The following is a 57,671-nucleotide window of genomic DNA, read 5'->3' as shown; positions in this document are numbered from 1 at the left end:
GGTACGAGGTGACTCGCTCGGCGAACGCCAGGGTCGGGACGGGGCTTGCCAGCGGGATACCGGGCAGGAACTGCGCGATCTGCTCGTTGATGTCCTGGTAAGCCGGGTCCTGCTCTTCTTCGGTGGCGAGGCCGCGCGCGGTGGTCAGCGCCGAGAAGAGCTCGGCGTTGTCGAAGCCCCACTCGTTCGAGGGAGCACCGAAGAAGGTGCCCACGAAGTTGTCGGGGTCGTTGTAGTCACCGGTCCAGCCGAGGAGGTGGATGCCGTGCTCGCTACCGCCCTGCATGAGGTCGAGGTACTCGGCCCATTCGTTCGAGACGGGGTTGAGCACCACGCCCACGGCCTCCAGCTGCGACTGCAGGTTCGTGAAGATCTGCTCCGGGTTCGGCATGTACGGCCGCGAGATGTTGACCGGGTAGTTGAAGGTCAGCGTCAGCGGGTTCGCCTCGGTGAAGCCGGCTGCGGCCAGCAGCGACTGAGCCTCCTCGACGTCGTACTCGTATGTCGTGACGTCTTCGTTGAAGCCGATGACGCTTTCCGGCATGAACTGGTCGGCGATCACGGTGCCCTCGGGCAGCACCTGGCTGACCAGCTGCTCCTTGTCGATGGCGTGGGCGAGGGCCTGGCGCACGCGGATGTCGGCGAGCGCGGGGTCGGCCTGGTTCATGGCGAGGTACAGGATGTTGAACGGCTCGCGGTTGACGAGCGTGTAGCCGGCGTCCTCGAGTGCGCCGAGGTCGGCGGGGGCGACGAGGTCGTAGCCGTCGATCGAGCCGGATTCGAGCGCCTGGCGGCGGGCGGTGGTGTCACCGATCACGCGGAAGATGACTTCCTGCACCTGGCCCTGCTCGCCCCAGTAGTCCTCGTACGCGGTGACGGTCGCCTCGGCGCCCGGCTCCCACGAGTCGAACATGAACGGTCCGGTGCCGGTGGGGTGCTCGGTGGCGTACTCGCTCAGCGTCGGCGCCTCCGAGGTGCCGCCCACGTCGTCGGCGTTGTACTCCTCGAGCGCGGCCGGGCTCTGCATGGCGAACGCGGGCAGCGACAGCGCCGGGATGAATCCGGCGAACGGCTCGTTGAGGGTCACGGTGACCTCGGTGTCGCTGCCGACCTCGCAGCTCTCATAGATCGAGGTGCCGGTGTCGGCGTAGCCGCGCATGATCTTGCCCCAGTAATAGGACAGGCTCTCGCTCTGCGCGATGCCGGTGAAGTTGTTCTGCCGGTCGAAGTTGAAGCAGACAGCATCCGCGTTGAACTCGGTGCCGTCGTGGAAGGTCACGCCCTCCTTCAGCTGGAAGGTGTAGGACAGCCCGTCTTCGGACTGCTCCCAGCTCTCCGCCAGGAGCGGCGCCGGGTCGGCCGTGCCGGCCTCGACTCCGACGAGACCCTCGAAGATCTGCCGCGAGATACGGAACGACTCGCCGTCGCTGGCGAAGGCCGGGTCGAGGCTCGAGGGGTCGCCCGACGCTCCGAAGACGAAAGTGGAGTCGACATCGCCGGACGTCGTCTCCTCTTCCCCTCCGCCGCGCTGACTGGAGCAGGCGGAGAGGGCGATCGCCCCGATCGCGACCGCGGCGGCGCCGCTGAGCAGGCGCCGTCTCATCGTGTGTGCCATGTGCTGTGCACCTTCCATGTGGGGGTGAAGACGGGGCCGACGCGCGTCCACGCGGTCGTGCCGCATCCGGTTCAACCGATGTACCGACCGTACCTGCAAGCGATCCGGGTGCTGGTTGCCCGTGTGTATCGATCGTGTTTCGACCGTTCCGCCGGCCCACCCCCGCCGCGGGCTAGCGTGGAGGGATGGCCCGCGCCCGCGTCGAACCCGCCGAGATCGCCTCCACGCGCCTCTCCGACGGGACGATCGCCCGTGTCGTGCCGTCGCCGTATGCGGGCGGATACGAGCTCGAGGTCGACGGAACACCGCAGTCGCACGTCGACCCCGACGATCCCACGCACCTGCACTTCGAATACATCGCGCGGATGGCCGCGGTGATCGACCGGCTGCGGATGCCGGGGCAACCGCTCACCGCGGTGCACCTGGGAGCGGGCGCCTTCACCCTGCCGCGGTACGTCGAGGCGACGCGGCCGGGTTCGCGTCAGCAGGTGATCGAGCTGGAGCAACCGCTCGTCGATCTGGTGCGTGCCACCCTGCCGCTGCCCCGCGGAGGATCGATCCGGGTGCGGATCGGGGATGCCCGGGAGGGACTGGGACGCCTTCCGGCAGGCCTTGTCGGGCAGGTCGATCTGCTCGTCAGCGACGTGTTCGCCGGAGCGCAGACACCGGCCCACCTCACCACGGTGGAGTTCTACCGCGACGCCCTCCGGCTGCTCGCCCCCGACGGCGTGCTGCTGGTCAATGTCGCCGACGGCGCGGGGCTCGCGTTCGCGCGCCGGCAGGTCGCGACCGTGCGGTCCGTGCTGCCGCATGTGGCCGTGCTCGCCGAAGTGCAGGTGCTCAAGGGCAGGCGTTTCGGCAATCTCGTGATCGCCGCATCCCCCGCACCCCTGCCGGTGGAGTGGCTCCCGCGGCTCATGGCGGCGGGACCCCACCCGGCGAAGGTGGCGCACGGCGCGGAGCTCGACGAGTTCGCCCGCGGCGCGCTTCCTGCCACCGATGCGGATGCGACGCCCTCCCCCAAGCCGATTTCTTCGCTGTTCGACCGCTGAGACCGGCGTGCCCTCCCGGCGACCCGCCGCGGCTGCCACACACTAGAAGCGGCCCGTGACAGGCGAGCGACACCGCACGGCGAAGGGAGACGACGATGAGCTACATCCGCGGATACGACCCCGAGACGCTGCGCGAGATCGTCGACCTGAACGAGTGCCAGCATCGGCTCGACGAGATCGGTACGCAGCGGAGCCTGCCGGCCCTGCTCGAACGCGTCTGGCTCCTGAAGGTGCTCGGTCGGCTGGATGACGCCCTGTCGGTGTCGGACCAGTCGGTGCGCGTGGCACGGATGGCCGGAACCCGTAAAGACCTCCTGCGCGCACGCATCTTGCACGCGACGATCCTGCAGGCCCGCGACGCGCTGCCCGCCGCGGCCCAGGAGCTCAGCACGTGTGCCGCGGAGGCCGACGGCGCGGGGTGGTCGGGGATCGCCGCCTTCGCCTACCAGCACCGCGGCAAGGTCTACTACGACGCCGGCGATTACGACGACGCCCGCACCGACTTCAAGCGCGCCCTCTTCCTCCGCCAGGACGCCGGCGCCGCCGACGAGCAGCTCGAATCGACGCTGCTGGCGATCGATGCCGCCGACCGGCGTCGATCCCGCGCATCGGTCGCCAGCTGACTGTCGGCACCTGCCTTTACGCTCGATTCTCATGTCGGAGCTGCAGCGGGTGCGCACGTGGGCGGAGGCCTTGATCTCCCTCCACCTGGATGCGACGTGGTCGTTCGGGTTCGACAACGCCAAACGTCGCGCGGGCCTGTGCGACTACACGCGCCGCCGCATCAGCGTGTCGCGCTACCTCACGGCCCGCTACGACGACGACACCAACCACCAGACGCTGCTGCACGAGGTGGCGCACGCCCTCGCCGGGCCGGCGGCCGGCCACGGAGCGCAGTGGAAGCGCGTCGCGCGCGACCTCGGCTACATCGGCGGCACCACCCATGCGGGCGAGACGGCGAACGAGCTCGCGCCGTGGGTGGGCGTATGCCCCGCCGGGCATGTGGCTTACCGCCACCGAAAGGCGACCCGGCCGACCTCATGCGCCACATGCGCCCCGCGGTTCGATCCGCGGAACGTCTTCACCTGGACGCGGCGCGAGATCACCCCCGCCACGCGGCTGGCCGCGCAGACGCCCCGCTGACCCGGGCTCTAGCGGGTTGTGCTGGGGTGGGCGGATGCGCCGCGGCGTCACCCCGGCACGAAGGCTCCGTTGCGGAGGACCGGTACGACGGATGCGGCATCCACCACCGCTGCGGAGAGCACCTCGTCGCGCCGGCCCCGTGCGGCGAGCTGTCGGCCCGACCCGCTCGCCGTCAAGAGGTGCCGTGTGGCGCCGCGGAGCGCGCGGAACGCCTCACCGGCGACGGCGGCGTCGGGCGAGCAGGCGTCGATGCCGAGGTCGCCGAGCGCCGCGATGACCGCCCCGGCGCCGAGCGAGTCTTCGACGGCGAAACGCAGCTCCGGCGCATCCGCCCCGACCCGCTCCCCGGCCGCGACCACCGCCACGCTCGTGCGAACGCCGCGCTCGCCCTGTCGCGCGAGGACCCACCGGGCCACCGCCGCCGCGTTGCGGATGCACCCGAGCACGACCTCGCCTTCGCCCTCCGCGGCGGCGGATGCCACGGCCGCGCCGTTGAGCGAGACGGCATGGGCCGCGGCATCCAGCCGATACGACCCACCCGAGGCCAGCAGGTCGGTCACGGTCGAGGAGAAGCGCAGCACGTCGACGACCACCACGATGTCGGCAGGGGTGAGCCGGGCGAGGCCCTCGGTTCCCCACTCGAGACGCACCTGGTAGACGGACTGGTCGAACGAGGATGCGGTTGCAGGCACCCGTCGAGCCTAGGACGCGCGCCGCGGCCGGCCCGATGGGCGAGGATGGGGCGATGCGCATCCTGCTCAAGCTGGTCATCGACTGCGACGCCGACGCGGCCTGGCGTGCCCTTCACTCCCCACGCGCGGTGGCGGAGTTGTACGGCCCGCTCCTGACGATGGAGCCGCTGTCCGATGCGCCGACCTCGTGGGAGGCGGGGATGGACATGCCCGTGCAGCTGTCCGTCGCCGGCGCGCTCCCCATGGGGAACCAGCTCATCTCCGTCAGTGAGCGCGAGGCATCCGACGCCAACGGCCCCGTGCGGATCTTCCGCGACAGCGGCATTCCCCTCACCGGGCCGCTGTCCAGTCTGGATGTCTGGGACCACCAGATGGCCGTATCCCCGGCGCCGGGCGACCCCACCCGCACCCTCTGGCGCGATCGGCTCGTGATCGGCGGGCGCACCGCGCCGCTCCTGTGGCCGGTGCTGTGGTCCGCGTGGCAGTGGCGTGCCGCCCGCATCCGCGCCCTCGCCCCATCGTGGGCGCACGATCCGGAGCCGGTCGCCGGCGGCTGAACCCGACAACGACCCGCGCGCGAGAAACGACAATCCGGACGAGACGGCACGCGGCGCGGCGTTTCTCATCCGGAACGTCGTTTCTCGCGCGCGGGGGCGCGGGCGACCGGACGGGGGGACGCGGGGGTCAGGCGAGGCCGTGGTCGTAGGCGAAGACGACGAGCTGCACGCGATCGCGGAGACCGAGCTTGGCGAGGATGCGGCTGATGTGCGTCTTGACCGTGGCTTCGGAGAGGAACTCCCCCGCGGCGATCTCGGCGTTGCTGAGGCCCCGGGCGGCGAGCGCGAACACTTCCCGCTCACGCCCGGTGAGGGTCGCGAACGATGGCGGAACCGGCCGGGTCTCCCGCGCCCCCGCGGCGAAGAGTTCCCGGGTCGCCGACGCGGCAATCACGGCGGAGCCGGCGTGGACGGTGCGTATCGAGGCGAGGAGGAACTCCGGTTCGGCGTCCTTCAGCAGGAACCCGCTCGCACCCTGGCGGATGGCGCGGGCCGCCGCCTGGTCGAGATCGAAGGTCGTCAGCATCACCACGCGCGGCGGGTCGGGTCGGGACAGCAGATCGGCCGTCGCGGCCAGGCCGTCCATCACCGGCATGCGGATGTCCATGAGCACGACGTCGGGGCGGGTGGCGGCGACCACGGCGAGTGCCTCGCGGCCGTCTGCCGCCTCCCCCACGACGTCGAGGTCGGGCTGGGAGTCGATGACCATGCGGATGCCGGCGCGGAACAGCGCCTGATCGTCGACGAGCACGACGCGGATGGGCGTGGTCATGGCGCCTCCGCGATCGGGATCCGCGCGGTGACGACGAAGCGACCGCCGTCGGACCCCGCCTCGAGTGCGCCCCCGGCCAGCTGCGCGCGTTCGCGCATGCCGATGAGTCCGTGCCCGCCCGTGGAGGGGGGCGCGGCGGACGCGAGCGGGTTGCCGACCGCGATCTCCACCCGGCCGGGATGCCACGCCAGCCGGACCGTGACCGGGCCGCTCGCCCCGTGGCGCAGCGCGTTGGTGAGGGCTTCCTGCAGGATGCGGTAGACCGCGAGCTGCACGGAGGCCGAGGGATCGGCGGCCGGCGCCGGATCCACATCCACCTCGAGGTCGACACCGGCCGCACGCACCTGGGCGTACAGCGCGTCGACATCGGCCAACGTGGGCTGCGGGCCCTCGCCCTGGCTGTGCCGCAGCTGGGTGAGGAGCAGCCGGACGTCCGACAGCGCGGCGCGGGCCGTCGTGGAGATCGTGCTGAGCGCCGTCGTCGCGGCGGCAGGATCGGATGCGGCGGCATACCGTGCACCGTCGGCCTGCGCGATGACCACCGCGAGCGAGTGCGCGACGACATCGTGCATGTCGCGAGCGATGCGCACCCGCTCCTGCTCGGCCACCGCATCCGCCTCGGCTTCTTCGCGCGCGCGCCGCGCCTCGCGCGCGGACAGCGCCGTGCGGACCAGGGCTCCCGTGACCCACGCCAGCAGCAGCGCGAACGTCGCGGCGACGAGCACGGCGAGCCCCACCGTGATCAGCCGAGACTCCACGACGCCGGGCTGGACCACGTAGAGGTACACCGCGATCACGAGCGCACCCGCGAACGCCGACGCGAAGCCCAGCCAGTACACCAGGCGCCGGCCGTACGCGGCGGTGGCGTACAGCACCGCGAAGATCGCCACGTTGCTGGGCGACGGGTCGAGCAGGGCCACCATCTGCACGATCGCGCTGAGCCACGCGATGGCGAGCGCGAGCCCCGGGGCGAGGCGGCGGAACGCGAGCGCCACCGCGAGCAGTGCCGCCGCGCCGACGCCCGCGAGCAGCTGCGCGTTGCTGCTCATGCTCAGCAGCGACACGTCCACCACGAGCGCCACGAAACCGAACACCAGCGCCGCGACGACGTCGATGACGATCTGGGAGCGGCGCAGCGTACGGAACATCGTGTCCGAGGCTACGCGGAGCGGGAAGACGCAGCATCCGCCTGCAGATGTATCTGCGGGGGCTGCCGCTACCGCGCGTAGACCCGCAGGGCGGCAGGTACGGCGCGGATGCTGAGCGAGAACCCGGCGGGGTCGGCCTCCTCCAGCTCACCGTCGTGGACGTACACGGGCTCCGCCTTCCCGGGGCGGACCTGGATGTCCCACGCCGGTTCGACGAACCGCTCGAAGTCGGAAGCGGGCGGCATGAGCCGCAGGGCGCGCATCGCGGCGACCGTCCGCCGCCCGAACGCGAGGGAGGCCATGGCCCGAACCCGCGACCCTCGCGCGTGGTGAACCCGCACGTCGAGGGTGGGGTCGTCCAGGTGCACGCGCTGCATCGTCGCGTGCCGCTCCGGGTCGTTGCGTCCGACGCTGACGAACACCGACCACACCGCCGCGCGGCGGCCATCGCGGACGATAACGATCGGCTGGGAACCATGCAGTTCGCGCCAGATCGCCACGACGCCACCGGCCCACTTCCCCAGATGGCCCTCGCGGGTGCGTTCGGCGAGGAACTGCGGGTACGCGCCCAGCGAGACAGCGTTGAGAACCGTGATCGGTTCCCCGCCGTCCACCACGACCTCGGCCACCGCGACCTCGCGGAGGCGTCCGGCGGTGAAGGCATCCAGGGCCGCATCCACGTCCTCGAGACCGGCGGCGCGCGCGAAGTGGTTGAACGTACCGCCGGGGAGCACCAGCAGCGGAACGTCGTAGCGACGCGCCAGGTGCGCCATGCGCGACACCGATCCGTCACCCCCGAGCACGCCGAGCACCGCGGGGCGGTCACGGGCGGCCATGGCCTCCGCCACGACGTCGCTCAGGCTCTCGTCCGCGTCCAGCTGGCGGACGACGGCGCGCGGCAGCCGCCGGCGGATCTCCGGCATCGGATCGGCACGCAGCACCGCCTCGCCCGCGCCGCTGTTCGCGAGCACCAGCAGACCCAAGCCGTCCGCAGACGCCGGTTCGTTTTCGTCGGGCATGCTCCGACGCTACTGGTCCGCCCGCCCCGCCAGGAGCGCTTGACACGCCGGCGGTAGGCTGGCCGCATCCTGACCAGCCCCGGTGCGCACGCGCCGGTATACCCCGGAGATCGGAGGTTCCCATGTCTGTTTCCGCCGCCACGTCCCGTGCGCACAAGGCGATCATCGGCGAGCCCGAGGTCGTCGAGGACGGCCGGGCCGCCGGTGTGGAGCGCTCCCCGGCGTGGCTGTCGCTGAAGGACGCCGCCACGGCCCTGCAGCCCCTGCAGGCGCAGGACGGGTCGGTTCCGGATGCCGCGGATCATCCCGCCGCCGCGTCCCTCGTGGGAGAGATCATCGCCGCGATCGAGGAGCTGGCGCCGCGCTTCCCGCACGACGCGGAGTACCTCGAGGCCTCCGTCGCCGACTTCGCGCGGTGGCAGGCCGAGGGGTTCGGCGTCCCGGACTTCCTGGACTCCCTCGTCGCGTTCCAGCCGCAGCAGCATCGCATCGACGGTATCCGGCACCTCGTGGTGTTCCCGATGTACACGCAGAACGGCTCCCGCGACCGGCACGTCGAGGCCGTGCTGGCCGAGGTCATCTGGCCCGAGTTCATCGCGCGGCTGGAGCAGGAGTACACCAACCGGCTGTTCGTGTCGCTGCGCCTGGTGGACTTCACACCCGGGTACGACACGAACTCCGCCGTGCTGTTTCCTGAGACCGTCGCGATGCGCGAGATCCCGACCTTCACGTGGGGTGCCATCTTCCAGGACCGCGAGGCCGCCCGGTACCGACGCGTCGTGGACGCCGCGGCGGCGATCACGAAGCTCGAGCTGCCCGCCGACGCTGCCCGGATGCTGGAGGACCAGGCACTCGCGGAGCGCGCGTTCGTGATGTGGGACATCATCCACGACCGGACGCACATGCGCGGCGACCTGCCGTTCGATCCGTTCATGATCAAGCAGCGCATGCCGTTCTTCCTGTACTCGCTGGAGGAGTTGCGGTGCGACCTGACGGCGTTCCGCGAGTGCGTCGCGATCGAGAAGCGGCTGCAGGCGCGCGTGGAGGACGCCGCGGCCGGTGAGCCGGTCGAACCGCTGGATGCGGCGGAGGCCGCGATGCTCGAGCACGCCACGCTCGTGCAGTACGCGGTGATCTTCGACCGCATCTTCCGGTTCGCGATCACCGGTTCGCGGGTGCGCAACTACGACGGGGTCGGCGGCCAGCTGCTGTTCGCCTGGCTGCACCAGCGCGGAGTGCTGCACTGGACCGACACGTCGCTCGCGTTCGACTGGGACGAGGTCCCGGCAGCGGTCGTGGCGCTCGGGGATGCGATCGACGAGCTGTACTGGCGCTCGATCGACCGGCCGAAGACAGCGCACTGGCTCGCGGCATATGAGCTCGTGCGCGGCGTGCTGACGCCGCATCCGGCATCGTCGTGGGCGCGGGGCCTTCCCGACGAGGTGCTCTCGGGCACCCCGAAGGGCTACACGGATGCGGTGCTGGACGACGAATTCCCGCTGTCGATGTTCTACGAGGCGCTCGAGAAGAAGATGCGCGCGGTCATCGCGTCGACCGCGGGGATCCGCGGCACCGACTGACCCCCGCATCCCCCAGCCCCGGCACCTTCCCCGGGTTTGGGGCGGATCGCGTGCTTCGGGGCGGGTATTTCTCGCCCCGAAGCACGCCTCGCGCCCCAAACCCGGGTTGGGGCGAGCGGCGCCGGGGAGCGCGGCGGGATCAGCGCACGGTGAGGATCGCGTCCCAGACGGCGTCGGCGACCTCGCGCTTCGTGCCCTCGGCCCGCGCGAGCGCGGCACCGTCGCGCCCGACCACCGTCACGACGTTGTGGGTTCCGCCGAAACCGGCCTCCCACCCGACCCGGTTGGCCACGAGCAGGTCGACGCCTTTGCGCGCGACCTTGCGGCGCGCGCGGTTGAGCAGCGCCTCGTCGTCGTCCTCCGTCTCGGCGGCGAACGCGACCACGGTCTGCCCGGGGAGGCGGCGCTCGGCGAGCCCCGCGACGATGTCGGGGGTGCGGACCAGCTCGAGCGTGAGTCCCGTTCCGCCGGCGTCTTCCTTGCTGAGCTTGTGCTCGCTGACTTCGGCGACGCGGTAGTCCGACACCGCCGCGGCCATGACGACGACATCGGCGACGGGCGCGGCGCGGCCCATGGTCGCTTCGAGCTCGGCGACCGTGCTGGTCCGCTCGACGCGGATCCGCGGGTGCGCCGCGGCCACATCGAGCACGCCGTCATCCACGTGCCCCACCACGAGGACGACGTCTGCCGCGCGGTCGGCGGCGGCCAGCGCCAGGGCGACGCCCTGCCTGCCGCTGGAGCGGTTTCCGAGGAACCGCACGGGGTCGATCGGCTCGCGCGTGCCGCCGGCGGACACGACGACGGCGAGCCCCGCCAGGTCGACGCGCTCGGGTACGAGCGCAAGAGCGACCGCAACGATCGTCTCCGGTTCGCTCATCCGCCCAGGACCGGAGTCACCGCCGGTGAGGGGTCCGTCGGCCGGGCCGACCATCGTGACGCCGCGTGCGGTGAGGGTCGCGACATTCGCGCGGGTGGCGGGATGCTGCCACATCTCGGTGTGCATCGCCGGGGCCACCACCACCGGCGCGGAGGTGGCGAGCAGCGTCGTCCCCAGCAGATCGGACGCGAGACCCGCCGCCATCGAGGCGAGGGTGTTCGCGGTCGCCGGTGCGATGATCACGAGTTCCGCGCGACGGCCGAGGGCGACGTGCCGCACCTCTGCCACGTCGTCGTGCACACTGGTGGACACGGGGTTGCGGCTGATCGCTTCCCACGTGGTCAGCCCGACGAAACGCAGTGCGTCCTCGGTGGGAATCACGTGCACCTCATGGCCGTTGGTCACGAGGAGTCGGACGAGATGCACGGTCTTGTACGCGGCGATCCCACCGGTGACGCCCACGACGATGAACACGCGCCCATCCTTCCACGGGGCAGGCGCAGGCGGGAGAAATGCCATGTGCACCGTCATCCTCTCTGTTCCGGAGGACCCGACCGCACCCACGCGCGTCCTCGCCGTGCGCGACGAAGACCCCGGGCGACCCTGGGATGCGCCGGGGCCGTGGTGGCCGCAGTCGCATCCGGGCGTGGTCGGCGTCCGCGATGCGCGGGCCGGTGGGGCATGGATGGCGGCCGATCCGGCGCGAGCGCGGCTCGCGGTCATCCTCAACCGCCGCGAGGTCGCCGGCGCGACCGAATCCCGCGGCGCCATCGTGCTCGACGCGGTCGACGGGCGACCGCCGGCGTCGGCGCCGCGCACGAACGGCTTCAACCTCGTCGTGGTGGACGAGCAGGGCACCCGGGTGACGTCGTGGGACGGGGACGCGCTGCGCGAGACCCGGCTGGCTCCAGGCGTGCACATGATCGCCCACGACGACGTGGACGACGCGGGGACACCGCGCATCGCCCGGTGGCTCCCGGAGTTCGCGGCGGCAGACACGGCGGCAGCCGCGGCGGGGACATCGGGCGTGGCCGGATCCGCTGCATCCACACCGTGGTTGCGGGACTGGATGGCGGTTCTCGACCGCAGCGCCGGACTGCCACCCACCGACGACCGCGCCATCGTCCGCGACAACCGGCCGTACGGGGTTCCGACGCTGTCGCTCCTCGTCTGCGCCGCATCCGTCGGCCCAGACGGCGTGGACCTCGCCTACGGCGAGCTCGACGAGCCCGGTCAGTGGAATCGGCTCGAACTCGTGTCGCGCGTGCCCCCGCGTTCCTAGACTGGGCGCATGACGGCACATCAGCCCGACATCGACGTCGTGCCGGACGAACTCGTCGCCGGCCGACTCATCCTCCTCGCCGGTGGTACGAGCGCCGCGGGACGCGCGGCCGCCGCGACGCTGTCGGCCGCGGGCGCTCGGGTGATCGTGGCCGGTCGCGACGCGGCCAAACTCGACGCGTTACGCGCCGAAATGCCCGCCGTCGCGGTCGAAGCCTGCGACCTGACCGATGAGTCGGGCGTCGTGGCGATGGCCGAACGGGTGCGCTCCCGTCACGGCCGCATCGACGGCATCCTGCACCTGGTGGGGGGATGGCGAGGCGGCGGCGGGCTCGCCGGCCAGAGCGACGCGGACTTCCGGGCGCTCGAGGTGTCGCTCACCGCCCTGCGGCACGTCTCGCGGGCGTTCGACGCCGATCTGAATGCCTCCACCGCCGGGAGGCTGGCGATCGTGTCGTCCACCGCGGCGGCGCGACCCCTGGCCGGAGGCGCGAACTATGCCGCGGTCAAGGCCGCGAGCGAAGCGTGGACGCGCGCCGTGGGACAGGGGTTCGCGAAGGCTGCGCGCGACGCCGGCGGCCCGCAGACGGCTGCGTCGGTGATCTTCCGCGTGCGGAGCCTCGCCGGGCTCGAAGCGGCCCTCGCCGACGCTTTCGTCGCCCTGTGGGACGACGACGCCTCCGTGTGGAACGACACGGTCCTCGAGCTGAGCACCCCCGACTGACCCCCGCCCCCCGCTCCTCGCGCTCCCTCGCGCTCCCTCGCCGAGAAACGACGATCCGGACGAGAAACGACGCGGCGCGCTGTGTTTCGACCGGGATGTAGTTTCTCGGCGTCGGCGCGGCGGCTCCGGGCGCACCTAGGCTGGGATGTCGTGACTGCACTGCATGACGCCGCCGTGCGCGGCTTCGCCTCCGACAACTACTCCGGCGTCCACCCCGAGGTTCTGGCCGCGATCGCCACCGCCAACGAGGGGCATCAGATCTCCTACGGCGAGGACGTCTACACCGCGCGGCTGAAGGATGTCTTCGTCGAGCACCTGGGCGAGGGCGTCGAGGCCTATCCCGTCTTCAACGGCACCGGCGCGAACGTCGTGGGGCTCCAGTCCATGCTCCCCCGCTGGGGCGCGGTGATCGCCGCATCCACCGCCCACATCAACGTCGACGAGGGCGGGGCGCCGGAGCGCGTCGGCGGGATCAAGATCCTCAACGTCCCCACGGACGACGGCAAACTCACCCCCGAGCTCATCGACCGGGAGGCGTGGGGATGGGGCGACGAGCACCGGGCGCAGCCGCTCGTGGTGTCCCTCGCCCAGTCCACCGAGCTCGGCACGCTCTACAGCGTCGATGAACTCCGCGCCATCTCCGAGCACGTGCACGAGCGCGGGATGCGTCTGCACATGGACGGGGCGCGGATCGCCAACGCCGCCGCATCCCTCGGTCTGCCGCTGCGCGCCTTCACGCGCGACGTGGGTGTGGACGTGATGAGCTTCGGCGGCACCAAGAACGGCGCGATGATCGGCGAGGCGATCGTCGTCCTCGACCCCGAGGCATCCACCGGCCTCACCTACCTGCGCAAGCTCGACATGCAGCTGTCGAGCAAGATGCGGTTCGTCTCGGCGCAGCTGATCGCGCTGCTCGACGGCGACCTCTGGCTGCGCAACGCCTCGCACGCCAACGCGATGGCGCAGCGCCTGCGTGCCGGCATCGAGGCGGGCCTCGCGGAGGGCACGATCCGAGGGATCGCGTTCACCCAGCCGACGCAGGCGAACGGCGTGTTCGCGACGGTGCCCGAGGGCGTCGCGGATCGGCTGCGGGAAAGCTTCCGTTTCTACGACTGGGACGCCACGCGCCGCGAGGTGCGGTGGATGTGCAGCTTCGACACGACCGAGGCCGACATCGACACGTTCCTCGAGGTCATCGCGCGCGAGACGACCGCCGCCGGGGCCTGACGCCCCGCGCCCCGCGCCCGGCGCCCCGCGAGACAGGGTATTTTCGGCGAGACACGACGCGGTGCGGTGCGTCTCGCCGAAGATTTCGTTTCTCGGCGAAGGCGCGGGGCGAAGGCGCGCGCGGGGCGAGCGGTCAGCGCAGGGCGCCGACGCTCGCGAGCGCCAGGCGGATGAGGGTGCCGCGGCCGCCCTCCATCTCGTCGGCGAGCGCGTCGGAGGACGCCTCCTCGGGCGAGAGCCACGTCACCTCGAGCGCATCCTGCCGCGGCTCGCAGGTTCCCGACACCGGCACCACGAAGGCGAGCGACACGGCGTGCTGCCGGTCGTCGTGGAACGCGGTCATCCCCGGCAGCGGAAAGTACTCCGCGACCGTGAACGGGGTCGGCTGCGGCGGCAGCGTCGGGAACGCCATGGGCCCGAGGTCGTTCTCGAGGTGGCGGAACAGCGCGTCGCGCACCGTCTCGCCGTACCTCACGCGCCCCGACACGATGGTGCGGCTCATCTCGCCGATGGGTGTCGCGCGCAGGAGGATCCCCACCTGCACCACGGCTCCCATGCCGTCGGTGCGCACCGGCACCGCCTCGACGTAGAGGATCGGCATCCGCCGTCGGATCTCGGCGAGCTCGACGTCGCTGAGCCACCCGGGATTGCCGGAGGTTCCCCCCGCCGAGCCGGAGTCGAAGGGCGAACCGAGCGGCTCGCTGCGGGCGTCGTCGTCGTTGCCGTCGGCGGGGTCGGGATCCGGGGTGCGCACAGGCATGCTCCCTGTATACCAACCCACCGCGAAATCGCGCTGATCCCGGACGGATGTCCCGGCTTCGGCGCCGGCTGGAAGGATGGGCCGCATGAACCAAACGCCCCGCATCGACGCCGACCTCGTCGTCTGGAGCGCCCCACCCGCAGAACGCGCCGACCGCCCCGTGCTGGTCCTGCTCCACGGATACGGCGCGGATGAACGCGACCTGTTCGCGTTGGCCGAGCACCTCCCCGACGCGTTCGTCTTCGCGGCCGTGCGGGCGCCGTTGGCCCCGCCGTGGCCGTCGCCGGGGTACTCCTGGTATCCGATCGAGGGTTTGGCCGGTCGCGACGCGTCGGCGGTCACAGCGGCCGCGGCGGGAGTGGTGGAGTGGGTGGATTCTGTCGCCGGGGCCGCACGCGTGGGACTGCTCGGCTTCTCGCAGGGCGCCGCGGTGGCACTCCAGGCCATGCGGCTGGATCCCGAGCGGTTCGCTTTCGCGGTGAACCTGTCGGGATATGCCACACCGGGCGCGCTCCCGGGAGACCCGGCCCTTGCCGAGCGAAAGCCGCCGGTCTTCTGGGGACGCGGAACCCGCGACGACGTCATCCCCGAGCCCCTCGTGGCGCACACCGTGGACTGGCTGCCCGCCCATGCCGAGCTCACCGGACGCGTCTATCCGGGGCTCGCGCACAGCGTGTCGGCGCAGGAGCTCGCCGACGTGCACGCCTTCCTCACGAAGCGCCTGGACGACCCCGCCAGGCCGTGATGCGCGCACGCAGCCCGCGAAGTGGTTGCGTCGCTGCAACTGCTCGATTATCGTGGCCGAGCCCTGTTCCGAGTGTGAGGACCCCCTCCGGTGAAGATCGACGTCGCTTCCGCGCCCTTGTCCGCGCGCTGAACCGTCGACCCGCCGTAACTCGGCAGCCTCTGCCGGCCTGAAAGGCCGCGGCGGTCCGGTGTCAGCGCCTGCACCACCGGAGCATGATGTCCGCCCTCTCCTCCTCCTCTCTCGTCTTCGATTCCGTGTCCCTCGTGTGGGATGACGGCACCGCGGCCCTCCGCGACGTGTCCGGCGCCTTCGGCATCGGCCGCACGGGGCTCGTCGGTCGCAACGGATCGGGCAAGTCGACCCTGCTGCGGATCGCCGCCGGCGACCTGCAGCCGACCTCCGGCCACGTGTTCCGCTCCGGAGAGGTCGCGTACCTGCCCCAGCGGCTGACCCTCGATGTCGACCGGCCCGTCGCGGACCTGCTCGGGGTGGGCGCCGCGCTGACGGGCCTGCGGGCCATCGAATCCGGCGACCCCGACCCGCGCCACTTCGAGGCGGTCGGCGACGACTGGGACGTGGAGGCGCGCGCGATCGCCGCGCTGGCCGAGGCCGGGCTGCCGCCGGATGCTCTCGGCCGGACGATCGGCTCGCTCTCGGGTGGGGAGGCGATCCTCGCCGCGATCGCCGGCATCCGCCTCGGCGACGCCCCTCTCACACTGCTGGACGAACCGACGAACAACCTCGACCGCGACGCGCGCGGAAGGCTCGCCGAAATGGTGCGTTCGTGGCGCGGCACGCTCGTCGTGGTGAGTCACGATGTGACCCTCCTCGACCTGATGGATGACACCGCAGAGCTCTACGAGAACACCCTCTCCGTGTTCGGCGGCCCCTACTCCGCGTGGCGGGAATGGCTGAATGCGGAGCAGGATGCTGCGCGCCAGGCCGAGCGGACCGCCGCGCAGGCGATGCGACGCGAGAAGCGCGACCGCATCGAGGCGGAGCACAAGCTCGCCCGGCGGGCGCAGATGGGGCACAAGGCACAGGTCGAGAAGCGCGTTCCCGGGATCGTGGCCGGCGGCCGCAAGCACGCGGCGCAGGTGTCGGCCGGTCGCCTTCGCACCGAGGTGCGCGAGAAGGAGGCAGGGGCTCGCGCTGCGTGGGATGCGGCCGACCGACGCGTGCGGGACGACGACGTGATCCGCATCGACCTCCCCGATCCCGGGGTCGCCGGTGCGCGCCGCATCCTCAGCCTCGGCGACGGCGAGCGCACCTGGATCATGCAAGGCCCCGAGCGGGTGGCGATCGTCGGTCCCAACGGCATCGGCAAGACGACACTGCTCGAGCAGATCATCGGGAACGTCGGCGGCGGCTTCGGCGCGAGTTCCGTGACGGCCCAGCTGCACACCGACCGGGTCGCATACCTGCCGCAGCGGGTGGACGGGCTCGAGGAGGGGGTATCGGTCCTCGAGAACGTGCGGGCCGGAGCGCCCGACGTGCCGCCGGCCGAGCTCCGCAACCGGCTCGCGCGATTCCTCCTGCGCGGGGACGCGGTCGACCGCCCCGTGGCGACGCTGTCGGGAGGCGAGCGCTTCCGGGTGGCGCTGGCCCGGCTGCTGCTGGCCGATCCGGCCCCGCAGCTGCTGATTCTGGACGAGCCGACGAACAATCTCGACCTCGATACGGTCGACCGATTCGTCGACGCCCTCGCGGCCTACCGCGGAGCGGTGCTCGTCGTGAGCCACGACGATGCGTTCCTCGCCCGGATCACGCCCGACCTCGTCCTCGCCCTGGGAGCGGAAGGGATCAGGGAGGTCTGAATCCGGGCTACAGCCGCGGAAGGGTGATCCGGAAGGACGCACCTTCCGCGACGGGCTCCGCGTCATCGCCAGCCGTCCCTCGACTCGTGAGGGCACGGTACCTTGCCCGAAAGCCCCCGCGCCCCGCCGCGCGGGGGTCGACCGCGCCCCGATGTCGGTGGTGCAGGAGAGGATGGAAAGGTGAGCGATGTGCTCGAACGCTTCAGTCCTGCCACCCAGGACTGGTTCCGTGGCGCGTTCGCGGCACCCACCGACGCGCAGATCGGCGCCTGGGATGCCATCTCCGCCGGCCGCCATGCGCTCGTGGTCGCGCCGACCGGGTCGGGCAAGACTCTGTCGGCTTTCCTGTGGGCGATCGATCGCGTCTTCCGTGAGACTCCGCCGACCGAGCCCGCAGCGCCCGCCGCACGCGGAAAACGTCGTGGTCCGGCGCCTGTGCCGCGCGGCACACGCGTCCTCTACATCTCGCCGCTGAAGGCCCTGGGGGTGGACGTCGAGCGGAACCTCCGCTCGCCCCTGGTCGGAATCGGACAGTCGGCGCGGCGGCTCGGTCTCGAAGCACCATCCGTGACGGTGGGCGTCCGATCGGGAGACACGACCTCCTCCGACCGGCGCAAGCTCGTCACCACACCGCCCGACATCCTCATCACCACCCCCGAGTCGCTGTACCTGATGCTCACCAGTCAGGCCGGCGAGACCCTGCGCGACGTGCACACGGTGATCGTCGACGAGGTGCATGCGGTGGCCGCCACCAAGCGCGGAGCCCACCTCGCCGTGAGCCTGGAGCGTCTGGACGCCCTGCGTCAGGCGCGCGCCGAGGCGGCCGGCCAGAAGTATCGGCCCGCGCAGCGCATCGGGCTGTCGGCCACCGTGCGCCCCATCGACGAGGTCGCCCGGTTCCTCGGCGGGGCGCAGCCGGTCGATATCGTCGCCCCCCGCGCCACGAAGGCCTACGACCTGCGCGTCATCGTCCCGGTCGTCGACATGCTCAACCCTCCCCCGCCGCCGGGCGCCGAAGCTCCCCCCGCGGATGCCGGCGAGGACTGGTTCGCCGAGAACACCGAGGTCACCGGGTCGGTGTGGCCGCACGTCGAAGAGGCCATCGTCGACCGCATCCTGCAGCACCGGTCCACGATCGTCTTCTCCAATTCGCGGCGGCTGGCGGAGCGGCTCACCGGACGCCTCAACGAGATCTACGCCGAGCGGCTCGGCGTCGACCTGCCCGAGCCGACCGTCCCGGCGGCGATGATGGCGCAGGCCGGGGCCAGCGCCGGGGCACCGCCGGTCCTGGCGAAGGCGCACCACGGCTCCGTGTCCAAAGAGCAACGCGCCCAGGTCGAGGACGAACTGAAATCGGGAACCCTGCGCTGTGTCGTAGCCACCAGCAGCCTCGAGCTCGGGATCGACATGGGGGCGGTCGACCTCGTGATCCAGGTGGAGGCGCCGCCGAGCGCCGCATCCGGCCTGCAGCGTGTGGGCCGTGCCGGTCACCAGGTGGGCGAGGTCAGCCGCGCGGCGCTGTTCCCGAAGCACCGCAGCGACGTCCTGCATACGGCCGTGGTGACCGAACGGATGCTCGCGGGCCGCATCGAGTCCATCGCCGTCCCCTCCAATCCGCTCGACATCCTCGCGCAGCAGACCGTGGCCGCCGCGGCGCTCGGCGCGATCGATGTCGAGGACTGGTTCGAAACGGTCAAGCGCAGTGCTCCGTTCCGCGCGCTCCCCCGATCGGCGTTCGAGGCCACCCTCGACCTGCTCGCCGGCCGTTACCCGTCGGACGAGTTCGCCGAGCTCCGTCCGCGGGTGGTCTGGGACCGCGACGCCGGAACGCTCACCGGCCGACCGGGCGCGCAGCGCGTCGCGGTGACCAGTGGAGGCACCATCCCCGACCGCGGACTCTTCGGCGTCTTCGTCGCCGGCGAGAAGCAGAACGCGCGGGTCGGGGAACTCGACGAGGAGATGGTCTACGAGTCCCGCGTCAACGACGTCTTCACCCTGGGCACGACGAGCTGGCGGATCGTGGAGATCACCCATGACCGCGTCAACGTGCTGCCCGCCTTCGGGCAGCCGGGCAAGGTGCCGTTCTGGCACGGAGATGGAATCGGCCGGCCTGCCGAACTCGGCGAGGCGCTGGGCAAGTTCTCCCGCGACGTGTCCACCGCCGGACGTGAGAAGGCGGAGGAGCGTCTCCGCGCATCGGGCTTGGACGACAACGCGATCACCAATCTCCTGTCGTATCTGGCCGAGCAGCGCGAGGCCACCGGAACTCTGCCGACCGACCGCACCCTCACGGTCGAGCGCAGCCGCGACGAAGTCGGCGACTGGCGCGTGATCTTGCATTCCCCGTACGGCATGCAGATGCATTCCCCCTGGGCGCTCGCCGTCAACGCCCGCATCCGCGAGCGCCTCGGTGTCGAGGGTGCCGCCGTGGCCAGCGACGACGGCATCATCGCCCGTGTCCCGGATGCCGCCGCCGAACCACCCGGCGCCGATCTCTTCGTCTTCGAACCTGAGGAGCTCGAGCAGATCGTCACCGACGAAGTGGGCGGGTCGGCGCTGTTCGCGTCCCGCTTCCGCGAGTGCGCGGCCCGGGCGCTCCTGCTGCCGCGGCTGAATCCGAACCGCCGTGCCCCCCTCTGGCAGCAGCGCCAGCGCTCGGCCCAGCTTCTCGAGGTGGCCCGTCGCCACCCGACGTTCCCGATCATCCTCGAGACGCTCCGCGAGGTGCTGCAGGACGTCTACGACCTTCCGGCCCTGCTGCAGATCGTCCGCGGGATCGGCGAGCGGCGCATCCGCCTCGTCGAGATCACCACCTCACAGCCGTCGCCCTACGCCCGTGACCTGCTGTTCGGGTACGTCGGCGCCTTCATGTACGAGGGCGACTCGCCGCTGGCCGAGCGCCGGGCCGCTGCCCTGTCGGTCGATCCCGGGCTGCTCGGGGAGCTTCTCGGCAAGGTCGAGATGCGGGAACTCCTCGACCCTGACGTGCTCGCGCAGTTCGAACGCGAGGTCCAGCGGCTCGATCCCGAACGACGAGCGCGCGGTGTCGAGGGCGTCGCCGACCTCGTGCGCGTGCTCGGCCCGCTGGACGCTCCCGAGGTTGCGGCGCGGCTGGACACCGAGGGCGATGCCGCACGCGAGGCGGCGGCGCACCTCGAGCAGCTCATCGCCGACCGTCGCGCGATCCCGGTGACGATTGCGGGGCGGGCGCGCGTGGCGGCGATCGAGGATGCCGCACGCCTGCGTGACGCGCTCGGGGTGGCCCTCCCCGTCGGGCTCCCCAACGCCTTCCTCGAGCCGGTCGCCGACCCGCTGGGAGACCTGGTCGCCCGCTACGCCCGCACGCATGGCCCCTTCCCCGCGGCGGCGGTGGCCGAGCGGCTGGGGGTCGGTGTGGCCGTCGCGCGACTGACGCTGCAGCGCCTGGAGTCCCAGGGGCGCATGGCGAGCGGCTTCTTCCTTCCGGTGCCTGCGACGGGCTCCGCGACAGGCGCGGCCGGATCCGTGGCCGGCGACGACACCGAGTGGTGCGACGCGGAGGTCCTGCGCCGCTTGCGGATGCGGTCGCTGGCGGCGATCCGCGGAAGCGTCGAGCCCGTTGCGCCCGAGGCCTACGCCCGGTTCCTCCCCGTGTGGCAGCACCTGACCCGTCCGCTCGAGGGCATCGACGGTGTCGCCGCGGCCATCGAGCAGCTGGCCGGCGTGCCCATTCCGGCGAGCGCGTGGGAGTCGCTCATCCTGCCCGCGCGAGTGTCCGGGTACGCCCCGGCGATGCTGGACGAGCTCACCGCGACCGGCGAGGTCGTCTGGTCCGGGCATGGCACCCTTCCCGGTCGGGACGGCTGGATCGCACTGCATCCGGCGGATGCTGCCCCGCTCACCCTCGCGGAGCCCGAGGACGAGATCGCCGCAGACAGCCTGGAGGCTCGGCTGCTGGAGGCGCTCGCTGCCGGCGGCGCCTACTTCGCGGCTCAGCTTCGCGCACTCACGAACGCCGACAACGAACAGTCGGTGATCGAGGCACTGTGGTCGCTGACGTGGTCGGGGCGGGTGACCAACGACACGTTCGCGCCCGTCCGCACGCTCGTGAGCGGCGGCGGTCAGTCGCACCGGGTCGCGCGTAAGGCCCCGCGCGCGCGGATGTACCGCTCGGCCACGCTTCCCCGCACCTCCACCCCGCCTCGGCCACCGGCGATCGGCGGACGCTGGTCGGTGCTTCCTCTCCCCGAGCCCGACCCGGCGCTGCGCGCCACGGCGACAGCGAGCCTGCTGCTGGATCGCTACGGGGTGGTCACCCGCGGCGCCGTGCAATCCGAGGGTGTCCCCGGCGGGTTCGCTCAGGTGTACCGGATCCTCTCCGGCTTCGAAGAGGCCGGGCACTGCCGGCGGGGGTACGTCATCGAAAAGCTGGGAGCGGCACAATTCGCCGCATCCACGACCGTCGACCGGCTGCGCGAGTTCGCCGGGCTGCCCGATCCCGCGCCGCTGCGCGCGGTGACCCTCGCCGCCACCGATCCCGCGAATCCCTACGGTGCCGCGCTGGCGTGGCCGGGCATCGAGGGCATGAACCACCGTCCCGGGCGGAAGGCGGGAGGTCTCGTCGTGCTGGTGGATGGCGCGCTGACGTTGTACCTGGAGCGCGGCGGCCGCACGGCACTCGCCTTCACCGATGACGAGGACCGGCTGGCCGCGGCCGCGCGCGACCTCGCCGGCACCGCTCGGTCACGCCGGCTCGACACCCTCACGATCGAGCAGGTCAACGGCGCGTTCGTGTACGGCACCGCCGTGGGCCGGGCGCTGCGCGAGGCCGGTTTCGTCGAGTCGCCGCGCGGACTGACCCTCCGCCGGCTCACCGCCGGCGATGCGCTGCGCGAGGCGTCGCGTGCCTGAGGGCGACACCGTCCACCGCACGGCCGAGCGCCTGGCCGAGGCGCTCGTGGGTTCGGAGGTGACACGTTTCGACGTGCGGGTGCCGCGCAGCGCGACGGCCGACCTCCGCGGGGAACGCGTGGAGTCGATCGTCCCGCGCGGCAAGCACCTGCTCGAACGCATCGGGGCGTGGACGTTGCACTCGCATCTGAAGATGGAGGGCCGGTGGGATGTCTACCGTCCCGGCGAACGGTGGCGGCGCCCGGCGCATTCGGCCCGCGCGATCATCGGAACGGCACGGGCGGAGACCGTCGGATTCGACCTCGCTCTGGTCGAAGTGCTGCCCACGTCGGAGGAGGAACGCATCGTCGGGCATCTCGGACCCGATCCGCTCGCCGAGGACTGGGATGCCGCGGAAGCGGCCCGTCGGCTGGGAAGCGACCCCCGTGCGGCCCATGTGGCGCTCCTGGACCAGCGCAACGTCGCCGGATTCGGCAACGAGTACGTCAACGAGATGCTCTTCGTCCGCGGTATCCCGCCCGACCGACCGGCGACCGACATCGACGCGGCCGGCCTCCTGGACGTGGGGGTGCGGATGATCCGCGCGAATCTGCCCCGCCCGCAGCGCACATTCACGGGCGACAGTCGCCCGGGACGGCGCACGTGGGTGTATCGGCGGGACGGCAAGCCGTGTCGGCGGTGCGGCACCCCGATCCGCGCCGGATCGCTCGGAGCGACGGCGACGAGTGAACGCAACGTCTTCTGGTGTCCCGTCTGCCAGGCGGACTGATCCCGCCCGACACACGCGGGGCGGCGGATGTCAAGACGGTAACGGAACCCCGGCGCAGGAGAGATCGTCGCATGTCAGGTGCCGGTGGATCGTTGAATCCGAGCATCACGCGTGGGAATGAAACGCGGCAGCGACTCGTTGATTTTTGTGTTGGCGCTGAGTGGCGCTGCCGGAGGAGAACGTGGGTAAGAACTACATCGACATCGAGAACGACCGGGGCGAGACGCTGCGTTATCGCAAGCACGTCAACGGTCGGGGCCTGATCGCGCACGGCGCGAAGGTTCATCCGAGCGCGCTCGTCGAAGCAGGGGCCTATATCGAGCCTGGCGCCCAAGTCGCCGAGGGAGCGCAGATAGGCCGCGGCGCATGGGTCGAGGCCGACGCGGTCATCGGACCTCAAGCGCGCATCGCGCCCCACGCGCACATCGGCTCGGGCGCGGCGGTCGGCGCGGGTGCGACGATCGGTGTGCGTGCCCACATCGGCACGCAGGCACGCGTGGCCGTGGGCTCCCTCATCCGTGACGATGAGAGCGTCCCCGACGGCGAGACCGTCGCGACCGACCAGCGCGGGCTACGCCTGGCGGCCTGACTCAGGCGAACACGAAGAGGACGAACGCGAGCAGGGGCACCAGCCCCTGCAGGGCGGCCGCGGCGAGATAGCGTCGGCCGGTCGTGACCAGCACGAGGGCGGCGCCCGCCATGCTGCCGAGACTGAAGAGCACAAGGGCGCGCCCGGCGACGTCGGCGGCCGAGTCGGGACCGCCGGCCCAGAACAGCACGAGCCCGAGGGTCGCGCCGACGGCGAGGAACAGGTTGTAGAAACCCTGGTTGTACGCGAGGGGACGCGTCGTCTCCGCCGCTTCCTGATCCGGCACCCCGAAGCGCCGCCACACGCGGGGCCTCCGCCATCGCACGCTTTCCAGCACGAAGATGTACACGTGCAGCAGAGCCGCCAACGCACCGAGCACCGTTGCGAGGATCGCCACCATGAGCGAACACTAGCGCGGCGACTACGCTGACGTGATGGCCAGAAGCGGCGGTTCGCGCGCGCCCCGGAGTCCGCGCGGGGGAAGACCTGTTCCGCGCCGCGCCGCGCCGACGGGGCGTCAACGATCACGCGACACCGCACAGACGCAGGCCCCGGCTCCGCCGGCGCCGCAGGAGCCGCGGACATTCCGACTGGGCGCCGTCCCCGGCGCGACACCCGGCAAGTGGATCTCCCTGTGGGCGGAGCGGATGCCGGAGGTTCCGCTCGAGCTGGTGCCCGTGTCGGTGTCCGATCAGCACGCAGCCGTCACCGGCGCCGCCGTCGACGCCGCGCTGGTGCGTCTTCCCATCGACGACGACCACCTTTCCGTGATCCCGCTGTACACCGAAGTGCCCGTCGTGGTGGTCGCCGAAGATTCGCACCTCACCGCGGTCGACGAGCTCGAACTGGCCGACCTCGCCGGCGAGGTCATCCTGGTGCCGCGGGACGATGTGCTCGGCACCGTCGTGCCCGGTGCCGTCCCGCCGTCCTTCGGCCGTCCCGCAACGACGGAGGACGCGATCGCGATGGTTGCCGCGGGCGTCGGCGCCGTGATCGTGCCCCTGTCGCTCGCGCGCCTGCACGCGCGCCGCGATGTCACTCACCGGCCGCTGCGTGACGGCCCCCCATCGACCGTTGCGCTGGCGTGGCCGCGGGATGCGGACACCGACGACGTTCAGACCTTCATCGGGATCGTGCGCGGCCGCACCGCGAACTCGTCCCGCTGAGTCAGTCGTCGAGCGTGCGGCCGTCATCCAGCCAGACGTCGGCGCGGCCGGCCAGCGCCCGCACGATGTCGGCGGCATCGGGCGGACGAGCGCCCTCGCGCGCGGTGAGGCGCACCCGGAGCGGATCGGCGAGGCGCAGACCCTCGGGCGGTGCGGGCCGAACAGGTGGCGGTCCGCCGGTCAACGCTTCGGTCAGGGTCTCCCAGCCGAGGCGGTCGGCGACGGCGCCCACGGCGGCGGCGGCGCCGGCATCCGCCGCCAGCACCCAGTCACGCACGTATCGATCCCTCCCCGCCGCCATGCCGCCATTCTCGCCGCTTCGCCACCGGGAAGACACCCCGACATCCGCCTGGCGCGGAGGCACCTAGACTCGCGTGGTGACTCTCCCGCTGCTCTACGTCTCCGCGCGTCCGCAACGGGCCGCCGCCGACGCAGAATACGCGTCGTTCCGCGAGGGGATGCAGCTCGACGCGGACGCGCTCGGAGCGCACGACCTGGTCCGCGACGACCTCCCCTCCGACGTCTTCGAGCGTTTCGGGGGGTTCGTCGTCGGCGGCAGCCCGTTCAACCTCACCGATCCGGCGTCGCGCAAGTCGGACGAACAACGCCGCGTCGAGTCAGGGCTCGAGCGCATCGCGGCCGAGGCCGCGGCATCCCGCACCACAGCGCTGTTCACCTGCTACGGCATCGGGGTGGTGACCCGGATGCTGGGAGGCGTGGTGTCGAGGGACTTCCCCGAAGACACCGGACCGGCCTCCATCCGCCTGACGAGCGAGGGGCGCGCCGACGCGCTCTTCGGGAACCTGGCGGCGCCGTTCACGGCGCTCACCGCGCACAAGGAGGGCACCGCGGCGGTGCCGCCGGGCGCGGTGCTGCTGGCCGAGAACGACGCCTGCCCCGTGCAGGCGTATCGCGTCGGCGACCGGCTGTACGCCACACAGTTCCACCCGGAGCCGACGCCGAAGGCGTTCACCGAGCGGATGGCGATCTATCGCCTCGACGGCTACTTCCCCGCCGAGGATTTCGACAGGCTCGCGGCGCGGGTGCTCGCGGCATCCGTCACAGAACCGGCGCGACTGCTCGCGCGGTTCGCGCAGATCGCGGGCGGCTGAACCCGGCGTCAGTCCCCCTGCGGACGGAGGAAGCGCAGCCCCGCCACGGCGACCGGGATGAGTCCCACCACCGCGCCGACCACGATCGCGGTGACTCCGATGGGCGTGCTGTGCGGCTCGCCCGTCAGGCGGCCCACCGCGATCCACGTCGCGCCCCACGCGACGGCGAGACCGGGGGTCACGCGCCATCCGCTGGCCCACGCCATGGCGAGGCCGATGATGCCCACGACGACGAGCACAGGGATGCCGAACGCGGGCGCGTACTCGCCCCACTGGGCGGGGACGATCTGCGTGAGCCACGCCGACGCGTTGGCCACCGTGGCAAGGCTCACCCAGCCGAGGTGGAGGCCCGTGACCCCGTCCAGGAGAACGGCATCCCATGCCCCGTCACTCGGGGTGCGGGTCAGGACCGCCTGGCGGAAGGTGATGCCCAACGCCACCAGCAGCAGCACGATCACGACCACTGTCAGCGGGAGGGTGCCGTATTGCGCGGCCAGGAGCCACAGACCATTGAGGACGGCGGTGACCGCGACGAGCCAGCCGAGCGTCCGCTGACGCGGATCTGCCCGCTGCGCAGGGAGCGCCTGCCACACCGCGTAGGCGACGAGGCCGACATAGATGACCGACCAGATCGAGAAGGCCGACCCCGCAGGAGCCAGATACGAGGCATCCGAGTCGAGGGCACCGTTCTGCACGTCTTGAACGGGCGTTCCGCCGAGGAGCCCCGTTCCGAGCATCGCGGCGATGAGCATGAACGACGTCGCCGACAGCACCACGACCTGCCGGACCACATCGCGAGCTGTCGCGTCGGTGCGTGCCGGGTCGACGCGTGCCGAGCCGGGAGGCTGAGAATCGATGGCCATACCCCGACGGTACGGGCCGCGCGACGCGTCGGCGCCGGGTTGACACCGCCCTGGCGCACGGAGCTATGCACCACGTCGGCCCCGCGTTAGGGTCGGGGCATCCCCCGTCCCTCGAGCAAGGAGCAGTCATGTCGAACGGCTTTTCCGCCCCCGACTCTTCGCCGGACCACGAGCCGGTCGATGAGGACCGGCCCGCCGATCCCGACGAGACCGACCTCGGCCCCGTGCCCGACGACGAGCGCCCCCTCGACCCTTCCGACCTCGCCGACGAGTCGCCGCTGGATGACGACCGCCGGGTGCGCCTCGATGCCGAGGACGACGACGAGGACGAGTTCTAGACCGCCGGGCCCACCACCACGGCCGAATCCGGAGGGATCGTCACGGTCCGCCCGTCCGAACCGCCGACCCCGCTGAGGGTGGCGCCGTCCGTCGCGAGCAGCACGACCGCATCCGGCAGCACCGCGCAGTCCGCGGGGGTGTCGGTGAGGTTGGCGAACACGGTGAGGCGGCCGCTCGTGAGCGTGTAGGAGCGCCCGTTCTGCGCGTCACCGACGATGGCTGAACGCGCACTCCACGCCGGGTCGGTCAGTTCGGGCCGCTCGCGCCGCAGGCGGGCGAGGTCGCGGTACAGCTCCAGCAGCCGCCGATGATCGCCATGGGATGCCTCGTCCCAGTCGAGCTTGGACCGGGTGAACGTTTCCGGGTCCTGCGGATCGGGGACGACCGACTCGTCCCAGCCCATCTCCGCGAACTCCGCGATGCGACCCTGGGCCGTCGCTTCGCCGAGCTCGGGCTCGGGGTGCGACGTGAAGAACTGCCACGGCGTGGACGCGCCCCATTCCTCGCCCATGAACAGCATGGGCGTGCCCGGAGTGGTGAGCGTCAGCACGGCCGCCACGGCCAGGCGCCCGTAGGGCAGGTTCTGCGACAACCGATCGCCGGTGGCCCGGTTGCCGATCTGGTCATGGTCCTGCGCGAAGGTCACCAGGCGCCACGCGGGTACCTCGGCAGGAACCGGGAAGCCGTGGTTGCGGCCGCGGAACGAGGAGTACGTGCCGTCGTGGAAGAAACCGCCGGCGGTGACCTTGGGGAAGGCCGCCGGATCGGCGAAGTCCTCGTAATACCCCACCGTCTCGCCGGAGACGGCGACGTGCACCGTGTGGTGCCAGTCGTCGCTCCACTGCGCCGTCAGGCCGTACCCACCCGCCTCGCGCGGGAGGATGAGCTTCGGGTCGTTCATGTCCGATTCGGCGATCGTGGTCAGCGGCCGCCCGAGGTGCGCGGAGAGCGCGTCGGCACCCTCGGCGATCTCACGCAGGATGTGCCTGGACCGCTCGTCGTGCAGCGCGTGCACGGCGTCCAGCCGCAGGCCGTCCACGTGGTAATCCCGCATCCACATCAGGGTGTTGTCGACGATGTACGAGCGCACCGCGTCTTCGTCGAGGTTCACCGAGTCGCCCCAGGTGTTGCGGCTGCCGCTGCGCAGGTACGGACCGAACTCGGGCAGGTAGTTGCCGCTGGGTCCGAGGTGGTTGTAGACGACGTCCTGGATGACGGCGAGCCCGGCCGCGTGCGCGGCATCCACGAAGCGCTGGTAGGCCTCGGGGCCGCCGTAGGCCTCGTGCACCGTGTACCAGAGCACGCCGTCGTAGCCCCAGTTCCAGACGCCGTTGAACCCGTTGACGGGCAGCAGCTCGACGTGCGTCACGCCGAGGTCGACGAGGTAACCGAGCTTGCCGATCGCCGCGTCCAGCGTCCCCTCGGGGGTGAAGGTGCCGAGGTGGAGTTCGTAGATCAGGCCACCGGCGAGCTGTCGGCCGGTCCAGGACGCGTCGGTCCATTCGTACCCCGTGGGGTCGAACCACGCCGACGCGGCGTGCACGCCGTCGGGCTGCCGCCGCGAACGCGGGTCAGGACGGAGGTCGTCACTGTCGTCGATGACGAAGCCGTACCGCTCGCCGTCGCTGAGGTCGACGTCGGCGAACCACCAGCCCGGGCCGGGAAGCGGTCCGGGCGTTCCGCGCCGGAGCGCGACCTCATCGACGACGGTCGTGCCATCGGCGTCCAGCCGCCGCATCCGGACCCGCTCCGCCCGCGGTGCCCACACCTCGATGCTCATCGCTCCTCCTTCCGCGAGTGCACGGGTTGCTCCCCAGTGCACGTCGTATCAACGTTGTCAGATCGTGCGCTCGACACGATGTCGTGCGCTCGATGCCATGTCAGGCATCCGGGACCAGCAGGGCCACGGGGTAGACAGACAGCAGCTCGGCCAGAGGCACCGTCGATCCCTCGTAACGCCGGCCGGTGAAGGCGTCCACGGCCGGGCCGGCATGCCGCAGCAGCTGCGTGTCGCCCCAGCCTCCGCGCCGGGACAGCCCGACCGGCAACCGGGTGGCCACGGCGAGCGCCCCGCCGCGGTCGAACGCGACCGCGTGAGTGGATGCTTCGCCCACGACCGTCATCGGGGTGTACCGGGTGAACAGCTCGGGCCGGTCACGGCGAAGGCGCAGCGTGCGCGAGGTGACGAGGAGCTTGGCCGCCCCACCCGCGTCGACGGCCGGCAGCGCGCCCCGCCCGAAACCCTCGTCGAGCTCGGCGAGCAGGGCCGCGCGCTCGGCGAAATCGACGGGACGGCGGTTGTCGGGGTCGACGAGCGACATCTCCCACAGTTCCGACCCTTGATACACGTCGGGCACGCCGGGACCGGCGAGCTGCAGGAGCTTCTGCGAGAGCCCGTTCGCCCACCCCGCCGCGGCGATCTCGTCCACGAACCCCTCGACCAGCTCCGCCGCGTGCCCGGTCGCCGCATCCACGACCGCGTGCATCGCCGACTCGAACGACTCCACCGGGTCCCACCAGCCGGTCGCCTCGGCCGCTTCGCGCGCCGCCTTCTCGGCGTACGCGTGCAGCCGCTCGGCGAACTCCGGTCCTCGGGATGCGGGCCACGCTCCGACGATCGCCTGCCACAGCAGCGCGTCGAAGGGTCCGTGTCCGGTGGTGGCGACCTCGCGGAACTCCTCCAGCACGCGCGCCCAGCGCTCGGGCATCTCCGACAGCACCGCGAGGCGCGCGCGGACGTCCTCGCCGCGTTTGGTGTCGTGGGTCGACAGTGTCGTCATCGCCTGCGGCCACGATGCGTGCCGCGCGGCCTGAGCTGCGTGGAAGTCGGCGATCGACAGGGAGAACTCCGACGGGTCGCCCCCGACCTCGGTCAGCGGGCCGAGCCGGGTGTACCGGTAGAAGGCGGTGTCTTCCACGCCCTTGGCCATGACGGGTCCGGTCGTCTGCTGGAAGCGGCGAGCCACCTCCAACGACGGGTCGGCGAGCACGGGAACAAGCTCTGCGATGACCTCGGTGAGGTCGGGTCGGCGTCCGGATGCCTCGGCGGCGGCGGCATCCAGGTGTTCGCGGCCCGCCGGCAGGTAGGAGCGGTACACGGGGAAGCACGCCAGGAGCTCGGCGAGCGCATCCTGCAGGACGGCGGCCTCGCGATCGCGCACCGCCGCGGGAAGCCCCCGGATGAGGCGGCGGATCTCGGCGACCTGGATGGTGTCGGCGATCATCCGCTTCGTGTCATGGATGAGATCGTGCCAGCTGGATGCGGCGGGGAGCCCGGTCTGCGTGCGCAGCCGCGCATCCAGAGCATCCAGGCCCTGCTCGCCGACGGGGTCGATGAGGACGCGGCCGACTTCGGCGAGCGCGTCGTACCCGGTGGTCCCGTCGGTGTGCCACCAGCCGGGCAGGGCCTCACCGTGCTCGAGGATCTTCTCGACCAGGACATACACGTCGCCGCTCGCGGCGGCGAGCTGCTCGAGGTAGCCGCCCGGGTCGAGGAGGCCGTCGGGGTGATCGACCCGCAGGCCGTCGGCCAGACCTTCGCGCACCCAGCGGAGGATCTCGCCGTGGGTGGCGTCGAACACCTGCGGCAGTTCGACCCGCACCCCCGCCAGGGTCGTCACCGCGAAGAAGCGGCGGTAGTTCAGCTCGGCGGCCTCGTCGCGCCAGAAACGCAGCTCGTAGTTCTGACGGTCCAGCACGGCTCGCACAAGATCGGGATCGGTCCAGGAGGCCCCGGTCGCCGTCGCAGGTCCGGCGTCGTCGATCGAACCCGGCGCGAGCGGGAACGCGTGGTCGAAGTACCGCAGGAGACCCGAGGGGGCATCGTCGGCGGGCGTGGGATCGATCACGAAGTCGCCGGCGGCGATGATCTCATCGACGGATCCACCGAGGACCGGCACGAGGACCCGCCCGCCGCCGTATTCCCAGTCGATGTCGAACGCGTCGGCGTGGACGGATTCGCGTCCGAGCCGCAGCACATCCCACCACCACCCATTCTCCCGGGGGTCGGAGATCCCCATGTGGTTGGGAACGATGTCGACGAGGATGCCCAAGCCCTGGTCGCGCGCGGACGCCGCGAACCGCGAGAGTCCTTCCGGTCCGCCGCGCTCGGGGTCGACGACGGTGACGTCGACCACGTCATAGCCGTGATCCGAGCCGGGGGTCGCCCGAAGCAGCGGCGACAGGTACGCCCACGACACCCCGAGGTCGCGGAGGTACCCGGTGACGGCGGCCGCCGCATCCAGGTCGAACGAACGGCGGATCTGCAGGCGGTAGGTCGAGAGCGGGCTGCGTGTCATCAGAGTTCCGGCTTGGGGGCGTGCCCGGGGATGTCGTCGGCGGTCGATGCCGCGACCTGCGCGGTCAGCGACGCGGCGACGGAGTGGTCGACCTCGGGCTCGGGAAGGTCGTGTTCGCACAGCACCACGAGGGACTTGCCCGCGAGCATCAACGCGGCACCGGGCGCGACGGGCTCGGTGTTGGCGAGCTCACCCGCCGTGTCGACGAGCACGTCCCACTTGGGGCTGAACTTCACATCCGGAACGTGGAACTCCACCGCCTCGTCGCCGGCGTTGAAGAGCACGATGAAGTGCCGGTCGAGGATCTCCTCGCCGCGGCGGTCGCGCTCGCGGATGCCCTGCCCGTTGAGGAAGACACCGATCGCGCGCCCGAATCCGGAGTCCCAGTCCTCCGGCTGCATCACCGAGCCGTCCGGCCGCAGCCAGACGACGTCGGGCATCGGCGCGCCCTCCTCCATCTTGACCGGGCGGCCGTTGAAGAAGCGCCCCCGGCGGAACGTCGGGTGGTCCTTCCGCAGGCGCGACAGCGCGGCGGTGAACTCGATGAGCGGCTGATCGGCGCTCTCCCAGTCGACCCACGTGATCTCGTTGTCCTGCGCATAGCCGTTGTTGTTGCCGCCTTGCGTGCGACCCATCTCGTCGCCGTGCAGGAGCATCGGCACGCCCTGGCTCAGGAGCAGCGTCGCGATGAAGTTCCGCTGCTGACGGGCGCGCGCGCCGAGGATCGCCGGGTCGTCGGTGGGACCTTCCACCCCCATGTTGTCGGAGCGGTTGTGCGATTCGCCGTCGTTGTTGTCTTCGCCGTTGGCCTGGTTGTGCTTCTCGTTGTACGACACGAGGTCGCGCAGAGTGAACCCGTCGTGGGCGGTGACGAAGTTGATGGATGCCACGGGGCGACGCCCGGAGTGCTCGTACAGGTCGGCCGACCCGGTCAGACGGGAGGCGAACTCGCCGAGGGCCTGCGGCTCGCCGCGCCAGAAGTCGCGGACGGTGTCGCGGTACTTGCCGTTCCACTCCGTCCACTGCGGCGGGAAGTTTCCGACCTGGTAACCGCCGGGACCGACGTCCCACGGCTCGGCGATGAGCTTGACCTGCGAGACCACCGGATCCTGCTGCACGAGCTCGAAGAAGGTCGCGAGGCGGTCGACCTCGTAGAACTCCCGCGCGAGGGTCGACGCCAGATCGAACCGGAAGCCGTCGACGTGCATCTCGAGCACCCAGTACCGCAGCGAATCCATGATGAGCTGCAGCGTGTGCGGGTTGCCGACGTTCATGCTGTTGCCGGTGCCGGTGTAGTCCGTGTAATAGCGTTTGTCGTCCTGCTCGAGGCGGTAGTACGCCTCGTTGTCGATGCCGCGCATCGACAGGGTGGGGCCCAGGTGGTTGCCCTCGGCGGTGTGGTTGTAGACCACGTCGAGGATGACCTCGATACCGGCCGCGTGCAGCGCCTTGACCATCGCCTTGAACTCCTGCACCTGCTGGCCGTGGCCGCCGCTGGAGGTGTAGGTGTTCTGCGGGGCGAAGAACGCGATGGTGTTGTAGCCCCAGTAGTTCGACAGCCCCTTGTCCTGCAGCGTGGAGTCGTTGACGAACTGGTGCACCGGCATGAGTTCGATCGCGGTGACGCCCAGCTTCTGGAGGTGCTCGATGACCGCGGGGTGGGCGACGCCGCTGTAGGTGCCGCGCAGCTCTTCGGGCACGGCGGGGTGCAGCTCGGTGAGCCCCTTCACGTGCGCCTCGTAGATGAACGATTCGGCGTACGGCGTCTTGGGCTGACGGTCCCCGCTCCAGTCGAAGAAGGGACTCACGACGACGCCCTTCATCATCGCGGCGGCGGAGTCCTCGTCGTTGCGGGAGTCGGGGTCGCCGAAGTTATAGCCGAAGACCGACTGCCCCCACGTCACCTGGCCGTCGACGGCCTTCGCGTACGGGTCGAGGAGGAGCTTGTTCGGGTTGAACCGCCGACCGTTCTCGGGATCGTCCGGTCCGTGCACCCGGTACCCGTAGCGCTGCCCGGGCTGGACGTTCGGGAGGTAGGCGTGCCACACGTACGCGTCAACGTCGACGAGGTCGACGCGCGTCTCCTTCCCGCGCTCGCCGAAGAGGCAGAGCTCGATGCGCTCTGCTCCTTCGCTGAAGATGGCGAAGTTCGTTCCGTTGCCGTCGAACGTCGCACCGAGGGGATAACTGGATCCTGGCCATACCTGCACGGACCAACGATACGGCAGCAGAAATACGCGTCCCGACCGTTGACCGGAGGCGCCCCGCCGACTATGCGCGGGCGGGCGGATGACGCAGGAGCTCGACGCGTTCGTCCAGATAGGAGGCGAGGGGTACGAGCCCGGCGGCGGCGCTCCACCGGACGGCGGCCACCCCGTCGCGTACGGCCAGCGGCGAGGTGGCCTCCGAGACCAGCGGGAGGTCCAGGCGCACCCATCCCACGTGGACCGACTCCCCCTCAGCGAACCCGCCCCGGCTCGCCGCAGCCGCGAGGGCCGCCCGCGCCCGCTGCGACTCCGCCGTGAAGCCGCGGACGGCCTCGGCGCGCGCACGGACGATCTCGCCTGTGGCCAGCACGGCGTCGTCGGTGAGAAGAAGCACGCCGAGGTGCCACGCCTCCCCCACCCGCACGATGCGCGGGGAGCGAGCGATGCCGAGGATGCGGCGGGGCGTCCGCAGCTCGCCGAGCGCCTCACGGGGAGCGTCTCTGAGGCGGCTGCGAGCGCGGGCGAGCAGCGTCTCCACCTCGGCGGCAGCATCCGTCATGGCATGCCTACCCGCGCCCCGCCCGGTGCCAGGGGGCTGGAGATGAGAAGTCCATGCCCCGATGCTACGGGGACGGTCCACGATCAGGCTGCCCGGCCCTGAGCCGCGCTCACCCGTCCGGTTCGAGGGCCGCCCGAGCCCGCTCGGCAGCACGTTCGGCGGCCTGGGCCCGCTCGCGCGCCCCTGCGCGCTCCTCCTCCATCCCCGCGACCTTCTCGTCCGCGGCATCCGCGTCGCGTTCGATGCGCGCCAGCTCCGCCCGCAGATCGTCGACCCGCTCGTGCAGCAGGTCAGCGCGCTCCCGCGCCTTGGTGAGCTTCCCCTCGATGCGCGTTGCTTCGCGTTCGGCTTCGGATGCGGCCCGGTCGGCGTCACGCGCGGCCGCTTCGGCGGCCTTGCGCGCGCGCCGTGCTGCCAGGTCGTCGCGCGCCGGGGCGGGGCGGTCGGGGATCCCGGGGACGGATCCGGCTACGGCTTCGGCGAGGTTCTCCGGATCGGTGCCGTCAGCCTGCACCGTCCGCACGAGACGTCCGGTGAGGATCGCCGCCCCGGCCGCCGCATCCACGATCGCGGCGTTGACGGTGACTTCGACCTCCTCGAGCACGGCGCGGCTGAGAGTGGTGCCCGCCTCCTCGGCGAGGGCGGCCGCGCGGCGCGCGAGCCCGCCGACGAGGGCGCGGCGCTGTCGTCCGAGCTTCGCCAGCTCGGGCGCGTCGAGATCGTCCTGCGCGTCGTGCAGCGCCTGCGACAGTTCGACGGCCTCGGCGAGCTGTCCGTCCCGGACCAGGAGGTTCACCGCCCAGGCCGCGACCGAGGGCTTGCGAAGAGCCTTGATGTTCTTGGCGAGGATGCCGGTCGCAGCGGCCGCCCGCTCGTTCCGGGCGACCGTGAACTCGACCGGCGGAAGGCCATAGAGGGCGGCAGCTACCTCGTCGAGCTCCTCGGCCGCTGCATCCGCCATGGCCCCATTCTGGCTCGCGGCCGCCGTCAGGCTCGCCGTTCCGCCCGCACAACCGCGGAGATCGTGGCCGACACGCCTCGACCGAGCGTCCGCTGCCGGCGTGTCGCGCCTGGGATCCGCGGTTATGCCCGGGGGCGAGGTGGTGCCCGTCGCGCCGGAGAGGTCAGAGCGAGACCGCGTCCGCAGCTGCCGCGGCACCGTGGATCTCCCGGTGCAGCCCCTCCATCCGGCCATCGAGTTCGGCTGCGGTGTCGGCGGCCTCTTTCAGGCTCGCGAGCAACTCGTCGGGCACCTTCCGGTCGTACTTGTAGTAGATCTTGTGCTCCAGGCTCGCCCAGAAGTCCATCGCGATGGTGCGGAACTGCACTTCCACCGGCACCGCGACCCGGCCGGTGGAGAGGAAGACCGGCACCTCGACAATCGCGTGCAGGCTCTTGTAGCCGTTCGGCTTCGGCTCGGCGATGTAGTCCTTCACGCTCAGCAGCGTGATGTCGTCCTGCTGGGTGAGCAGGTCGAACAGCCGGTAGGCGTCGCCCACGAAACTGCAGGTGATGCGGATGCCGGCGATGTCGGTGACCGCGGCCCGCACCGAGGGGAAGCCGGGGTCGATCCCTTTGCGCTGGACCTTCTCGACGAGGCTGTCCGGCGACTTCACCCGGCTCGAGACGTGCTCGATCGGGTTGTAGGCGTGCACCTCCTGGAATTCCTCGCGCAGGATCGAGATCTTCGTCTCGACCTCCGCCAGTCCGAAGCGGTACTCCATGAGGAACCGCTGGAACTCGTCGCGCATCGCCCGGAGGGCGGCGCCGGAAACGGTGATCTGCTGCTCGTCGAGCGAACCGGCCATGTCCCGCACGCTACGGGCGAGAGCTACGAGGGTCCTGTGAAGTCGGGGACTCCGCGCTCAGGGGGCCGCGGGGGCGTGCGGGGGGTGACGCCGCTCGAGGGCAGCTCCCTCCACATCGACGTTCGGGATGACCCGGTCCAGCCACCGTGGCAGCCACCACGCCGAGCGCCCGAGGAGGTGCATGACCGCGGGCACCAGCAGCATCCGGACGACGATCGCGTCGAGGAGCACGCCGAGGGCGAGGCCGAACCCCATCGACTTGATGATGACCGACTCACTCGTGACGAACCCGCCGAACACGGAGATCATGATGAGCGCGGCGGCGATGACGACCGTGCGCCCGGCGCGGAAGCCCTGCGCCACCGCGAGCCGCGCGGGCGCTCCGTGCACGTAGGCCTCCCGCATCCCCGTCGCCAGGAACAGCTGGTAGTCCATCGCGAGGCCGAACAGGATGCCGACGAGGATCACCGGGAGGAAGCTGAGGATCGGGCCCGGGTTGTGGACGCCGAACAGGTCGCCGAGCCAACCCCACTGGAAGACCGCCGTCACCGCGCCGAACGTCGCGAACAGCGACAGGACGAACCCGCCGGTGGCCAGGAGCGGCACGAGGATCGAGCGGAAGACCATCACCATGATGAGGAACGACAGCCCCACCACCACCGCGAGGTACAGCGGCAGCACGTCGGCGAGGCCTTCGGAGATGTCGATGTTGATCGCGGCCTGCCCGGCTACGCCGAGCTCGATGTCGCCGTCCACGGGAGGGAGCGCCCGCAGGTCGCGGACGAGCCGCTCGGTGGAGGCGCTGTTGGGCCCTTCGGCCGGCACGACCTGGAAGGCCGCGAGGGAGTTGTCCTCCGCGATCGCGACCGGCGCCACGGCGACGACATCCTCCTGGCCGGCGAGTTCGCGCGCCACGGCGAGCTGCGCGTCCTGCACGGCGGTGTCGTCGAGGCCCTCGGGGAGGGATGCGGTGACCAGGAGCGGTCCGTTGACTCCCTCGCCGAACGCCTCCTCGGTGGCGGTGTAGGCGCGGTAGGCCGGAGAATCCGCCGCCTCCGAGCCGCCGTCCGGCAGCCCGAGGCGCATCGAGAGCGCCGGGATCGACACCACCAGGAGAAGCACCACGGCCAGGAGTCCCGTCACCACCGCGCGGACGGTCGACATGGGCTCCACGGCGCGGCCCCGCACGCGACGACGGGTCTCGCCCGCCTCCGCCGATGCGGTCGGCGTCGCCGCCAGCCGGGCGCGAGCCCGGCGGCCGAGTACCCGCATCCCGGCAAGACCCAGGAGGGCGGGGGTGAGCGAGATGGCGATGAGCACCGCGATCGCGACGCTCGCGGCGCCCGCGGTGCCCATGAGGCCCAGGAACGGAATTCCCGTGACGTTGAGCGCGAGGAGCGCCACGATGACCGTGGTCCCGGCGAACACGACGGCGTTGCCGGCGGTGCCGTTGGCCAGGCCGATGGATTCGACCACCTCGGCCCCCTGCAGGAGCTGCCGGCGGTGGCGGTACAGGATGAACAGCGAGTAGTCGATGCCGACGGCCAGCCCCAGCATCACCCCGAGGATGGGGGTGACCGACGCCATCTGCACGACGCCGGAGAACGACAGCGTCGCCATCGCACCGATGCCGACGCCGGTGAGCGCGGTGAGGATGGGGAACGCGGCGGCCAGCAGCGAGCCGAGCACGACGACGAGAACGATGCCGGCGATGACGACACCCACCGCCTCGCCGACACCGAGGATCTGCGGAACACCCTGCGAGATGTCGGTCGAGAATGCCACCTCCACGCCGTCGATCGGCTCGGAGGTGAAGTGTGCCATCACCGCCTGCTTGGAGCTTTCCGGGAGCTCCAACCGCGGCTCGGTGAACGAGACGTTGACGAGGGCGGTCGCGCCATCCTCGGAGACGAGACGGATCTCGTCGGCGAACGACAACAGCTCCGCGCCGCGCTCGAGCTGCGCCTCCTGCTCGGGGAGGGCCGCGAGGCTGTCGGTCAGCTGCTGCTGCTGCGCATCCAACTCGGCACGGCCGGCGTCCAACTGCGCCTGCTGCCCGTCCAGCTGCGCCTGCTGCTGGTCCAGCTGCGTCGTCGGCAGGTCGGCGGCCTCGGCGCGCGCACGGGCGGCGTCGAGCTGCGCACGGCCGGCGTCCAACTGCGCCTGCGCCGCGTCCAGCTGCGCGCGACCCGCATCGATCTGCTGCTGTCCCGCCTCGGCCTGCGCACGGCCGGCGTCGAGCTGCGCGCGCCCATCCTCGATCTGCTGGCGGGAGGCGGCGAGTTCCTGCTCGGTGGCGAACGGGTCCACCACGTCGGCGACGTCGGGAAGATCGCCCGCGGATTCGACGAGGGCGGCGATCGCGGCGCGCTGATCGTCGGTGAGGGCGCTGCCGTCCTCCGTGGCGAAGACGACGGTGCCGGATGCTCCGCTGAAGTCGGGCAACGACTCCTCGAGCTCTTCGATGACGGCGCCCGAGGCGGTGCCGGGGATGTCGAAGCTCGAACTGAGCCCCTTGAAGCCCAGCGCGAAGCCACCGCCGGCGATGGCGAGCAGCGCGACCCACGCGAGAACCACCGTCCAGGCGCGGCGCGCGGCGAACGTTCCCAGGCGGTGCAGCAGCTCGGCCATGCGGTTCCTCCGACTCGCGAGGCCGCCTGTCGAGGGCGCCCTCGACTCCGACAAGCAGCAGCTAAGATAACACGGACCGTCTCGTCTTTCCGATTGCGAGCCCGATGCCCCACCCTCGGAGCGGCCCTGTCCGCAGTGAGGCCGCACGCCAGGCGATCCTGCAGGCCGCGGCCGATCTTCTGGTCGAACGCGGCTACGACGCCCTGTCGATCGAAGGCATCGCCACACGCGCCCGCGTGGGCAAGCAGACGATCTACCGGTGGTGGCCCTCCAAGGGTGCGGTGATCGCCGAGTGCCTCCTCGAGGGGAAGATCCTCCCCGGACGGCTGCTGTTCCCCGACACCGGCGACATCCGCCGCGACCTCGGCGACTGGCTGCAGGCGGTGTTCACGGTGCTCGCCGAACCGCACGGCGAGACGCTGCTGCGCTCGCTCGTGGCCGCCGCAGCCGAGAACGCGGACGCCGGGCGCCGGCTCCGCGACAGCCTCACCGGCTCGGAGTCGCTCGTCGGGCGCCTCCGGGCCGCGATCGGCACGACGCCCAACCTCGCACCCGGGGCGCCCGTGGAGGAGATCGCGGAGGCCCTGATCGGCGCGGTCATCCTGCGTGCCCTCAGCCGTGAGCCGATCGGGAAGGGCGACGCCGAGCGCCTCCTCGACGCGGTCCTCGGCCGCTGACCGCCCCGCGCCTCCCGCGCCCCGCGCGCGCCCGGCGAGTGCACGACATCATGCCCAGCGCACGGCCTCCCCGCGCGATTATGCCGTGCGCTCGGCAGCAACCCGTACGCTCGCGGAGGCGCAGTGGGCCGCCGAGGTCAGGGGGTGGGCGGGGCGGTCGTCGCCCGGGGGATGAGCATCGTGGGCAGCCGCACATGCGTCTCGGGTGGAGGTGTTCCGCCCATGAGTCCGAGGAGCATGGTCACTGCCTCAGACCCGAGACGCTGCATCGGCTGGCGCACCGTGGTGAGGGCCGGCGACACCTGAGAGGCGTCGGGGATGTCGTCGAATCCGACGACGGACAGGTCTCGCGGGACCGAGAGCCCCATCGCGCCGGCCACCCGGAGGACCGTGATGGCCGAGATGTCGTTGGCGGCGAAGATCGCCGTCGGCCGGTCGCTGCGCGACAGGAGCTGGGTCGCCGCCTCGCGCGCCGAATCCTCCGCGTACCGTCCGACTCCCACCAGGCTCCGGTCGAACGGGATGCGCGCGTCGTCGAGGGCGCGCCGGTAGCCACCCTCGCGGAACATCGACGACCGGAGGTCGGGGCGGCCGGCGACGAAGCCGATGCGGCGGTGCCCCAGCGAGATCAAGTAGTCCACGGCCTGGCGCGCACCGGTGAAGCTGTCCGATTCAACCGTGGGCATGTCGGCCGGGCCCGTGTGGGGATCGATGGCCACCACGGGTACCTCGGCGGCGGCGTTGACGACGGACGGGGTCACCATGATCACCCCGTCGACGAGTGTCCCGCTCAACCGGCTCAGCGATCGGCGCTCCCATCCCTCCGACGAAGACTGGGACGAGCCGCTGTACGCGAGCAGATCCAGCCGCGAGTCCCGCAGGGCCGCACCGACGCCCTTGAGCACCTCCGCAGAGAACGGCTCGAACCCGGCGACGAAGACCCCGATGACCCCCGTCCGCCGGGCGCGCATGCTGCTGGCGACGAGGCTCGACTCGTACCCCAGCTCGCTCACCGCGGCGAGAACCCGCTGCACGGTGTCATCCGCGACGCCGTAACGGCCGTTGACCGCCTTGGACACGGTGGCGACGGAAACACCGGCGGCGGCCGCCACATCGTGAATCGTCACCCTTCGCGGCATGACCGTCATCGTAGGGCCACGGAAACCATTTTCGAAAACGTTTGACGAAACGGCGTGGGAATCGGACACTGGCATCGCACCGGGCGATCCACACGCGCGGAGAAATGGCCGTACCTCGACGATCGGGGGCGCCACTCAATGAAGAGACAGGTGATCACATGAGGTCCACAAAGCTAGTTGCGGGGGCCGCGGCTCTGGCAGCGGGAGCGCTCCTTCTGAGCGCGTGTTCAGGGGGCGGATCGTCGAGCGGAGGCGGCGACGGCGACGTCGAGATGACGCTCTGGCAGAACTCGACGACCGGACCGGGTAAGCAGTTCTGGGCGGACGCGATCGAAGCGTTCCAGGAGGACAACCCGGGCGTCACGATCAAGATGCAGTCGGTCCAGAACGAGGACCTGGACGGCAAGCTGCAGACGGCCCTGAACGCGGGCGACCCGCCCGACATCTTCCTCCAGCGTGGTGGCGGCAAAATGGAGGCCATGGTCGACGCCGGCCAGCTGATGGACCTGACCGATCTCATCGACGAGAACCTGCACGACGAGATCTCCGAGGTGGCCTTCGACGCCGAGACCTACGAGGACAAGGTCTGGGCGATGCCGCTGTCGGTGCTGCCCGGCGGGTTCTTCTACAGCCAGGATGCGTTCGACGCGGCGGGGATCGCCGAGAACCCGACCACGGTGGACGAGCTGAAGACGGCCGTGGAGGAACTCAAGACGACCGGAATCTCCCCGATCGCCCTCGGCGCGAAGGCCGCATGGCCCGCCGCGCACTGGTACTACTTCTTCGCGCTGCGCGAGTGCAGCCAGGAGGTCATCGAAGAGACCGGCGAGACGAAGGACTTCAGCGATGAGTGCTGGATGCGCGCCGCCGAAGACCTGGAAGACTTCGCTGCGATCGATCCCTTCAACGAGGGATTCCTCACCACCGAGCCCCAGCAGGGCGCGGGCAGCTCGGCCGGCCTCATTGCGAACCGTCAGGCCGCGATGGAGCTCATGGGCGCCTGGGACCCGGGCGTGATCGCCTCGCTGACCCCGGATGAGAAGCCGCTCCCCGACCTGGCTTGGTTCCCGTTCCCCGAGGTTGACGGTGGCGAGGGAGCGCCCGGGTCGCTGATGGGCGGCCTCGACGGATACTCGTGCTCCGCGCAGGCGCCCGAGGAATGCGCCGACTTCCTCAACTTCGTCGCCAGCGCCGACCAGCAGACGAAGTACTACCAGGCATTCCAGTCGCCGCCCGTGAACTCGGTCGCACAGGAGGCCGTCACCGAGCCCTACCTGCAGGGGATCCTCGCGGCCTACAACGAGGCCCCGTTCGTCTCGCAGTGGCTCGACACGGTCCTGGGCCAGAACGTCGGCAACGCACTCAACGTCGCGGTCGTCGACATGCTCGCGGGCAACAGCTCGCCGGACGAGTTCATCCAGACGGTCAACACGGCGGGTGCGCAGGGCTGAGTATGTCCATCCGCGAGATGTCCTCCACGGACGATTCCGATCTCGCGCAGCACGACGGGGGCGGCGTCACGCCGCCCCCGTCCGTGCCGCGAGACCGCCGGCGCCCACGTGGGCTGGGCTGGTCGGGGCGCCTCGAGGTGCTCCTCATGGCCGGCCCCGCCGTGATCTTCTTCGTCGGCTTCGTCATCCTCCCGGTGATCATGGCCGCCTATTACGGCTTCTTCCGCTGGGCGGGTTTCGGCCCCGCCACCGACTTCGTCGGCCTTCAGAACTACATCGTCATCTTCAGTGACCCCAACTTCCAGCAGGCGCTCCTGCACAACGGTTTCATCGTCGTCATGTCGCTGGTGCTGCAGGGTCCGCTCGCGATCCTGCTGGCACTGCTGCTGAACCGGCGCATGAAGGGCCAGTCGATCATCCGCGTGCTGATCTTCGTCCCGTATGTCATCGCCGAGGTCGTCGTCGGCACCGGCTTCAGCCTGCTGCTGGCCACGAACGGTGCGGCCAATGGCGCGCTCGAGAACCTGGGGCTCGGATTCCTCCGGGCCGACTGGCTCGCTGATCCGGCGATTGCGATCTGGACGCTGATGGCGATCCTGACGTGGAAGTACATCGGCTTCGCCGTCATCCTCTTCCTCGCCGGTCTCCAGGGAATCCCGGACGAGCTGAACGAAGCGGCTGCGATCGACGGCGCCTCTTACTGGCAGATCCAGCGCCGCATCACCCTCCCCCTGCTGGCGCCCACGCTCCGCATCTGGGCGTTCCTGTCCATCATCGGCGCCCTGCAGTTGTTCGACCTCGTCTACATCATCTGGGGGCAGTACGTGTCCTCCGTCGCGGGGACGAACACGATGGCGATCTACATGGTGGCCACCGGCCGCAACTCCGGCAACTTCGGGTACGGCAACGCCGTGGCCGTCGTGATCTTCGTCATCTCCCTCGTCGTGGCGCTGTTCTACCAGCGCTTCGTGCTCCGCCGCGATACCGACGGAGCGATCACAGAAAAGGGCGCCCCCCAATGACCACCATGGCCATCACCACGGGCCGCGCGAAGCCGTCGTCCCGCACCCGGCAGAGCCTGCCGTGGGGAAACCCGGTCGTTTACTTCGTCGCCCTGGTCGTCATCGCCGTGATGCTCGGGCCGGTGATCTACATCATCATCGGCGGTTTCCGCACCAACTCGCAGATCACCGTCGACCCGGCCGGGTTCCCCAGCCCGTGGAACCTGGAGAACTACGTCACCGTCATCACCAGCGGCCAGTTCTGGACGCAGGTGGGCAACTCGACGATCGTGGCGCTGGCCACGACCGTCGGCGCGGTCGGGCTCGGGCTCATGGCCAGCTACGTCATCGCGCGGTACAGGTTCCGGGGGCGGGGCGGGTTGTACGCCCTCTTCGCGTCGGGTCTCATGTTCCCCATCACCGTCGCGATCACGCCGCTGTACATCGTGGTGCGCAGCCTCGGGCTCATGAACACCCTGCCCGGCATCATCCTGCCGCAAATCGCGTTCGCCCTGCCGGTGACCGTGATCGTCCTGGTGCCATTCCTGCGGGCCATCCCGGACGAGATCCAGGAGGCCGCCTACATCGACGGATGCGGTCGCCTCGGGTTCTTCTGGCGCATGGTGCTGCCCCTGGCCGTGCCGGGCGTCATCACCGTCGGCATCCTCGCCTTCGTCAACAGCTGGAACGCCTACCTGCTTCCGTTGTTCATCCTCAACGACGAGGCGGCGTTCACCCTGCCCCTGGGTGTGCAGGCGTTCTCATCGCAATACTCCGTGGACACCGCTCGCGTCTTGGCGTTCACGTCGCTGTCCATGCTTCCCGCTCTGCTGTTCTTCAGCCTGTTCGAGCGGCGCATCGTGGGCGGGCTCACCGGCGCAGTGAAAGGCTGACATGTCACCGTCAGGTACGGAGTCCTCGGCGCGCGTGCGCGCACTGCTGGCGCAGATGACCGTCGAGGAGAAGGCGGCTCAGCTGGTCGGCTACTGGGTCGACCAGGGCGGCGAGGTCGTGGCGCCGCTGGCGGACGAGATGGTCACCTCGACCAAGTACGCCGATGCCACGACGCACGGCCTCGGGCACCTCACCCGCGTATACGGGACCCGACCGGTCGACCCCGTCGAGCGAGCGGGCTGGCTGTGGAAGGAGCAGCGCCGGCTGGTCGCGGAAACCCGTCTGGGAATTCCCGCGATCGTCCACGAGGAATGCCTCACCGGGCTCGCCGCGTGGAAAGCCGCGACCTTCCCGACGCCCCTCGCGTGGGGGGCCTCCTTCCACCCGGCGCTCGTGACGGAGATGGCCGAGGTGATCGGCGGATCCATGCGGGAGCTCGGCATCCACCAGGGTCTGGCCCCCGTGCTCGACGTGATCCGCGACCCGCGATGGGGCCGTGTCGACGAGTGCATCGCCGAGGACCCGTACGTCGTCGGGACGATCGGGACCGCCTACGTCCGCGGGCTGCAGGAGGCCGGCGTGGATGCCACGCTCAAGCACTTCCTGGGTTACTCCGCCTCTCAGGCGGCGCGCAATCACGCGCCGGTGCACGCCGGACCCCGCGAGATCGCCGACGTGCTGCTGCCGCCGTTCGAGATGGCTCTGCGCGACGGAGGCGCCCGGTCGGTCATGAACTCGTACGCCGAGATCGACGGCGAGCCCGTGGCCGCGAGCCCCGCCTACCTGGACGAGCTCCTGCGCGACGACCTCGGATTCGAGGGAGTGGTGGTCTCGGACTACTTCTCCGTGGCGTTCCTGCACTCCACCCATGCCGTCGCCGGTGATCTGGGGGAAGCAGCAGAGCTCGCCCTGAAGGCGGGTATCGACGTGGAGCTGCCCACCGCCGATGCGTTCGCCGAGCCGATGCTCGCGCGCATCCGCGACGGCCGTATGGACGAGGACCTCCTCGACCGCGCGGTCCTCCGGGTCCTGGAGCAGAAGGAGCGGCTCGGACTCCTCGACGAATCCTTCGCCGAGCCGCCGGCTTCGGTCGACCTCGACTCTCCGCGGCATCGCGACATCGCGGGCCGCCTCGCGGCGGAGTCGGTCATCCTCCTCGCCAACGACGAGACCCTTCCGCTGACCGCGGCGGCGCCCCGCATCGCCGTCCTGGGGCCCAACGCCGACTCGTCCGAAGCGCTGATGGGCTGCTATTCGTTCGCGAACCACGTGCTCGCGCACCACCCCGGGGTTCCGCTCGGCATCGAGATCCCGACGATTCTCGAGGCCGTACGCCGCGAGTTCCCGGGTGCCGCTGTGGACTCAGCTCCGGGGTGCGAGGTGGAGGGGTCGGATCGTTCGGGAATCACCGCGGCGGTGGACGCCGCGCGCGAGGCCGACGTCGCCGTCGTCGTGGTCGGGGACCGCGCCGGGCTGTTCGGCCGTGGCACGGTCGGCGAAGGGAACGACGTCGACGATCTCGAGCTGCCCGGGCTCCAACGGGAACTCGTGGAGGCGGTCGTGGAGACCGGCACGCCCGTCGTGCTCGTGGTCCTCTCCGGGCGCCCGTACGCCATCGGATGGGCACTGTCGGGCCCGCACGCCGCCGCCGCGGTGCTCCAGACGTTCTTCCCCGGTGAAGCGGGGGCCGACGCGGTCGCGGCGGTGCTGTCGGGCCGGGTGAACCCCTCGGGCCGGCTTCCCGTCTCGCTCCCCCGGTCGGCCGGCGCACAGCCCTACACCTACCTGCATCCGCCGCTCGGTGGCCGCAGCGGCGTGACCAGTGCCGATCCCACACCGGTCCTGCCCTTCGGCCATGGGCTGAGCTACACGACCTTCGAACGCTCCGACCTCGCCGCCGATGCCGAGGTGGCTGCCGGGGACGACGTCACCGTCGCGGTGACGGTGCGCAACAGCGGCTCGGTGGCCGGGGCCGACGTCGTGCAGCTCTACGGTCATGACGTGATCGGCAGCATGACGCGGCCCGTCGCGCAGCTGCTCGCCTATGAACGGGTCACGCTGGAACCGGGCGCCTCCACCCGGGTGACCTTCCGGGTGCCGACGGCGCGACTGGCCTTCACAGACCGCACGGGGCGCCGCATCGTCGAGCCCGGCCGCGTCGAGCTGTGGGTGGGACCGTCCTGCGCAGAGCGCGATGTCGAAGCATCCCTGGAGATCACCGGAAGCGTGTACCCCGTGACCGCCGCTGACGCGCGGCTCGCCACGGCGACTCTCCGGCCGGTCGCGGCGAGCATCGGCCAGTCGAACGACGTGCCGATCGCCGCAGGGACCGTCTGAGGCCTGACACGCCGATGCCCTCCCCCGCCGGCTGCGGGGGAGGGCATCGGCGTGTGGGTCAATTCAGGACGAACGTGTACGTCGTGGTGTTGCCCACCACGTCGAAGACGACCATCGTGTTCTCCCCCTGCACCGCACCGAAGGTGCCGGGACGCAGGAAGTTGACATCCGACCACGCATTGTTCGTGAGGTCCTTGGTCTGCCCGTTGATGACGACCTTGTCCACACCGCCGGCGTCGTGCAGCTTGTAGCTGAGGACGTCGTAGGTCGCTCCGGTGGGAACGGTGAATTCCGCGCCATCCTTCACGGTCGCGGCGGGCGCGTCCACGTCGACGGTGAACGCGAAGGTGCCGGTCCGGGAGATGTTGCCTGCCCGGTCCTGCGCGTTGTACCGCACCGTGTACGCACCCGACGCCAGCGTCACCGTCGCCGAATGCGTCCCACTCTCGGCGCCGTTCATCGCGGACTGCGTGCTCTTGACGAGCGTGCTGCCCTGATAGACGTTCGCCACGATGCGCTCCAGACCACCGAGATCCGACGCCTCCACGCGCAGATCCACGGCACCGAACGGCCCAGCCGTCGTGGGCGCGGTGAGCGTCGCCTCGGGTCGGACGGTGTCAGCCGGTGCGTTCTGGAACAGACGCGGCGCGAAGTCGATGAGGTTCTTCTGCCACACATCCCATCCGTGCGGGCCGACGGTGACACCGGCGAACTCGTAGTCGATCCCGAGCTGGTCGAGAACCGGCAGCGAGCTCATCACCGAGCCGTAGGTGAAATCGGTGATGTCTCCGGTGTACAGGCGGTAGAGCTCGGTGCCGGCGTTGATCGCCTCTGCGTCGACACCGGCGGTGCCGCCGAAACCGGCCGCGAAGGTTCCGATGTAGGCGAACTCACCCGGGTGCGCCTTCAGCACCGACACCGTCCGCGCCCCACCGGCTGACAGTCCGGCGAGGGCGCGCTTGACGGGGTTCTGGCTGACGTTGTAGCGCTCCTCGGTCACCGGTAGGACGTTCTCGAGCAACTCCCTCGGATAGTCGTTGACGTTGCCATTGGGCATGACGACGACCATGGGCTGGATGCTGCCGTCGAGGGACAGGTTGTCGAGGATCTGGCGCGCGCGCCCGACCTCCACCCAGTCCGTCCAGCTCTGTCCGCCGCCGTGGTTGAGCACGAACAGCGGATAGGGCTCGGCGCGGTCGGCGTCGTAGCCCGGAGGCGTCCAGACGTAGGCGCTGCGCTCCTGGCCGGCGACGCTGCTCTGGTACGACATGACGTCGAGATCGCCGCCGGAACCGGCCGGCACGTCCGAAAGGAGGCGTGACCCTTCACCCGGGACGAGGAAGGTGCTCCACGCGGGCTCCGACGTCACGGAGGTCGGGTTCGAGGTGTCCTTGACGGCCTGGCGGTCGACGATGAAACGGTAGTGGTAGAACTTCTGCTCCAGCGGACCGACCGTGGCGCGCCAGCGGTCACCGACCTTGGTCATCTCCACGCGCAGCCAGCTCCCACCCGGTGCCCAGTTCGCCCAGACCGAGACGTACTCGGCGTCGGCGAACTCGGTCGTCGTCTCGAACGTGACGTAGCCGTCATCGGTGACCCACGGCGTCGGCGTGGTGCCAGGGGCCGGGGGCTCGAAGCGCTCGGTGAGCGGAAGGTGTCCCTCGCTCATGCCGGGATCGCCGGGGGTCGCGGTGAACAGGCGCGGGGCGAAGTCGATGAGGTTCTCCTGCCACGCGTTCCAGTTGTGCCCGGCATCCGGGTTCACCCCGTCGAACTGGTACTCGAGACCGAGCGCGTCGAACTTCTGGAACGAGTCGAAGACGTCGTTGTAGGCGACGTCGGTCTTGTTCCCCACATAGACGCGGAACAGGTCGGTGCGGTTGTTCATCTTCTTGACGGGGATGTCGTCCAGATCGCCGAAGCGGCCGGCGCCGAAGGTGCCGATCGCGCCGAATTCACCCGGGTGCTCGCTGAAGACCTCGAAGGTCTGCCCGCCGCCCATCGACAGGCCGGCGAGGGCCCGCTTCTTCTTTCCGGGGGCCACGTTGTACGTGTCCTCCACCGCGGGAACGATGTTGTCGAGGAGCTCCGCCGAGAAGTCGGGAACGTTGCCGTTCCCCATCACGACGAGCATGTCCGCCAGCCGGCCGGAGAGCCACAGGTTGTCGAGGATCTGCTCGGCACGCCCGACTTCCACCCAATCGCGGTAGCTCTGACCGCCGCCGTGCTGGAGGTAGAGCACCGGGAACTTCTTCCCCTTGGGCTGGTACGTCGGCGGCACCCAGACGAGAGCCTCGCGCTCCTCATCGGCCACCGAGCTGTCGTAGTTCAGGGTCTGGATGGTACCGGCCTCCTCCGGCGCATCGGCGAGGAGCGCAGCTGACTCGCCCGGAATGAAGAACGTGCTCCATTCCGGCTCGGATGCGACGGACGTGGGGTTGCTGGTGTCCTTCAGGACTTTGCTGTCGTCGCCGGTGACCTGGTAGTAGTACAGGCCCGGTTCGAACGGGCCGTAGGTCGCCGTCCAGTTCGCGCCGCTGCGCTGCAGACCGATCTGCGCCCAGTTGTGCGAGGGGCCGAAGTTGCCCTCCACGACCACCTGCGACACCGGGCCGACGGCCTCCTCCACCGCGGCATTGGGCACGGCGATGCGAAGGTAGCCGTCATCCTGCACGGCGATCCACGGCTCGGCCGCGGCTGCGGGGGCCGACGCGGCAAGGCCCGCCAGGGCGACGACCGCCGCCGTGAGCAGCGCCACCGCCCGCCGCGCTCTCGGGGTCCGGCGCGAATCCCGGCTCTCGGATGTGATCTCCATCGATTCCTCATCTCTGTGACGTGCCCGGCCCGGTGCGGGCACCACGAAGAGAGCTCGCGCGAGCCGGTTGGGGGGAACGGAATCGACGACGCCGGCGTCCTACGGGAGGATTTACAACGTCGTAAATGCCGTACGCCGACACTCTCGCAGGGCCGCCGGGCGCGGTCAAGAGGCAATCTGCAACGTTGTGAAGACAGCGGGGGCGCGCCCGGCCGCCCTTCGCAGGATGGGGCGCAGGGCGCGTCGGTTTCGGGGCAGATTTCGTGCTTTGGGGCGCGTCGCGGTGCGCCCCAAAGCACTTTGCGCCCCAAAGCTCTTTGCGCCTCACACCCGACCGGGCGGGGATCCCCGCAAACCGGTCGGGCCACGCGGCGGAGCGCGGCTCAGTCCCGGTCGAACGGGGAGGGGCCGAGCTCGGCGAGGAGCTCCGACATCCGCACGTATGCACGGTTGCGGTAGGCGATCAGCTCCGCGATGCGGTCGGCATCGAGCTCGCGGAATCCGCCGCCGCTCTTCGTACCCAGGCGGCCGCGATCGACGTTGTCCTGCAGGATCTGCGGGGTGGCGAATCGCTCGGGGAAATCCTCCTGCAGCGACCGATAACAGAACGCGTACACGTCGAGGCCGGCCATGTCGGCGATCGCGAACGGGCCGAAGAACGGCATCCGGAAGCCGAACGTGGACCGCACGATCGCGTCGATGTCCTCCACCGAGGCCACGCCCTCGTCCACCAGCTGCGTCGCCTCGTGGAACAGGGCGTACTGCAGGCGGTTGAGGACGAACCCGGTGGCGTCGCGGACGCGGGCCGGGATCTTCCCGGTGCTGCGGACCACCTCCATCGCGACGCGAATGGCCTCGTCGCCGGTGGTGTCATGCGGGATGATCTCCACGCCGGGGATGAAGGGTGCGGGATTCGAGAAGTGCACCCCGACGAAGCGCTCGGGCCGCTCGACCGCCGAGGCCAGGCGGTTGATCGAGATCGTGGAGGTGTTGCTTCCGATCACCGCCGTCGCGGTCGCGCGGGAGATGCGCGCGAGGGTCTCGTGCTTGAGTTCCAGACGCTCGGGCACCGCCTCTTCCACGAAGTCGGCGTCTGCGACGGCGGACTCGATGTCGGCGGCCGCGGTGACGTTCGCGGCCACGAGGGCGGATGCGCCGGCGGGAAAGAGCCCCTGCTGCTCGAAGTCGGTGGCCTCGGCGACGAGACGGGCGAGGTTCGCCTCGGCGATCTCGGCGGTCGCGTCCGTGATCGTGACGGTGTGGCCGGCGATCGCGCACACCTGCGCGATGCCGCCGCCCATGTACCCGCTTCCGATGATCGCCACGCGGCTCATGCGGTTCCTCCGGTCGCGTCGCCGCCGGAGGAGTCGTACTCGTCGATCGCGGCCACCTTCGCCGCGGACGCGGACGTCGGGTCGAAGCGGTATCCGAGCCATTCCGAGACGAGGCGCTTGGCCAGCTCCAGGCCGATCACGCGCTGTCCCATCGTCAGCACCTGGGCATCGTTGCTGAGCACGCTGCGCTCCACCGAGTACGAGTCGTGCGCCGTGACTGCCCGGATGCCGGGAACCTTGTTCGCCGAGATGGCGACCCCGAGACCCGTGCCGCAGACGAGGACCGCCCGGTCGGCCTCGCCCGCCGCGACGCGCCGGGCCGCGGCGACCGCGACATGCGGGTACGCGGTGTCCTGGTCGCTGCCCACGCCGACGTCGATCACCTCCGACACCCGGTCGTCCTGTTCCAGGAGCGCCTTGAGCGCTGTCTTGTACTCGTATCCGGCATCGTCGCTTCCCACGACGATGCGCAGAGGTTCGTTCATCGCGATCCGTCCTTTCCGTCATGTGCGATCGCCGTGACGATCAGCGCGAACGATGTCGCACCCGGGTCCGGGTGACCGACGCTCTTCTCCGCCAGGGGTCTGGCCCGGCCGAGGGCCGGCCGCATCGGGGCCGTCCCTTCCGCGGCGGAGGTGGCCGCCTCGGCGGCGGCCGCCAGGGCATCGGTGATCGCCGCGCCGTCTCGGAGCCGCTCGCCGAGCACCCGGACGTACGGGTCGATCGCGTCGACCATCGTCTTGTCTCCCACCTGCGCGCCTCCCCGAGCGCGCACCACCCGCAGGGCTGCGGTGGCCGCCGTGGCGATCGTGTCGCGGGCGTCGACGTCATCGGCCGCGAAGGCCGCTCCCACTGCGCGGAGCATCGCGCCCCACAGCGCCCCCGAGGTACCCCCGGCCTTCTCGCTCCACGCGTCGCCGGCGTCCGACAGCATCCGCGAGATACCGCGACGGGGGTCGGCGGCCGTGAAGGCAGACTCGGTCCCCGTCCGCATCCCGACGCCGTGGTCGCCGTCGCCGGCGAAAGCATCCAGACGACCCAGTTCCTCGGCGTGAGCCGCGACCACGTCGCGGGCGACGCCCAGCAGACGCGCCGCCACCGCGGCGGCGGCCTGCGAAGCGGGGGATGCCTCGGCCACGACCTCGGCCGGCTCCTCCGCGGTTGCCCGGGCGGGGGCGCCGGCGACCACGCGCCCGGAGGCCACCGCGCCTTTCCGGTAGGCCGCGGATTCCGCCGGCGCCGCCCACAGCGGCTCGAGCTCGTCGTCCAGCCAGACCAGAGTCAGCGACGCGCCGGCCATGTCCAGGCTCGTGACGAGTTCGCCCACTTCGGGTTGAACGATCGTGAGGCCGGCGCCCTCGAGGACCGCGGCGACGTCGCGGAACAGGACGAAGAGTTCCTCGTACTTGACCGTGCCGAGCCCGTTGACGAGCACCGCGACACGGTCGCCGCTGTTGTCCGGAGCATCTTGGAGAAGTTGCTCGACCAACTGCCGGGCGAGATCGCGCGACCCTGTCCGCGGGACGTCCCGGATGCCGGGTTCGCCGTGGATGCCCAGACCGATCGACATCATGCCGTCGGGCACGGTGAACAGCGGCGCCTCGGCGCCGGGGAACGTGCAGCCGCCGAATGCGACACCCAGCGACCGCGTGCGGTAGTTCGCGAGCTGTGCGAGCCGTTCGACCTCGTCGAGGTCGTCGCCGCGTTCGGCCGCGGCTCCCGCGACCTTGAAGACCACGAAGTCGCCCGCGATACCGCGACGCGCCGTCCATTCCTCGATCGGGGCGCTCGCGATGTCGTCGGTGACGAGCACCGTGCGGGTGTCGATCCCTTCGCTGCGCAGACGATCCTGCGCCTCGCCGAAGTTCAGGACGTCGCCGGCGTAGTTGCCGAAGGAGAACAGCACTCCCCCGCCGGCGTCTGCTGCCCGGCCGACGCGATACGCCTGACCGGCGGAGGGCGACGTGAAGATGTTCCCGCACACCGCGCCCGCTGCCATCCCCGGCCCGACGACACCGGCGAACGCCGGGTAGTGCCCGGAGCCGCCGCCGACGACCACGGCCACCGACCCCTCCTCGGCGGGCACCGCGCGGACGACTCCGCCGTCGACGGCGCGGACGACGCCGGCGTTCGCGGCCACGAATCCTTCGAGCGCCTCCGCGACGAAGTCGTCGGGGTGGTTGGCGATACGCGTCATGGGTGTCTCCCTCGCATTGGCCCTGTCTCTCGCCTGGGCGGTGTCACTGCAGTTGGCGGACGCGACTGGTGCCGCGCGCATGGCCCTCGCGGCGGGGCAGCACGTACCTGCGCAGGTAGTCGCGGTTCTCGGCGCAGACACTGAGGCCGTCACCGCCGTAGTTCTCCAGGCAGATGACGCCCTGGAACCCCTGCTCGAGGGCATATCGGAAGGCCCACCGATAGTCGATGACCCCCGACGACAGCGGGGACGGGGCCGCGAAGTAGAAGTCGCCGGCGACGTCCTCGTCGCGGACGTAGTTCTTCACGTGCCAGAAGTTCGCATACGGCAGGGTCTTCTCCACCAGCTCCTCCCACCGCTCGACGGGGCGATGGAGGCGAATGAGGTTGCCGATGTCGGGGTTGAGCCCGACGTTGTCCAGGCCGATCTCCTCGACCAGGCGCACGGCCAGATCTCCCGAGCCGAGGAAGGTGTCTTCGTACATCTCGAGGGACATCAGGATGCCGGCTTCCTCGGCGTGCGCGCCGAGCTCCCGCAGTCGCGCCACCGCGAGGTTCCAATCCGCGGGGTCGTCGTGCGGTCCCTCCACCGTCCAGAACCACAGCTGTGCCGACTGCGCCGGCGTCAGCGGGCGATGCAACCCGAAGGACACCGTGCGGACGCCCGCGGATGCGGCGGCCTCGATCACCCGATGGCTGTACGCCAGGTTCTCCACGCCATGGGCCGGGTCGATCACGCTCCGCCGGATCGCGGAGAGCGAGACGGGTTCGACACCGCACGCGGTCGCGGTGGCGACGAACTCCGAAAGCCGGCCCGGCGAGAGGTCGGCCAGCCTCACCCACGAGTCCGTGACATCGAGCATGTCGAACCCGGCATCGGCGATCTCGGTCAGGTCTGCCGCCCAGACCTCGGCATCGGCATCCGTCACGGCCGTGCCGTCGCGCAGCGTCCCAGGAAAAGGAAGCGCAGCTGCGGCGATAGGCCACGTCTCAGCCGTCCATGCCGTCATCCGTCGGTCTCCCTCTCGATGCGAACAGGGGTGTCCAGGATCGGATCCCCGACGACGCGGACGCCGCCGGTCAGCGTGATCCGCACCGGCTCCGTCGTCCGCGCGAGCGAGAGCCCGGCGAAGAGGTCGATCGCGCCGGGCTCGACGAGGCGGCGCCGGTCGAGCCCCGTGAACGAGAAGCGATCAGCGGAGAGGGTGAAGGTCACCCTCGCGGGCTCGCCGGCGGCCAGCGCCACACGCGCGTAGCCGACCAGCTGCGCCACCGGCCGCGTGACCTGGGCGACGGGGTCGCCCGCGTACAGCTGCACCACGACGGCGCCGTCGCGATCGCCGGTGTTGACCACATCGACGATCGCGTGCACGGCGCCTGCCACATCCACCTCCGCGGCGTCGACCGCGAGGTCGCCCAGGCTGAACTCGGTATAGGAGAGGCCATGACCGAACGGGAAGGCCGGGGCGATCGACAGATTGCTGATGCGGTCGCCGTCCTGTCCCAGCGGCGGGGCCAGGTAGGTGTGCGGGATGGCCCCGGCGGTGTGCGGAACCTGAACCGGGAGGTGCCCGGACGGGTTGACCTGCCCCGCGAGCACGCGCGCGATGGCCCCCGCCCCCTCCACCCCGGGGAAGAACGCCTGCACGACCGCTGCGGCGCGTCCGACGAACCGCCCGAGGGCGTAGGGCCGGCCGGACACCACGACGAGAACGACCGGCGTACCGGTGGCGAGCACCTCCTCGACCAGGCGCGTCTGGTGACCGGGAAGCTCAAGATCCGGCGCGTCCGATCCCTCGCCCGACGTGCCCCGGCCGAACATCCCGGCCCGGTCTCCCACCACCACCAGCGCGACATCGGCATTGCGAGCGACCGACACGGCCCGTGCGAGGTCTCCGTCGCCCGGCGCGTCGACGAGCGGCGTGCCGTCCTCGGCGACCACCTCCGCGTCGGGGAGGGCGTCGGCCACCGCTTCCGCGATGGTCTGCGCGGCGATGCCGAGCCCGAACTCAGGATGGCGCGGCAGCACATGGATCGGGTACGAGTACGCGCCGAGGAGAACGCGGGGGTCGCGCGCGCCGGGTCCGATGACCGCCACGCGGCCGGTGGACGGGGACAGTGGCAGGACACGTTCGGGATTGTCCAGAAGGATGACCGATTCCTCCGCGAGGCGTCGCGCCACGCTCCGGTTCCGGGGGCTGTCGAGGTCGTGCGGCTGCGGTTCAGCCGGCGCCCATCCATCGTCGAGGAGCCCCAGATCCAGCTTCTGCCGAAGGACCCTCCGTACGGCGATGTCTATCTCCGTCTCGGTCCGGCCGGGATCCGGGTCGTCGGTGCCGAGCTGGGTATACGCCGACGTGTCGGGCAGCTCGACATCCATGCCGGCGTGGAGGGCCAGCCGGCCGGCATCAGCCATCGATGCCGCCACCCGATGCTTGGACGTGAGAAAGGCGATCGCCCAGTAGTCCGACACGACGGTTCCCCGGAATCCCCACTCGTCCCGGAGGACATCCGTGAGGAGCCAGCGGTCAGCCGCCGCAGGGACGCGGTCGGTCTCGGTGTAGGAGTTCATGACACTGCCGACGGCGCCGGTCCGTACCGCCATCTCGAAGGGCGGGAGCACGAGGTCGCGCAGTTCGCGCTCGCCCATGGAGACCGGCGCGTGGTTGCGCCCGCCGCGAGAAGACGCGTGACCGGCGAAGTGCTTGAGCGTCGCGACCACCCCACTTCCCTGGAGGCCCTGCACGTAGGCGGTCGCGAGGGTCGCCACGACGAAGGGGTCTTCGCCCAGTGTCTCCTCCACACGGCCCCAGCGATAGTCCGTCACGACGTCGAGCACGGGAGAGAGCCCCTGATGCACCCCGACCGCGTGGAGGTCATCGCCGATCGCTCGTGCCATCTCGGCCACCAGCTCTCGGTCGAAGGTGGCCGCCCACGCCAGGGGGGTGGGATACACCGTCGCCCCGAGGGTCGTGAAGCCGGTGAGACACTCCTCGTGAACGATGGCGGGAATGCCCAGCCGCGTCCGGGTGCGGAGGAAGTCCTGCGCCGCGCGGACCTTCTGCATGCCTTCGCGCGGCGGCACGGGGGTCGTGCCGAAGACGCGCGTCAGGTGGCCGATTCCGGAGGCGGCGGCGACCTCGAACGGCTGTCGGCCCCGGGCCAGGACGTCCTGCATCGGAGCGATGATCTGGGAGGCGTCGCGCGTGTCCTCCCAGTGGCTCCCGAGTTGTGCGACCTTCTCCGCCCGGGTCATCGCCGCCAAGAGGGCCTCCACCCGGGCGTCGGGGTCGGCCGCGGCATCCCGCCACCGAGGCACCGCCGTCGTTCGGTCGTCGGTCTGCGAATCCGCCATCGTGTCGCCCCCCGCCGTCAGCGCAGGGTCACGGCGACCCAGGACACGGGCGGAAGCGTGAGCGCCACCGTGCGGTCGTCGACCCGCCGGGTGGCGATGTCCTGGAGGCCGACGCGCTCACGGTCCTCGAGGGTGTTCGCCGAGTGCATATCGGTGTCGTGCATGCCGACGGCGCTGCGCACCTCGACCGCGCCGAGCATCGTCACGTCGACATCCAGCGTGATCTCCTCCTCGAGGCTGCGATTGACCGCGAAGAGCGTCGTCTCTCCGCTGTCGGGGTCATGGGTGGCCACCGCGTCGATGACGGGGACCGTGCCGTACAGGGCCGTGTCGTACTCGGGCGCCTCCAGGCGCACTTCCAACGCGTTTCCCCGCGCGAGCCTCGCTGTGTGCGCAAAGGGGAAGAAGGTCGTCTGGCGCCAGGCCGGGCCGCCGGGCTCGGTCATGATCGGGGCGATGACGTTGACGAGCTGGGCGAGGCTCGCGGACTTCACGCGGTCGGCGTGGCGGAGAAGTGAGATCAGGAGACTGCCGACCACGACGGCGTCGGCCACCGAATAGGCGTCTTCGAGCAGCCGCGGGGCCACCGGCCACTGTTCGACGTCGGTGATCTTCTCCACGTCGTTGTACCGGGACTGATACCAGACGTTCCACTCGTCGAAGGAGATATCGATCGTCTTCTCGCTGCCGCGCACCGCCTTGACGTGATCGGCCGTGGCCACGACGGTGTCGATGAAACGATCCATGTCGATGGCCGAAGCGAGGAAGCTCGCATAGTCGCCGTTCTTCGGCTCGTAGTACGCGTGGCAGGAAATGAAGTCGACGTCGTCGTAGGTCCGCTCCAGCACGACGCGCTCCCACTCACCGAACGTGGGCATCTGCGCGCCAGAGCTGCCGCAGACCACCAGCTGCAGGTTCGGATCCACCTGGCGCATGGCACTCGCGGTCTTCGCGGCGAGGCTCGCGTATTCCTCGGCGGTGCTGTGGCCGAGCTGCCACGGACCGTCCATCTCGTTGCCGAGGCACCACATGCGGATGTCGTGCGGCTCGGGATTTCCGTTCTCGACTCGCTTGTCCGACCAGGACGTCCCCGATCGGAGATTGGCGTACTCGAGCACGTCGAGGGCCTCCAGCACGCCACGGGTGCCGAGGTTCACGGCGTACATGACGTCGCTGCCCGCTTTGGCTGACCACCGCGCGAATTCGTCCAATCCGATCTCGTTCGTCTCGGTCGAGTGCCACGCGAGGTCCAGACGTCGCGGTCGCTCCTCGCGAGGACCCACCCCGTCCTCCCACCGGTATCCCGACACGAAGTTCCCACCGGGGTAGCGGACCGTCGACACCCCGAGCTCGCGAACCAGGGCGAGAACATCCGAACGGAAGCCCTCCGCGTCCGCTGAGGGGTGGGAGGGTTCGAAGATCCCGTCGTAGACACAACGGCCCAGATGCTCGACGAACGATCCGAACAGCCGCCGGTCGACGGCTCCCACGACGAAGTGCGGGTCGATGGTCACGCGTGCAGAGGTCATGCTTTTCTTTCCGGAAGAGGGGTGGCGGGTGACGCGGTGTGGGTCACTTGAGGCTGCCGATCGACAACCCTCCCTGCCAGTAGCGCTGCAGGGTGAGGAAGGCGATGACCAGCGGGATGACGGACACCAGCGAGCCGAGGATGATGATGCTCCACAGCGAGGTTCCCCCGGAGTTGTTGGCCGAAGCTATCCCCTGCCACAGACCGATTCCGACCGTGACGGGGAAGAGCCGATTGTCCGAGAGCATCGCCAGGGGCAGGAAGTAGTTGTTCCACGAGGCCACGATCGACAGCAGCAGCACCGTGACCATCGCCGGGCGCAGCATCGGCAGAGCGACCTGGAGGAAGATCCGGAACTCGCTCGCCCCATCGACCCGGCCGGCGTCCAACAGCTCATCCGGCACGGCGTCGCGGGCGTACACGTTCATGAGGTACACCCCGAACGGGTTCAGCAGGGTGGGCAGGATGACGGCCCAGATGGTGTTGGTGAGCCCGAGCTCGGAGAACATGATGAAGGTCGGGATGACCAGCGCGGTCGTGGGTACCATCACCGACCCGAGGAGAATCGCGAAGCTCACCCGCCGGCCGGCGAAGCGGTACTTCGCGAATCCGTATCCGGCGGCCACGGCCAGCACCGTGGCGCCGAGACCGCCGGCGAAGGCGTAGAGGGCCGAGTTCGCGAGCCACCGCAGGTAGATGCC

Annotated in this window: 47 protein-coding genes (2 of these 47 only partly in view); 21 read left to right on the top strand and 26 right to left on the bottom strand. The window is 70.7% G+C overall.

All coding sequences use genetic code 11. From position 1 onward, the window contains the following. Positions 1–1,615, bottom strand: partial view of an ABC transporter substrate-binding protein gene (locus AC4FS2_RS00505; RefSeq protein WP_491176032.1) — the 5' portion only. It extends 53 nt beyond the left edge of the window; the window shows 1,615 of its 1,668 coding nt (coding positions 1–1,615); its start codon is at positions 1,613–1,615; its stop codon lies beyond the left edge, outside the window. Between the two features lie 185 nt (positions 1,616–1,800). On the opposite strand from AC4FS2_RS00505, the gene AC4FS2_RS00500 reads away from it, so the two are divergent. The 3 genes from AC4FS2_RS00500 (at position 1,801) to AC4FS2_RS00490 (ending at position 3,810) form a co-directional block, all read left to right on the top strand. After that, a complete protein-coding gene (locus AC4FS2_RS00500) occupies positions 1,801–2,667 on the top strand; it encodes a spermidine synthase (protein ID WP_491154461.1) in 867 nt (288 codons plus the stop codon). 95 nt (positions 2,668–2,762) lie between these two features. Beyond that, positions 2,763–3,290 (top strand): tetratricopeptide repeat protein, encoded by a 528-nt coding sequence (locus AC4FS2_RS00495; RefSeq protein ID WP_491154462.1) that lies wholly within the window; start codon positions 2,763–2,765, stop codon positions 3,288–3,290. A 31-nt stretch (positions 3,291–3,321) separates the two neighbouring features. Beyond that, the gene (locus AC4FS2_RS00490; RefSeq protein WP_491176029.1) at positions 3,322–3,810 is read left to right on the top strand and encodes a SprT-like domain-containing protein; all 489 of its coding nucleotides are present in this window, start codon (positions 3,322–3,324) and stop codon (positions 3,808–3,810) included. 47 nt (positions 3,811–3,857) lie between these two features. Here AC4FS2_RS00490 and AC4FS2_RS00485 read toward each other — a convergent pair whose 3' ends face one another. Continuing rightward, a complete protein-coding gene (locus AC4FS2_RS00485; RefSeq protein ID WP_491176027.1) occupies positions 3,858–4,502 on the bottom strand; it encodes a 2-phosphosulfolactate phosphatase in 645 nt (214 codons plus the stop codon). A 53-nt stretch (positions 4,503–4,555) separates the two neighbouring features. Between AC4FS2_RS00485 and AC4FS2_RS00480 the strand changes: the two genes are divergently transcribed. Next, positions 4,556–5,059 carry a hypothetical protein gene (locus AC4FS2_RS00480; RefSeq protein WP_491176025.1) on the top strand — a complete coding sequence of 168 codons (504 nt, stop codon included), beginning with the start codon at positions 4,556–4,558 and terminating at the stop codon, positions 5,057–5,059. Positions 5,060–5,186: 127 nt separating this feature from the next. Here the strand turns inward: AC4FS2_RS00480 and AC4FS2_RS00475 are convergent, their stop codons facing one another. The 3 genes from AC4FS2_RS00475 to AC4FS2_RS00465 form a co-directional block, all read right to left on the bottom strand. Then, positions 5,187–5,831, bottom strand: coding sequence for a response regulator (locus tag AC4FS2_RS00475; protein ID WP_491176022.1), 645 nt, complete (start codon positions 5,829–5,831; stop codon positions 5,187–5,189). Further along, a complete protein-coding gene (locus AC4FS2_RS00470; protein ID WP_491176020.1) occupies positions 5,828–6,979 on the bottom strand; it encodes a sensor histidine kinase in 1,152 nt (383 codons plus the stop codon). The genes AC4FS2_RS00475 and AC4FS2_RS00470 overlap by 4 nt, the downstream gene beginning before the upstream one ends. A gap of 68 nt (positions 6,980–7,047) precedes the next feature. Further along, entirely contained in the window at positions 7,048–7,998 is a 951-nt protein-coding gene (locus AC4FS2_RS00465) for a diacylglycerol/lipid kinase family protein (RefSeq protein ID WP_491176018.1), read from the bottom strand. 122 nt (positions 7,999–8,120) lie between these two features. Between AC4FS2_RS00465 and AC4FS2_RS00460 the strand changes: the two genes are divergently transcribed. Beyond that, positions 8,121–9,578 carry a DUF6421 family protein gene (locus AC4FS2_RS00460; protein WP_491176016.1) on the top strand — a complete coding sequence of 486 codons (1,458 nt, stop codon included), beginning with the start codon at positions 8,121–8,123 and terminating at the stop codon, positions 9,576–9,578. A 139-nt stretch (positions 9,579–9,717) separates the two neighbouring features. Here the strand turns inward: AC4FS2_RS00460 and coaBC are convergent, their stop codons facing one another. Next, positions 9,718–10,929 carry a bifunctional phosphopantothenoylcysteine decarboxylase/phosphopantothenate--cysteine ligase CoaBC gene (coaBC, locus tag AC4FS2_RS00455; protein WP_491176014.1) on the bottom strand — a complete coding sequence of 404 codons (1,212 nt, stop codon included), beginning with the start codon at positions 10,927–10,929 and terminating at the stop codon, positions 9,718–9,720. 43 nt (positions 10,930–10,972) lie between these two features. On the opposite strand from coaBC, the gene AC4FS2_RS00450 reads away from it, so the two are divergent. The 3 genes from AC4FS2_RS00450 (at position 10,973) to AC4FS2_RS00440 (ending at position 13,687) form a co-directional block, all read left to right on the top strand. Further along, a complete protein-coding gene (locus AC4FS2_RS00450; RefSeq protein ID WP_491176012.1) occupies positions 10,973–11,737 on the top strand; it encodes an NRDE family protein in 765 nt (254 codons plus the stop codon). A 9-nt stretch (positions 11,738–11,746) separates the two neighbouring features. Further along, positions 11,747–12,460, top strand: coding sequence for an SDR family NAD(P)-dependent oxidoreductase (locus tag AC4FS2_RS00445; protein WP_491154477.1), 714 nt, complete (start codon positions 11,747–11,749; stop codon positions 12,458–12,460). A gap of 150 nt (positions 12,461–12,610) precedes the next feature. Beyond that, positions 12,611–13,687: a threonine aldolase family protein gene (locus AC4FS2_RS00440; protein ID WP_491176009.1), complete on the top strand. Its 1,077-nt coding sequence runs from the start codon at positions 12,611–12,613 to the stop codon at positions 13,685–13,687. Between the two features lie 133 nt (positions 13,688–13,820). Here AC4FS2_RS00440 and AC4FS2_RS00435 read toward each other — a convergent pair whose 3' ends face one another. After that, positions 13,821–14,447: an NUDIX hydrolase family protein gene (locus tag AC4FS2_RS00435; RefSeq protein ID WP_491154481.1), complete on the bottom strand. Its 627-nt coding sequence runs from the start codon at positions 14,445–14,447 to the stop codon at positions 13,821–13,823. Between the two features lie 85 nt (positions 14,448–14,532). Here AC4FS2_RS00435 and AC4FS2_RS00430 point away from each other — a divergent pair, with 85 nt between their 5' ends. The 5 genes from AC4FS2_RS00430 to AC4FS2_RS00410 all read left to right on the top strand — a co-directional run bounded on the left by AC4FS2_RS00430 (position 14,533) and on the right by AC4FS2_RS00410 (position 23,260). After that, on the top strand, positions 14,533–15,192 hold the full coding sequence (locus AC4FS2_RS00430) for an alpha/beta hydrolase (RefSeq protein ID WP_491176007.1): 660 nt from the start codon (positions 14,533–14,535) through the stop codon (positions 15,190–15,192). Positions 15,193–15,410: 218 nt separating this feature from the next. Beyond that, on the top strand, positions 15,411–17,012 hold the full coding sequence (locus tag AC4FS2_RS00425) for an ABC-F family ATP-binding cassette domain-containing protein (RefSeq protein WP_491177776.1): 1,602 nt from the start codon (positions 15,411–15,413) through the stop codon (positions 17,010–17,012). A gap of 180 nt (positions 17,013–17,192) precedes the next feature. Beyond that, positions 17,193–21,902, top strand: coding sequence for an ATP-dependent helicase (locus AC4FS2_RS00420; RefSeq protein ID WP_491176005.1), 4,710 nt, complete (start codon positions 17,193–17,195; stop codon positions 21,900–21,902). Beyond that, positions 21,895–22,671: a DNA-formamidopyrimidine glycosylase family protein gene (locus tag AC4FS2_RS00415; RefSeq protein ID WP_491154485.1), complete on the top strand. Its 777-nt coding sequence runs from the start codon at positions 21,895–21,897 to the stop codon at positions 22,669–22,671. The genes AC4FS2_RS00420 and AC4FS2_RS00415 overlap by 8 nt, the downstream gene beginning before the upstream one ends. A gap of 181 nt (positions 22,672–22,852) precedes the next feature. Next, positions 22,853–23,260, top strand: a complete 408-nt coding sequence (locus tag AC4FS2_RS00410; RefSeq protein ID WP_491154487.1) for an LbetaH domain-containing protein — start codon at positions 22,853–22,855, stop codon at positions 23,258–23,260. A 1-nt stretch (position 23,261) separates the two neighbouring features. Here the strand turns inward: AC4FS2_RS00410 and AC4FS2_RS00405 are convergent, their stop codons facing one another. Next, complete coding sequence (locus AC4FS2_RS00405) at positions 23,262–23,660, bottom strand: DUF1304 domain-containing protein (RefSeq protein ID WP_491176003.1); 399 nt, start codon at positions 23,658–23,660, stop codon at positions 23,262–23,264. Between the two features lie 34 nt (positions 23,661–23,694). Between AC4FS2_RS00405 and AC4FS2_RS00400 the strand changes: the two genes are divergently transcribed. Next, positions 23,695–24,426: a LysR family substrate-binding domain-containing protein gene (locus AC4FS2_RS00400; protein WP_491176001.1), complete on the top strand. Its 732-nt coding sequence runs from the start codon at positions 23,695–23,697 to the stop codon at positions 24,424–24,426. Position 24,427: 1 nt separating this feature from the next. Here the strand turns inward: AC4FS2_RS00400 and AC4FS2_RS00395 are convergent, their stop codons facing one another. Then, entirely contained in the window at positions 24,428–24,727 is a 300-nt protein-coding gene (locus AC4FS2_RS00395) for a hypothetical protein (protein ID WP_491175999.1), read from the bottom strand. Between the two features lie 73 nt (positions 24,728–24,800). On the opposite strand from AC4FS2_RS00395, the gene AC4FS2_RS00390 reads away from it, so the two are divergent. Beyond that, positions 24,801–25,538, top strand: a complete 738-nt coding sequence (locus AC4FS2_RS00390; RefSeq protein ID WP_491175996.1) for a glutamine amidotransferase-related protein — start codon at positions 24,801–24,803, stop codon at positions 25,536–25,538. Between the two features lie 8 nt (positions 25,539–25,546). Here AC4FS2_RS00390 and AC4FS2_RS00385 read toward each other — a convergent pair whose 3' ends face one another. Continuing rightward, a complete protein-coding gene (locus AC4FS2_RS00385) occupies positions 25,547–26,401 on the bottom strand; it encodes a TspO-related membrane protein (protein ID WP_491175994.1) in 855 nt (284 codons plus the stop codon). A 128-nt stretch (positions 26,402–26,529) separates the two neighbouring features. Here AC4FS2_RS00385 and AC4FS2_RS00380 point away from each other — a divergent pair, with 128 nt between their 5' ends. Further along, positions 26,530–26,739 (top strand): hypothetical protein, encoded by a 210-nt coding sequence (locus AC4FS2_RS00380; protein WP_491154497.1) that lies wholly within the window; start codon positions 26,530–26,532, stop codon positions 26,737–26,739. Here AC4FS2_RS00380 and treZ read toward each other — a convergent pair. From treZ to AC4FS2_RS00345, 7 genes are all read right to left on the bottom strand, one after another. Beyond that, a complete protein-coding gene (gene treZ / locus AC4FS2_RS00375; protein WP_491175992.1) occupies positions 26,736–28,520 on the bottom strand; it encodes a malto-oligosyltrehalose trehalohydrolase in 1,785 nt (594 codons plus the stop codon). The two genes, AC4FS2_RS00380 and treZ, sit on opposite strands and share 4 nt — an antisense overlap. A gap of 100 nt (positions 28,521–28,620) precedes the next feature. Continuing rightward, the gene (gene treY, locus AC4FS2_RS00370; protein ID WP_491175990.1) at positions 28,621–31,038 is read right to left on the bottom strand and encodes a malto-oligosyltrehalose synthase; all 2,418 of its coding nucleotides are present in this window, start codon (positions 31,036–31,038) and stop codon (positions 28,621–28,623) included. Next, on the bottom strand, positions 31,038–33,248 hold the full coding sequence (gene glgX / locus AC4FS2_RS00365; RefSeq protein WP_491175987.1) for a glycogen debranching protein GlgX: 2,211 nt from the start codon (positions 33,246–33,248) through the stop codon (positions 31,038–31,040). The genes treY and glgX overlap by 1 nt, the downstream gene beginning before the upstream one ends. Before the next feature lie 61 nt (positions 33,249–33,309). After that, a complete protein-coding gene (locus AC4FS2_RS00360; protein ID WP_491175984.1) occupies positions 33,310–33,804 on the bottom strand; it encodes a glutaminase in 495 nt (164 codons plus the stop codon). Positions 33,805–33,913: 109 nt separating this feature from the next. After that, positions 33,914–34,765 carry a transposase gene (locus AC4FS2_RS00355; protein WP_491175982.1) on the bottom strand — a complete coding sequence of 284 codons (852 nt, stop codon included), beginning with the start codon at positions 34,763–34,765 and terminating at the stop codon, positions 33,914–33,916. Between the two features lie 163 nt (positions 34,766–34,928). Next, positions 34,929–35,612, bottom strand: a complete 684-nt coding sequence (locus AC4FS2_RS00350) for a GTP pyrophosphokinase (RefSeq protein ID WP_491175980.1) — start codon at positions 35,610–35,612, stop codon at positions 34,929–34,931. A 57-nt stretch (positions 35,613–35,669) separates the two neighbouring features. Then, positions 35,670–38,243: an MMPL family transporter gene (locus AC4FS2_RS00345; RefSeq protein WP_491175978.1), complete on the bottom strand. Its 2,574-nt coding sequence runs from the start codon at positions 38,241–38,243 to the stop codon at positions 35,670–35,672. A gap of 104 nt (positions 38,244–38,347) precedes the next feature. Here AC4FS2_RS00345 and AC4FS2_RS00340 point away from each other — a divergent pair, with 104 nt between their 5' ends. Next, complete coding sequence (locus AC4FS2_RS00340) at positions 38,348–38,920, top strand: TetR/AcrR family transcriptional regulator (RefSeq protein WP_491154510.1); 573 nt, start codon at positions 38,348–38,350, stop codon at positions 38,918–38,920. A 137-nt stretch (positions 38,921–39,057) separates the two neighbouring features. On the opposite strand, the gene AC4FS2_RS00335 is transcribed toward AC4FS2_RS00340, so the two are convergent. Further along, complete coding sequence (locus AC4FS2_RS00335) at positions 39,058–40,059, bottom strand: LacI family DNA-binding transcriptional regulator (RefSeq protein ID WP_491175976.1); 1,002 nt, start codon at positions 40,057–40,059, stop codon at positions 39,058–39,060. Positions 40,060–40,217: 158 nt separating this feature from the next. Between AC4FS2_RS00335 and AC4FS2_RS00330 the strand changes: the two genes are divergently transcribed. From AC4FS2_RS00330 to AC4FS2_RS00315, 4 genes are read left to right on the top strand one after another with little or no spacing between them, the layout of a single operon-like run. Beyond that, positions 40,218–41,510, top strand: a complete 1,293-nt coding sequence (locus tag AC4FS2_RS00330; protein ID WP_491175974.1) for an ABC transporter substrate-binding protein — start codon at positions 40,218–40,220, stop codon at positions 41,508–41,510. A gap of 2 nt (positions 41,511–41,512) precedes the next feature. Next, entirely contained in the window at positions 41,513–42,532 is a 1,020-nt protein-coding gene (locus AC4FS2_RS00325) for a carbohydrate ABC transporter permease (RefSeq protein ID WP_491175972.1), read from the top strand. A 5-nt stretch (positions 42,533–42,537) separates the two neighbouring features. Beyond that, the gene (locus tag AC4FS2_RS00320) at positions 42,538–43,404 is read left to right on the top strand and encodes a carbohydrate ABC transporter permease (protein WP_491155692.1); all 867 of its coding nucleotides are present in this window, start codon (positions 42,538–42,540) and stop codon (positions 43,402–43,404) included. A 1-nt stretch (position 43,405) separates the two neighbouring features. Continuing rightward, positions 43,406–45,742 (top strand): beta-xylosidase/alpha-l-arabinosidase, encoded by a 2,337-nt coding sequence (locus AC4FS2_RS00315; protein WP_491175970.1) that lies wholly within the window; start codon positions 43,406–43,408, stop codon positions 45,740–45,742. Between the two features lie 58 nt (positions 45,743–45,800). Here the strand turns inward: AC4FS2_RS00315 and AC4FS2_RS00310 are convergent, their stop codons facing one another. The 8 genes from AC4FS2_RS00310 to AC4FS2_RS00275 form a co-directional block, all read right to left on the bottom strand. Continuing rightward, complete coding sequence (locus AC4FS2_RS00310) at positions 45,801–48,557, bottom strand: alpha/beta hydrolase (protein WP_491154520.1); 2,757 nt, start codon at positions 48,555–48,557, stop codon at positions 45,801–45,803. Positions 48,558–48,940: 383 nt separating this feature from the next. Further along, positions 48,941–49,891: a 3-hydroxyacyl-CoA dehydrogenase family protein gene (locus tag AC4FS2_RS00305; RefSeq protein WP_491175968.1), complete on the bottom strand. Its 951-nt coding sequence runs from the start codon at positions 49,889–49,891 to the stop codon at positions 48,941–48,943. Further along, on the bottom strand, positions 49,888–50,376 hold the full coding sequence (locus tag AC4FS2_RS00300) for a ribose-5-phosphate isomerase (RefSeq protein WP_491175966.1): 489 nt from the start codon (positions 50,374–50,376) through the stop codon (positions 49,888–49,890). Before AC4FS2_RS00300 ends, AC4FS2_RS00305 begins: the two co-directional genes overlap by 4 nt. After that, complete coding sequence (locus AC4FS2_RS00295) at positions 50,373–52,088, bottom strand: dihydroxyacetone kinase family protein (RefSeq protein WP_491175964.1); 1,716 nt, start codon at positions 52,086–52,088, stop codon at positions 50,373–50,375. Before AC4FS2_RS00295 ends, AC4FS2_RS00300 begins: the two co-directional genes overlap by 4 nt. A gap of 43 nt (positions 52,089–52,131) precedes the next feature. Next, positions 52,132–53,097 carry a sugar phosphate isomerase/epimerase family protein gene (locus AC4FS2_RS00290; RefSeq protein WP_491175962.1) on the bottom strand — a complete coding sequence of 322 codons (966 nt, stop codon included), beginning with the start codon at positions 53,095–53,097 and terminating at the stop codon, positions 52,132–52,134. Next, positions 53,094–55,442: a glycoside hydrolase family 3 N-terminal domain-containing protein gene (locus AC4FS2_RS00285; RefSeq protein ID WP_491175960.1), complete on the bottom strand. Its 2,349-nt coding sequence runs from the start codon at positions 55,440–55,442 to the stop codon at positions 53,094–53,096. Before AC4FS2_RS00285 ends, AC4FS2_RS00290 begins: the two co-directional genes overlap by 4 nt. Before the next feature lie 17 nt (positions 55,443–55,459). Then, positions 55,460–56,971: an arabinosylfuranosidase ArfA gene (gene arfA / locus AC4FS2_RS00280; RefSeq protein WP_491175958.1), complete on the bottom strand. Its 1,512-nt coding sequence runs from the start codon at positions 56,969–56,971 to the stop codon at positions 55,460–55,462. 43 nt (positions 56,972–57,014) lie between these two features. Next, positions 57,015–57,671: the 3' portion of a carbohydrate ABC transporter permease gene (locus AC4FS2_RS00275; RefSeq protein ID WP_491175956.1), read on the bottom strand. It continues 228 nt past the right edge of the window; 657 of the gene's 885 nt are visible here — the last part of the coding sequence; its start codon lies off the right edge, out of view; its stop codon occupies positions 57,015–57,017.

This window comes from Microbacterium sp. Z10_103 (genome assembly GCF_058310455.1).
Note: the sequence above shows the minus strand (reverse complement) of the source record. Positions and strands in the feature narration are given on the sequence as shown.

Bases quoted from the DNA above. Each gene is read 5' to 3' on its own strand.
- AC4FS2_RS00305 (WP_491175968.1), bottom strand. From the start codon at position 49,891: ATGAGCCGCGTGGCGATCATCGGAAGCGGGTACATGGGCGGCGGCATC.
- AC4FS2_RS00495 (WP_491154462.1), top strand. From the start codon at position 2,763: ATGAGCTACATCCGCGGATACGACCCCGAGACGCTGCGCGAGATCGTC.
- AC4FS2_RS00395 (WP_491175999.1), bottom strand. From the start codon at position 24,727: ATGGCGGCGGGGAGGGATCGATACGTGCGTGACTGGGTGCTGGCGGCG.
- AC4FS2_RS00320 (WP_491155692.1), top strand. From the start codon at position 42,538: ATGGCCATCACCACGGGCCGCGCGAAGCCGTCGTCCCGCACCCGGCAG.
- AC4FS2_RS00460 (WP_491176016.1), top strand. From the start codon at position 8,121: ATGTCTGTTTCCGCCGCCACGTCCCGTGCGCACAAGGCGATCATCGGC.
- AC4FS2_RS00360 (WP_491175984.1), bottom strand. From the start codon at position 33,804: ATGACGGATGCTGCCGCCGAGGTGGAGACGCTGCTCGCCCGCGCTCGC.
- AC4FS2_RS00300 (WP_491175966.1), bottom strand. From the start codon at position 50,376: ATGAACGAACCTCTGCGCATCGTCGTGGGAAGCGACGATGCCGGATAC.
- AC4FS2_RS00480 (WP_491176025.1), top strand. From the start codon at position 4,556: ATGCGCATCCTGCTCAAGCTGGTCATCGACTGCGACGCCGACGCGGCC.
- AC4FS2_RS00465 (WP_491176018.1), bottom strand. From the start codon at position 7,998: ATGCCCGACGAAAACGAACCGGCGTCTGCGGACGGCTTGGGTCTGCTG.
- AC4FS2_RS00310 (WP_491154520.1), bottom strand. From the start codon at position 48,557: ATGGAGATCACATCCGAGAGCCGGGATTCGCGCCGGACCCCGAGAGCG.
- AC4FS2_RS00435 (WP_491154481.1), bottom strand. From the start codon at position 14,447: ATGCCTGTGCGCACCCCGGATCCCGACCCCGCCGACGGCAACGACGAC.
- AC4FS2_RS00290 (WP_491175962.1), bottom strand. From the start codon at position 53,097: ATGACGGCATGGACGGCTGAGACGTGGCCTATCGCCGCAGCTGCGCTT.
- AC4FS2_RS00385 (WP_491175994.1), bottom strand. From the start codon at position 26,401: ATGGCCATCGATTCTCAGCCTCCCGGCTCGGCACGCGTCGACCCGGCA.
- AC4FS2_RS00380 (WP_491154497.1), top strand. From the start codon at position 26,530: ATGTCGAACGGCTTTTCCGCCCCCGACTCTTCGCCGGACCACGAGCCG.
- arfA (WP_491175958.1), bottom strand. From the start codon at position 56,971: ATGACCTCTGCACGCGTGACCATCGACCCGCACTTCGTCGTGGGAGCC.
- AC4FS2_RS00405 (WP_491176003.1), bottom strand. From the start codon at position 23,660: ATGGTGGCGATCCTCGCAACGGTGCTCGGTGCGTTGGCGGCTCTGCTG.
- AC4FS2_RS00285 (WP_491175960.1), bottom strand. From the start codon at position 55,442: ATGGCGGATTCGCAGACCGACGACCGAACGACGGCGGTGCCTCGGTGG.
- AC4FS2_RS00475 (WP_491176022.1), bottom strand. From the start codon at position 5,831: ATGACCACGCCCATCCGCGTCGTGCTCGTCGACGATCAGGCGCTGTTC.
- AC4FS2_RS00345 (WP_491175978.1), bottom strand. From the start codon at position 38,243: ATGGCCGAGCTGCTGCACCGCCTGGGAACGTTCGCCGCGCGCCGCGCC.
- AC4FS2_RS00355 (WP_491175982.1), bottom strand. From the start codon at position 34,765: ATGGCGGATGCAGCGGCCGAGGAGCTCGACGAGGTAGCTGCCGCCCTC.
- AC4FS2_RS00400 (WP_491176001.1), top strand. From the start codon at position 23,695: ATGGCCAGAAGCGGCGGTTCGCGCGCGCCCCGGAGTCCGCGCGGGGGA.
- AC4FS2_RS00350 (WP_491175980.1), bottom strand. From the start codon at position 35,612: ATGGCCGGTTCGCTCGACGAGCAGCAGATCACCGTTTCCGGCGCCGCC.
- AC4FS2_RS00340 (WP_491154510.1), top strand. From the start codon at position 38,348: ATGCCCCACCCTCGGAGCGGCCCTGTCCGCAGTGAGGCCGCACGCCAG.
- AC4FS2_RS00430 (WP_491176007.1), top strand. From the start codon at position 14,533: ATGAACCAAACGCCCCGCATCGACGCCGACCTCGTCGTCTGGAGCGCC.
- AC4FS2_RS00335 (WP_491175976.1), bottom strand. From the start codon at position 40,059: ATGCCGCGAAGGGTGACGATTCACGATGTGGCGGCCGCCGCCGGTGTT.
- AC4FS2_RS00325 (WP_491175972.1), top strand. From the start codon at position 41,513: ATGTCCATCCGCGAGATGTCCTCCACGGACGATTCCGATCTCGCGCAG.
- AC4FS2_RS00315 (WP_491175970.1), top strand. From the start codon at position 43,406: ATGTCACCGTCAGGTACGGAGTCCTCGGCGCGCGTGCGCGCACTGCTG.
- AC4FS2_RS00470 (WP_491176020.1), bottom strand. From the start codon at position 6,979: ATGTTCCGTACGCTGCGCCGCTCCCAGATCGTCATCGACGTCGTCGCG.
- AC4FS2_RS00445 (WP_491154477.1), top strand. From the start codon at position 11,747: ATGACGGCACATCAGCCCGACATCGACGTCGTGCCGGACGAACTCGTC.
- AC4FS2_RS00295 (WP_491175964.1), bottom strand. From the start codon at position 52,088: ATGACGCGTATCGCCAACCACCCCGACGACTTCGTCGCGGAGGCGCTC.
- treZ (WP_491175992.1), bottom strand. From the start codon at position 28,520: ATGAGCATCGAGGTGTGGGCACCGCGGGCGGAGCGGGTCCGGATGCGG.
- AC4FS2_RS00330 (WP_491175974.1), top strand. From the start codon at position 40,218: ATGAGGTCCACAAAGCTAGTTGCGGGGGCCGCGGCTCTGGCAGCGGGA.
- treY (WP_491175990.1), bottom strand. From the start codon at position 31,038: ATGACACGCAGCCCGCTCTCGACCTACCGCCTGCAGATCCGCCGTTCG.
- AC4FS2_RS00450 (WP_491176012.1), top strand. From the start codon at position 10,973: ATGTGCACCGTCATCCTCTCTGTTCCGGAGGACCCGACCGCACCCACG.
- AC4FS2_RS00490 (WP_491176029.1), top strand. From the start codon at position 3,322: ATGTCGGAGCTGCAGCGGGTGCGCACGTGGGCGGAGGCCTTGATCTCC.
- AC4FS2_RS00425 (WP_491177776.1), top strand. From the start codon at position 15,411: ATGTCCGCCCTCTCCTCCTCCTCTCTCGTCTTCGATTCCGTGTCCCTC.
- AC4FS2_RS00500 (WP_491154461.1), top strand. From the start codon at position 1,801: ATGGCCCGCGCCCGCGTCGAACCCGCCGAGATCGCCTCCACGCGCCTC.